Raw genomic sequence first — 57671 nt, forward strand, 5'->3', positions numbered from 1 at the left:
GGAACCATGGAACTCTCCGCCTCCCGCGACGAGGTCAGCCTCGAAGAACTCACCAACCACATGGCAGGCGGCGCCGAACTCGCAGCCCTCAAACACGAGTTGTCCCAGGTGCGCGGCGTCGACGTCGAGGAACTGCCGGAGGAGAAGGACCTCAAGGCTCCGGTGGCGGCCCCGGGCGAAGGCACCTCCTGAGCGATCCGCGCCGACGCGGTGGCGAACGAACCGCCCTCCGCCCCCGTGAGTTCCCTGCCGCGGGGCGTGACCGGCCGGGCTCCCGAACCGTGAACGCCGGTGCGCCGGCCAGGTGCGAAGCGCCGCCGCCGAGAGGCGGTGGCGCTTCGGCGCTTCTATCCTGGCGTTGATGGGCCGCACGCGGCCCGTGCCCCCCGGTGCGGCTGTGGCCTGCGGCGCACACCTCACGCGGGAGCGAGCACATGAGACACCCGTACGTCCGACTGAGCAGGGGAGCCGTCGTCGCCACCGCGGTGGGGGCCCTCGTGGTACCGGCCGTGGGCGGGACCGCCGCAGCGCTGCCCTTCAAGGCCGTCCCCGCCGCGGCGGCCGCCGCGCCCTCCCCGTCCGGGGACGAGGTGCGCGCACTCACGCCCGCGGTCCAGCGGCAGGTCGACGCGGCCGTGCAGCGCGTCATGAGACAGGCGAACGTACCCGGCGTCACCGTCGGCATCTGGACCCCCGACAAGGGCGAGTACGTCAAGTCCTTCGGCGTCCGCGACAAGACCACCGGCGCCGCGATGGATCCGGACCTGTACATGCGCATCGGCAGCGAGACCAAGACGTTCACCGTCACCGCTCTGCTCCAGCTCGTCGACGAGGGGAAGATCGGCCTCGACGACACCATCGGCGACTACATCGACGGCGTCCCGAACGGCGACAGGATCACCCTGCGCCAGCTGGCCGGCATGCGCAGCGGCCTCTTCAACTACTCGGCGGACGAGGACTTCTTCAAGGCGTTCACGTCCGATCCGGACCGGCCGTTCACCCCGCAGGAACTGCTCGACTACTCCTTCAAGCACCCGGTGCTCTTCCCGCCCGGCGAGCAGTTCTATTACTGCAACACCAACCTGATCCTGCTCGGCCTGGTCGTGGAGCAGATCAGCGGCCAGGACCTCAACGACTACATCCAGGACAACATCCTGGATCCGGCCGGACTGGCGCACACGCTCTTCCCGACCGGCAGCGAGTTCCCGACGCCGCACTCCCAGGGCTACACCGACCAGACCGCCAGCGGAGAGGTCAAGGACTCGGCCGACTGGAACCCCTCCTGGGGCTGGGCGGCCGGTGCGATGATCTCCCAGCTGGAGGATCTGCGGGTGTGGGCCCGCACGGTGGCCACGGGCGTGCTGCCCGACGGCGACCGGATGATCAGCGCCGCCACCCAGCGGCAGCGGCTGATCACCCCGCCGACCCCGATCCCGGGCGCCGGTTACGGCCTCGGCATCTTCGACGTGCAGGGCTGGATCGGCCACAACGGCTCGCTGCCCGGCTACGAGTCCCTGACCATCTATCTGCCCGAGGCACAGGCGACCCTCGTGGTGCTGCTCAACACCGACATCAACTACAAGAACCAGGAGCCCAGCACGCTGTTCGGCGACGCCATCACGAGGATCATCTCCCCGGACCACGTCTTCGACCTGCCGGCGGAACCCGCGGCGCGATGAGCGCGTTGGAGAGGGTGCAGGGTGTGGGGACACGCGGTGAGCGGGGAGGGTGAGATGCGCGAGGAAGAGCAGCTCGACGGCACGGAGGCAGGACGCAGGGCCCGGTTCGGGGCGCTGCCCGAGCGGGTTCGTCCGCAGGACCTGGTGGAGGAGCGGCCGGCGACACCGCGCGACCCGGCGCGGGACGCCTACGACCCGGACGAGTGGATGGTCCGCTACTGCCTGTGAGCGCGGCCCCGTCGGGGGGCCACGCTCACAGGGAACCGGGTGCGGGCGCTGTCAGGAGGCCCGCACCTCGGCGATCGTCACCGGCCGGTGCTCATGCAGGGACAGCGTGCAGGCTTCCGCGATCCAGCCCGCCTCCAGGGCGTCCTCGATCGTGCAGGGCGAGGTCCGGGTGCCGGCCACCACCTCGGTGAACGCCGTGAGTTCGGCGCGGTAGGCCGCGGTGAAGCGGTCCATGAAGAAGTCGTGCGGGGTCCCGGCCGGGAAGGTCACCCCGGGCTCCACCGAGCGCAGCGGGAGCTTGTCCTCCAGGCCCACCGCGATCGAGTCCGTGAAGCCGTGGATCTCCATCCGGACGTCGTAACCCCGGGCGTTGTGACGGGAGTTGGAGACCACGGCGATCGTGCCGTCGTCCAGGGTGAGGATCGCGCCGGTGGTGTCGGCGTCGCCCGCCTCCTTGATGAAGTCGGCGCCCCGGTTGCCGCCGACCGCGTACACCTCGGTCACCTCACGGCCCGTCACCCAGCGGATGATGTCGAAGTCGTGCACCGAACAGTCGCGGAAGATACCGCCGGAGGCGGCGATGTACGCGGCCGGGGGCGGCGCCGGGTCCAGAGTGGTCGAGCGGACGGTGTGCAGGGTGCCCAGTTCCCCGGACCGCACCGCGGCCCGCGCGTTGACGAAACCGGTGTCGAAGCGCCGGTTGTAGCCGATCTGGATCGGTACGGCGCTGCCCGCGACGGCCTTGAGGACCTCGACGCCCTCCGCCATCGTCCGGGCGACCGGCTTCTCGCAGAAGACCGGGATCCCGGCCTCGACGGCGGCGAGGATCAGGCCCGGGTGGGCGTCGGTCGCGGCGGCGACCACCACCCCGTCCACGCCCGCGGCCAGCACGGCCTCCGGCGAGTCCGCGACCTCGGCGCCGAACCGCTCGGCGGCGGACTTGGCGGCCGCCGCGAACGGGTCGGCCACGACGAGCGACTCGACGGCGTCGAGTCCGGAGAGGGTCTCGGCGTGGAAGGCGCCGATACGGCCGAGGCCGAGGATTCCGATGCGCATGTGCTTCGCTGCTTTCCTGGTGTGTGGTTGCTGTTGTCCCTGAGCGGGGGCCGCGCCCCGGACCCGACGCCCTTCGGGCCCGTCCGCGGTCTTCGGACGGGTCCCTGCCCTCAGTCGAGGCCGCCCAGGACGTTCTGGTCCCAGTCGATCACCGATCCCGTGACCACGCCCGACCGGTCGGACAGCAGGAAGACCACGAAGTCGGCGATCTCGTCCGGCTGGCCCAGCTTGCCCATCGGCAGACGTGCGGCGGCCTGCTCACGCCAGTCGTCACCGGCGTCGTGGAACGCCCTCTGTGTCGCGTCCTCGCCCTCCGTCGCCGTCCAGCCGATGTTCAGGCCGTTGATCCGGACCCGGTCGAAGCGGTGGGCGTGCGCCGCGTTGCGGGTCAGACCGATCAGCCCCGCCTTGGCCGCGACGTACGGCGCGAGGAACGGCTGCCCGCCGTGCGCCGAGGACGTGATGATGTTGACGACCGTGCCCGGCTCCTTACGGGCCACCATGTCCGCGACCGCCGCCTGCATCGCGAAGAACGGTGCCTTGAGGTTGATCGCGATGTGCTGGTCGAACAGCTCGGGGGTGGTGTCGAGGAGCGTGCCCCGGGAGGTCAGCCCCGCTGAGTTGACCAGGCAGTCGACCCGGCCGTACGCGGTCACCACCTCGGCCACCGACGCCTTCGCCTGTGCGGCGTCGGCCAGGTCGGCCCGGACGAAGAGCGCCCTGCCGCCCGCGGCGGTCAGCTCCGCCACCAGCTCCGCACCCGGCTCGGCCCGCCGCCCGGTGACGGCGACGGCCGCCCCCTCGCGGACCGCGGCCCGCGCGATCGCGGCGCCCACGCCCTGGCTGCCGCCGTTGACGAGGACGACCTTGTCGTCGAGAAGTCCCATGGATGGAAGGTCCTTTCAGCTGGTGCGCCGCTCGGCGCCGGCCCGCAGTTCGTCCCGGAGTGCCTGCGGGGTCCACTCCTCGCGCAGCGCCCGCCGCACGACGTCCGCCTGTGAGGGCGGGGCCAGACCGTCGACCGGCGGGTCGTTGTCGAGGTTGGTCGGGAAGGGGTAGCCCTCGGCGCTCGCCGCGACGACCCGCTCCAGCCACTCCTCGCCGACGTCCTGGGCCCGGCGCTTCAGCAGTACGGGGAAGACGGCGTTCGCCACCGCCTCCCGGTCCACGGTCTCCATGGCGCGCCCGAAGGCCGACGACACCTGGAGCAGATTGGCCGTCCGCCGCACGTCCGCCGTGCGGTTGGTGCCGGCGGCGTGGAAGACGGCCGGGTTGAAGAACGCGGCGTCGCCCTTGGCGAGCGGCAGCTGGACGTGGTGCTCCTCGAAGTACGCCTGGAACTCCGGCAGCCGCCAGGCCAGATAGCCGGGCTCGAACGTCTGCGAGAACGGCAGGTACAGCGTGGGTCCCGACTCCACGGGCATGTCGCAGTGGGCGACCGCGCCCTGGAGGGTGAGCACGGGGGAGAGCCGGTGGACGTGCGCCGGGTAGGCCGCGGCCGTCTCGTCGGACAGGAACCCGAGGTGGTAGTCGCGGTGCACGCTCTGCGCCACGCCGCCCGGGTTGACCACGTTGACCTGGGAAGTGACCTGGTAGCCGGGACCCAGCCAGGCCCCGGAGACCAGGGCGAGGATCTCGTTGGCGTAGTAGTCGGCGAAGGCCTCCGGGTCGAACAGGGCGGCCTTCTCCAGGGCGTTCCACACCCGGTCGTTGGTGCCCGGCCTGGCGAAGTGGTCGCCGGCCGTGGCGCCCGAGGCGTGCTGTTCGGCGATCAGCGCGTCGAAGACGGCGCTCGTCCGGTCGACCACCGACGCGTCGGGGAAGGCGCCCCGGAAGACCACGATCCCGGGACCCTCGGCGAAGGCCCGCACCAGCTCGGCGCGCACCTCGCGGCTGCCGGCCGCGGCGCGCAGGCGCTCGCTGTCGTAGACGAGGACATTGCCCTGCACCGACGCGGCGTGCGGGTAGTCGGCGAGGTCGGTCGTGCGCTCGACGAGCGCCCGGAAGACATCGAGGTCGCAGTCCTGCTGGGTCAGCCAGGTACGGCCGTGGACGGGGGTGAAGGACATCGTCGTCCCTTCGTGACAGCGGGGGCTCAGTGCTGTCATTCTTGTCAGTACAAACCCGTCGAGCAACCAGCAAGCGGCCTTCAAAAACCCCTCACAATGAGCCGAGGAGCCTTCCGTGGGCCACCCCTTCCCGATCCGTGAGATCGCACGTCAGGCGGGCCTCAGCGAGGCCACCGTGGACCGGGTCCTCAACGGCAGGGGAGGGGTGCGGGCGTCCACCGCGCAGGAGGTGGAGCGGGCGATCGCCGACCTGGACCGGCAGCGCACCCAGGTCCGGCTCGTCGGGCGCACCTTCATGGTCGACATCGTGATGCAGGCCCCGGAGCGGTTCAGCACCGCCGTACGCGCCGCCCTGGAGGCCGAACTGCCGTCCCTGCACCCGGCCGTGCTGCGCTCGCGCTTCCACTTCCGCGAGACCGGGCCGGTCGGGGAGCTGGTCGGGTCGCTGGACCGGATAGCGCGGCGCGGTTCGCAGGGCGTGATCCTCAAGGCGCCGGACGTCCCCGAGGTCACCGCGGCGGTCGGCCGGCTGGTGGCCGCCGGGATCCCGGTCGTCACCCTGGTCACCGACCTGCCCGCCAGCGCCCGGCTCGCCTACGTCGGGATCGACAACCGGGCCGCGGGCGCCACCGCCGCCTACCTGATGGGCCAGTGGCTGGGGGACCGCCCCGGCAATGTGCTGACCAGCCTGTCCAGCGGCTTCTTCCGTAACGAGGAGGAGCGTGAGATGGGCTTCCGCAGCGCGATGCGCGCCCGTCACCCCGAGCGCGCCCTGGTCGAGATCGCCGAGGGCCAGGGCCTGGACGCCACCCAGTACGACCTGGTCCGGGCCGCCCTGGACCGCGACCCGCGGATCCGGGCCGTGTACTCGATCGGCGGCGGCAACATCGCCACCCTGCGCGCCTTCGCCGACGCGGGTCGGGAGTGCGCGGTGTTCGTCGCGCACGACCTCGACCACGACAACACCCGGCTGCTGGGTGAGCACCGGCTGTCCGTGGTCCTCCACCACGACCTGCGGCACGACATGCGCGAGGCCTGCCACACCGTGATGCGGGCGCACGGCGCGCTGCCGCCCGCCGGGCCCACGCTGCCGTCGGCGATCCAGGTGGTGACGCCGTACAACATGCCGCCGCGGGCGGCCGTCGGCTGACCCGCAGGGGGGACGGTACCCCCGGGCGGTTCAGAGGTTGATCGTGTAGGCCTTGCGCAGGGTCTCGTGGACCGTCCAGGTCGTGCGGTCGCCCTCCCGCAGCACCGCCAGGTCGCCGGGGCCGACCGTGAAGGTGGGGCCGCCGTCGACCTCGACGGTCGCGGACCCGCTGATCACGACGAACATCTCGTCCGCCTCCGTGTCGGTGACCACGCCCGGGGTGATCTGCCAGACGCCCCGGATCTGCCGGCCGTCCTCGGACTCCCACACCACCTTGCCGGTCACCTCGGGGCTGCCGGAGACGATCTGCGCCGGGTCGAGGGGGTCGGGTTCGAGGTCGGCGTCGGGGATGTGCAGAGCGAAGCTGTGGGTCATGGCGCCGACCCTAGCGGGGGTGCGGGGGCGCGCGGTGTGGACAGGGTGTGGGGCATCGGCGGGGGAGGCGGGACAGTTCGTCGCGGGTGGCGAGTGCCTTTGGTGCGGTGCCGGGCGCGTTTTCGCCGCGGTCGCCGGGGTCGTGACCCCGTACATTCGCACGGACGGCGGGCGGCCATCCGCCCGCAATACGGCGGACAAAATTGTTGACAATCTTGTTTGGCTAGATTTACGTTCGACAGGCACTCACTCAGGGAGGGCATCATGCCGAAAGAAGCCCGTCCGAGCACCGGGGAGCAGGCCAAACAGCATGCGCTCGCGCAGCTGCGGCAGGCGATCCTGCACGGCGAGATGGCACCGGCGCAGCGGCTGGTGGAGAACGAGCTCGCCGAACAGTTCGGTGTGACACGGGCCAGCATCCGCGCGGCACTCATCGATCTGGAGTCCCAGGGACTCGTCGAGCGGATCCGCAACCGTGGTTCACGGGTGCGGGTGGTGACCGTGGACGAAGCGGTCGCCATCACCGAGTGCCGCATGGTCCTCGAAGGGCTGTGCGCGGCGAAGGCGGCCGACCTGGCCAGCGACGAGCAGCTGGTCGAGCTCACCGACCTCGGTACGGCGATGAGCAAGGCCGTCGCCGACGGCGAGCCGGTCACCTACTCCGACCTCAACCACGAACTGCACAGCCGTATCCGGGAGTTCTCCGGCCAGCAGACCGCGCAGGAACTGCTGGAGCGGCTGAACGCCCAACTGGTGCGCCACCGGTTCCAGCTGGCGCTGAGGCCGGGGCGTCCGCAGCAATCCCTGAACGAGCACCTGACCATGATCGAAGCGATCCGGGCCAGGGACCCCCAGGCGGCCGAGACGGCCGTCCGCGCCCACCTCACCAGCGTGATCGAGGCGCTCCGCGACTGATCACGGCGGTGCGGGGCGGGCGCCCACCTGTCACCAAGGAGATCTCAGAATGACCCAGGCCAACGCGCCCGCCTCCCCACCACGTTCCACCCTCGTCGTCACCGCGCACGCCGGGGACTTCGTCTGGCGGGCGGGCGGTGCCATCGCCCTGGCCGCCTCCCGCGGGGAGAAGGTCACCATCGCGTGCCTGACCTTCGGGGAACGCGGCGAGTCCGCCAAGGCATGGCGCGAGGGCAGGAAGCTCGACGAGATCAAGGCGATACGCCGGGACGAGGCCGAGCGCGCCGCCGCCACCCTGGGCGCCGAGGTCCGCTTCTTCGACGCCGGCGACTACCCGCTTCTCGCCTCCGCCGAGCTGACCGACCGGCTCGTCGCCGTGTACCGCGAGACCCAGCCGGACGTCGTCCTCACCCACCCCGCCGAGGACCCGTACAACGGCGACCACCCGGCCGCCCACCGGATGGCACTGGAGGCCCGCGTCCTCGCGCAGGCCATCGGCTACCCGGGCGAGGGCGAGATCATCGGTGCCCCGCCGGTCTTCTTCTTCGAGCCGCACCAGCCCGAGATGAGCGGCTTCAAGCCCGAGGTCCTGCTCGACATCACCGAGGTCTGGGAGACCAAGCGGCAGGCGATGGAGTGCCTGGGTGCCCAGCAGCACCTGTGGGACTACTACACCGACCTCGCCGTCCGCCGGGGCGTCCAGCTCAAGCGCAACGCCGGCCCCAACCTGGGCCTCGCCCACACGACCATGGCCGAGGCGTTCATGCGCCCCTACCCGCAGATCGCGAAGGAGCTCTCGTGAGCGGCGTGATCGTCACCGGCCCGCCGAAGGCGGAGCGGAAGGACGTCGACGCGCTGGCCGCCTTCGGCGTGGCCACCGTGAGCGAGGCGATGGGCCGAACCGGCCTGCTGGGCCCGGGGATCCGCCCGATCCAGCAGGGGGTGCGGATGGCCGGCACCGCCGTCACCGTGCTCAGCTGGCCCGGCGACAACCTCATGATCCACGCGGCCGTGGAGCAGTGCGGCGAGGGCGACGTCCTGGTGGTCACGACCACCTCCCCGTCCACCGACGGCATGTTCGGCGAGCTGTTCGCGACCGCGCTGCGCAGGCGCGGGGTGCGCGGGCTGATCATCAACGCCGGGATCCGGGACACCCAGGAGCTGCGCGAGATGGACTTCCCGGCCTGGTCCCGGGCGGTCTGCGCCCAGGGCACGGTGAAGGCCACCGGCGGCTCGGTCAACGTGCCGGTCGCGATCGACGGCCAGGTGATCCGGCCCGGTGACGTGATCCTCGCCGACGACGACGGCGTGGTGGTCGTCCCGCGCGAGCGCGCCCGCGCCACCGCGGCGGCGTCCGAGGCCCGGGAGGCCAAGGAGGCGCGCGCCCGCGCCGCCTTCCTCGACGGCGAACTCGGCCTGGACCGCTACGGGTTGCGGGAGACACTGGAGCGGCTCGGCGTGGCGTACCGCACGTACGAGGAGCACGCGGGGGAGCCGTCGTGACCTCCGGGTCCGAGGGGGTGCCCTGTCTGCTGATGCGGGGCGGCACCTCCAAGGGCGCCTACTTCCTCGCCGACCAGCTGCCCGCCCGGCCCGCCGCGCGCGACGCGCTGTTGCTGCGGATCATGGGCAGCCCGGACGACCGCCAGATCGACGGCCTGGGCGGCGGCCACCCGCTCACCAGCAAGGTCGCCGTGGTCTCCCGCTCCGCCGATCCGCGCGCCGACGTCGACTATCTCTTCCTTCAAGTCGCAGTGGACCGAGCCGAGGTGAGCGACCGTCAGAACTGCGGCAACATCCTCGCCGGCGTCGGCCCGTTCGCCGTGGAGCGCGGGCTGGTGGCGGCGGGGGAGCAGGAGACGTCCGTCCGGATCCGCATGGTCAACACCGGCGACCACGCGACGGCGACCTTCCCGACCCCCGGCGGCCGGGTGCGCTGGACCGGGGACGCCGAGATCTCGGGCGTACCGGGGACGGCCGCTCCCGTGGTGATCGAGTTCCCGCCGGGCACCGGCCCGCTGCTGCCCACCGGCAGCGTCCGGGACGTGATCGACGGGGTGCCGGTGACCTGCGTGGACAACGGCATGCCGACGGTCCTGATGGCCGCCGCCTCGCTCGAGGTCACCGGCCACGAGTCACCGCGCGACCTGGAGGAGGACGTGACGCTCGCCGACCGGCTGCGCGCGATCCGCCTGGAAGCGGGCCGGCTGATGGGCCTGGGCGACGTCTCGGACACCACCGTGCCCAAGCTCACGCTGCTCGCTCCGCCCCGGAGCGGCGGCGCGGTCACCACCCGCACCTTCATTCCGGTGCGCTGCCACCCCTCGATCGGTGTGCTCGGCGCGGCCAGCGTCGCCGCCGGTCTGCGAATCGAAGGCGGCGTAGGTGCGGAGATCGCCGTACCGGCCGGCGAGGGTGACCGAATTCGCATAGAACATCCCACAGGATTCCTGGACATCGAAAGTAGCCTCGGGAGCACTCCCGACGGTCTGCCCTCGGCCCGCCGCACCGCCGTGGTCCGCACGGCCCGCAGGATCTTCGACGGCACCGTGTTCCCCCGGGCCGCCGAGACGGCGCCGATTCCCCCGCAACCCCTTGGAGGTCAACGATGACTCCGCCGCTCGGCGACATCGCCCACATCGGCCACGCCCAGCTCTTCACCCCGGACCTGGACGCCAGCGTCGCCTTCTTCACGGACTACCTGGGGCTCACCGTCAACGGGCAGGACGGCGACACCGTCTATCTGCGGACCTTCGACGACTACGAGCACCACAGCCTCGTCCTCACCGCCCGTGAGCGGCCCGGCCTCGGCCGGCTCGCCCTGCGCGCCTCCGGCGAGGAGGCCCTGCGCCGGCGGGTCGAGGCCGTCGAGGCGGCGGGCGGCACCGGTACCTGGGTCGAGGACGAACCGGGCCTCGGCAAGCTCTACGTCACCACGGACCCGGACGGCCACGAGCACGCCCTGTACTGGGAGAGCGAGTACTACCGGGCGCCCGAGGAGCTGAGGCCGGCGCTGAAGAACCAGCCGCAGGCCAAGCCCAACCGCGGGGTGGGCGTCAGGCGCCTGGACCACATCAACTTCCTCGCCGCCGACGTCCTCGCCAACGCCGAGTTCCAGCAGAACGTGCTCGGCGCCCGGCCCACCGAGCAGATCCGGCTGGACAGCGGGAAGATCGCGGCCCGCTGGCTGACGTACACGAACAAGTCGTACGACGTCGTCTACACCTCGGACTGGACCGGTTCGGCCGGGCGGCTGCACCACATCGCCTTCGCCACCGACACCCGCGAGGACATCCTGCGGGCGGCCGACCTGGCGATCGACACGGGTGTGTTCATCGAGACGGGGCCGCACAAGCACGCCATCCAGCAGACGTTCTTCCTCTACGTCTACGAGCCGGGCGGCAACCGTATCGAGCTGTGCAACCCCCTCACGCGCCTCGTCCTGGCCCCCGACTGGCCGCTCGTCACCTGGACCGAGGAGGAGCGCAAGAGGGGGCAGGCCTGGGGGCTGAAGACCATCGAGTCCTTCCACACCCACGGCACCCCGCCCGTCGCGTAGCCCGCTCCCGGTGCGCAGGACGCCCGAGGGGCCAGGATTGTCGATGAGATTGTTGACAAAAACGTTGACACTTCAGGTCCCGGCTCCTTAGCGTCTTGCGCACACCGGGTCAGCCGCACCCCACGAGCCGCGTCGGCCCGCATCACCGTCCCCTCCAGGGAACTCCTCCTGGACGAGAGGAAAACAACGATGTCCTCCTCCCCCGCGCTGTCCGCCCGCGGCAGCAGACTGGCCCTGCTGGTCGTCGGCCTGTGCTGGCTGGCCGTGCTCTTCGACGGCCTCGACATGTTCATCTACGGCTCCGTGCTGCCGCACCTGCTGGAGACCAAGACCTTCGGCCTCACCCCGGACACCGCCGGCGACCTCGGCAGCTACGCCACCTTCGGCATGCTGATCGGCGCGCTCACCGCCGGCACCGTCGCCGACCGGATCGGCCGCAAGAAGCTGATGGTCGGCTGCGTGGTGCTGTTCTCGCTGGCCTCCGGCGTCTGCGCGCTCGCTGACAGCGTCGCGGTCTTCGGCCTCGGCCGGACCCTCGCGGGCGTCGGCCTCGGCGGCCTGCTGCCCACCGCGATCAGCATGGTCTCCGACTACGCCCCGCGCGGCCGCGCCGCACTCACCATCGGCCTGCTGATGACCGCCCACCACGCCGGCGGCATCCTCTCCGCCTACGTCGCCAAGTGGCTGATCGACCCCGTCGGCTGGCGCGCGGCCTTCTGGGTCTGTGTGCTGCCGCTGCTCTTCGCGCCGGTGCTCGCGAAGTTCCTGCCCGAGTCGCTGAGCTTCCTCGTCGCCAAGGGCCGCACCGAGGAGGCCGCCGCGCTCGCCGCCCGCTACGAGGTCGAGCTGCCCGCCGCGAAGTCCGGCAGGAAGACCGCCGCCGACCGCTGGGACGCCCTGGTCGGCCTCTTCCGTGGCGGCGAGTGGACCCAGACCGTGCTGTACTGGCTGGCCTCCTTCGGCGGACTGCTCCTCGTCTACGGCGTCGCCACCTGGCTGCCGACCCTGATGCGGGCCGAGGGCTACGCGCTCGCCAACGCGCTGACCTTCGTCGTCGTCTTCAACCTCGGCGGCATCGTGGGCATGCTGGTCGCCGGGCGCGCCGCCGACCGCTTCGGCGCTCCGCGCATCTCGGCGATCTGGTTCGCGCTGACCGCCGCCGGCGTGTACCTGCTCAGCGTGCACATGTCGACCGGGGTCACCATGGTCGTCGTCTTCCTCACCGGTGTCTTCCTCAACAGCGCCCAGACGATGATCTACGCGACCGTGTCGATCCGCTCCACGCCCGACAACCGCGCCACCGCCGTCGGCTGGACCTCCGGCATGGGCCGCTTCGGTGCCGTCTTCGGCCCGTGGCTGGGCGGCCAGCTGCTCGCCGCGGGCAACGGCGAGTGGGGCTTCACCGCCTTCGCGCTCGCCGGTGTCTCCTCCATGGTGTTCATCGGCATCGCCGCCCTGCGCGGCACGAGGCAGACGCCGCGGACCTCCGGCCAGGAGCTGGTCGGGGCCCACTGACGGCCACCGGGGGACAGGGCCGACGCCGGCCACCGCACGGGGTGCGGGGCCGGCGTCCGGCGTTCCCGGGAGCGGGCCTCCCCGATGGCCGAAGCCTTTCGGCCCGGCTCCCGTCCTGCCCGGTTCGGGGTGCGGCGCTCGCCCGCACGGGTCACGCTCGTCGTATGGGTGAACGCTGGGAGGTTCGTCGGGCGGGGCCGCAGAGCGCCTCGCGTCGGGTGCTGATGATTCCGGGCGGCCTGTGCACGACCGAGTTCTACGCGGACGTCATGGCCGAGCCGGCGGTTGCGGGGCTGGGGCTCGTCGCGGTGACGCTGCCGGGATTCGGGGGCACCGAGGCGCCCGAGGACGTGTCCATGGAGGCCTACGCCCGGCTGATGGCGGACTTCGCGGGCGAGACCGGCTGCACCGTGGTCGTGGGGCACAGCCTGGGCGCCAACGTGGCGATCGAGATGGCGGCGGCGGGCCTGTTCGACGGCCCGCTGGTGCTGCTGTCACCGGCCTTCTCCCGCGGCGACGAGATGCGGTCCCTGGCCGCGCTCAACGCCGTCGGCCGGGTGCCGGGGCTCGGCATCGCGGTCTGGGCCGGCATGCTCGGACTGCTGCCCCGGGCGATGAGACGCGGACTGCCGCCGGAGCGCGCACAGGCGCTGGCGGCGGCGATGAGCGGCAACGATCCGGCGGACTGCCGCCGGATCGTGCACGAGTACTACGTGTATCTGGACCGGTATCCGTCCCTGGTCCCCCGGCTCTGCGAGGCGGGTGTCCCGGCCTGGGTGGTGCGCGGCGACCACGACGAGGTCGGTCTGACGGACGGCGAGCGACGGGGCCTGGAGGGCTGCCCGCAGCTCCGCGTCGTCACCGTGCCCGACGCCGGCCACGCGGTCCTGGTCGACCAGCCCGCGGCCGTGGCCGCGGTGGTCGCGGAGGCGGCCACGGCCCCGGTGCGCTGACCGGAAACCGTCACGAGCTCAGTCGTCCGAGCCCATCTGGTCCTCCGCCGACAGGTGCTCCACCGTCCTGCCGGTCTCGGTGAACGTCCGGGTGACATGGCCCGAGGAGTACACCCACAGGATGCGCAGCGGCACCTCGCCGATGTTGCGGAAGAGGTGGGGGACCGGTGAGGGGACGTACGTGGTGTCGAACCGCTCCAGCTTCGTCACCTCGCCGTCGACCCACACCTCGGCCTCGCCCTCCAGGACCGTCACGTGCTCGTCGCAGTTGTGCGAGTGCAGCGGCGCCCCCGAACCGACCGGATAGACGCTCATCCCGCTGGTGATCCGGTTCTCCCCGCCGGCCGACGAGGTGGTGACGAGCGGCGTCGTCACGACGGCCCCGCCGCGGTCGAGCAGGGGTACGGACGAGGCTTTGATGATGGTGGTCATACCGCACGACGTTAGGTCGCGCCCCGGCGAACGAGGGGCCTCCGGCGTGCAGTTTTACCTTGCGCTCCGAGGGGGGTGAGCTTCTCGGACGCGGCTGTACCTTCACCTGGCACCGCACGGCTCCACGATCCGTGCCCGTAACGCGCCGGAAAGAAAAGGCAGGTATCGGCCAGATGAGGCTCCCCGTTCTCAGCGAAGAGGAAATGGATGCGCGGCAGCAGGAGCTGGCCGCACGCATCGCCGGCCGCCGTGGAGCCGTCCGCGGCCCGTTCCGGGTCTGGCTGCACAGCCCCGAGATGTGCGAACGGGCCGAGTCGCTCGGCGCGTTCGCCCGCTTCGACTGCTCCCTCCCCGAGCACCTGCGCGAACTGACCCTGCTGATGGCCGCCCGCAACTGGGACGCGCAGTACTCCTGGAACGCCCATGTGCACCAGGCGATCGAGGCCGGCGTCCCCGAGGCGGCCGTCAAGGCGATCGCCGAGAGGCGCGAGGCGGTCTTCGACAGCGAGGCCGACCAGGCGTTCTACCGGTTCTGCCGGGAGATCCTCGACGACCACTTCGTCACCGACGACACCTTCGCCGCGGCGCTCGCCCACTTCGGCTCCAAGGGCCTGGTCGACACCATCGGCGCCCTCGGCAACTTCACGATGCTCGGCATGTGCCTGAACACCTTCCAGGTGGACCTCCAGGCCGACAAGGAGCCCCCGTTCCCGGACATCCGCGGCTACGGCCGGGTCGCCCCCGACACGGAACCCTCCCGGCCGTGAGTTCGCCGACCGACCCGGGCGCGCAGAAAGGAGCCACGGTGACCCCGACGAACCCGGCGGCCCCCACGGCCACCGGCGCCGCGGCCCCCGCCGTGCTGCGGGTGCGCGGCGTGACCAAGAGCTTCGGCGGCGCCGCCGCGCTCAAGGGCGTCGACCTCGACCTGTTCCCGGGCGAGGTGCACGCGCTGATGGGCATGAACGGGGCCGGCAAGTCGACCCTCGTGCAGGTCCTCGCGGGCGTCCACCAGGCCGACGGCGGCACCGTCGAGGTCGACGGCCGCCCGCAGTCCGCACTGAGCGTGCGCAAGGCCCGCAGGCTCGGCATCTCGTTCGTCCCGCAGCGCAGGGAACTCGCGATGGGCCTGACCGTCGCCGAGAACGTCCTGCTCGGCGACCTGCCGACCCGGGGCCGTACGGTGCGCTGGAAGGCGGTGCGCGCCGAGGCCGCGGCGGCCCTCGCCGGACTCGGCATCGACATCGCCGTCGACCGGACCGCCGGCACCCTGACCGTGGCCGAGCAGACCATGGTGGAGGTGGCGCGCGAGGTGCGCCGGGGCGGCCGGGTGCTGATCCTGGACGAGCCGACCGCGTGTCTGAGCGCGAAGGACGCCCACCGGATCCGGGCCCTGGTGCGCAGACTGCGCGACGAGGGCGTGGCGATCGTCTACATCTCGCACTACATCGACGAGGTCATGGCGGTCGCGGACCGGGTCACGGTCCTGCGGGACGGCACGCTGGTGCGCAGCGCGCCCGCCGCCGAGATGGACGCCGCCGCCCTGGTGCGCAGCATGGTCGGCCGGGACGTGGTCTCCACCCGCCCGGGGCGGCCCGCGCCCAAGGACGAGAGCGGCCTCACGATCCGCGGCCTGACCCACGGACGGGCCGTCCAGGACTTCACGGTGCAGGTGCGCAAGGGCGAGATCGTCGCCGTCCTCGGGCCGGCCGGTGACGCCCAGTCGCGCCTGTTCGACCTGCTGTCCGGCCGGCGGCGCCCGGACGCCGGAGAGGTCCACGTCGACGGCCGCCGCGTCCCGCTCGGCCGGGTCCGGGCCTCGCTCGCCGGCGGTCTGCGCTGTGTCACGGGCGACCGCCGGGCCCTGGGCCTGGTGGCCGGGCTGTCCCTGGACGAGAACCTGATGATGGCGAGTGACCGCTTCGCGCGCCGCAGACTGCACCGGCGCGGCGAACTCGCCCGCCGCGCGGCCCCGTTGCGCGACGACTACGGCGTGGTCGCCCTCACCGGGAACCCGCCGGTGGGCTCGCTGTCCGGCGGCAACCAGCAGAAGGTCCTGCTGGGCAAGTGGCTGGAGACCGATCCGGTCGTCTGCTTCCTGGAGGACCCCACCAACGGTGTGGACGTGGCCGCCATGGCCGACATCCACACCCTGGTCGACGACCTCGCCTCGCGCGGCGTGGCCGTCCTGCTCGCCTCCTCCTCCGCCGAGGAGGTCATGCGCCTGGCCGACCGGGTCGTCGTCGTGAGCGCCGGCCGCACGGTCGCCGAACACGACATCGACGCCATCACCCGCGACGAACTCGTCGCGACCGCACTCGGAGGTCAACCGCAGTGAGCCTGAAAACCTCAGCCGCCCCGGACACCGCGGCCGGCGCGGGCCCGGCCAAGCCCTCGGGGCCGACCTCCCGCACGCCGCTGCACCTCCCGCACGGCGGTCTGATCCTCGTCCTCGTGCTCGTGGCGGTCTTCACCGCCGTGCAGGCGGACTCCTTCACGACCTCGCAGAACCTGCTCAACGTGCTGCGCCAGATCAGCGTCAACGCCGTCATCGCGGCCGGGCTGACCCTGCTGATGACCGCGGGCGGCATGGACTTCTCCATGGGCAGCAACGCCGCCGTCACCCTCTCGGTCGCCGCGCAACTGCTGCACAGCGGCTGGTCCACGCCCGCCGTGGTCGTCGTCAGCCTGGCGCTGGCCACGGCGATCGGCCTGGTCAACGGTCTGGTGGTGACGTTCACCAGGGTCGCCCCCTTCGTCGCCACGCTGGCCTCCGCGATGCTGCTGGACGGCGTCGCCCTGCTGGTCCTGGACGGTATGAGCGTCACCATCGGCGACAAGATGACCGGCCTCGGCAACGACAAGCTCGCCGGCGTCCCGTATCTGACCCTCGTGGCCGTGCTCGTCCTGGCGCTGACCGGTGTGACGATGCGGTTCACGACCTTCGGCCGGGACGCGTTCGCGATGGGCGGCAACGAGCACGTCGCCCGGCTCAGCGGCATCAACGTCTCGGGCCGCAAGCTGGCGTTGTACGCGCTCGCCGGTGCGCTGGCCGGCCTGGCCGGCCTGATGCTGCTGTCGCGGCTGGGCGCCGCCGCGCCCAACACGGCCGGTCTGATGACCCAGTTGACCGCCGTGGCCGCCGTGGTGATCGGCGGCACCTCGCTGGCGGGCGACCACGGAAGCATCGTGGGCACCGCGCTCGGGGTGGTTCTCCTGGGCGTCGTCGCCAACGCCCTCAACCTGCTCCAGGTCGACAGCAACTACCAGTTCGTCGTCACCGGCGGGGTGTTGCTGGTCGCGGCGATCATCAACGAGTTCCAGCGCAAGTCCACGCCCGGCGGCCACTGACCCCGTCCGGACGTCCCGCGCCCTTCACCCCGGCGCGACCGCTCCCACCCCGGCGCCCCTCACCCTCGCGCGGCCCCACTTCCGCGCGCGCCCCCACCCGTCACCGCACCTTCTCTTCAACGATGCAGGAAAGGCCACCCCATGATGCCCATCGCCAGATCCTCCCGCCGCGCCGCCGCCGTCTCGCTCGCGGGCGTCGCAGCCCTGGTGCTCTCAGGATGCGGCTCGCAGGACGACAGCGGGGGCGCCTCCGGCGGATCCGTCTCCCTCGGCTTCGTCAACGGCTCCAACACGCACTTCCACACCTGTCTGCAGAAGGCGGTCGAGCAGGAGGCCAAGGCGCAGGACGCCACGGTCTACTCGGCCAACTCCAAGCAGGACGCCGGCACCGAACTGTCCAACATCGAGGACATGATCGCCCGGAACGTGGACGCACTGATCGTGCAGACCGTGAACGTGGACGCCCTGGAGGGCGACATAGCCAAGGCCAAGGCGGCCGGCGTCCCGATCTACCTCACCTCCGTGGCCACCTCCGACATGGCGGACGTCCTCGGCGCCGCCGTCGTCGACCTGAAGAAGGTCGGCGGCCTGGACGCGGGCTGGATCGAGAAGGACGCCGCGGGCAAGGACGTCAAGGTCGGTATCGTCGCCGGCGCCCCGGGTGCCGCCTCCGACCTGCTGGTGGGCGGTTTCCAGGACGCCCTCCCGGCGACCGCGAAGGTGGTCGCCAACCAGCCCGGCATGTTCAACCCGGCCAAGGCGCAGGACGTCGCCGAGAACATGATCCAGGCCAACCCCGACCTCGACTACGCCTTCGTGGCCAACGAGGAGATGGCGTTCGCGGTCCGCAAGGCCTTCGACGCGGCCGGCGCCGAGGACGTCAAGATCGTCTCGGTGAACGGCACCGAGGAGGGCATCGCCGCGATCGAGGACGGGCGCCTCTCGGCGACCGTCGCGAACTCCGCCATGACCATCGGGCGGACCGCCGTGAAGAACGCGGTCGGACTGCTCGCCGGGAAGGAAGGTGTTGACAAAATCTCCAACATTCCTCTTGTGTTGGTCTCGAAGGACAACGTGACCGAGGCTCCCCAGTACTGCCCCGCGTAGGGCCCCACCGGGAACCGGCGCCCCGGCAACCGAGTCCGAGCCGCACCGTTCCGCACCATTCCGCACCAAGGTCACCATGTCCGGAACCCGCTGTCGAGACATCGTGACCTTGGGGCGGACCCTTCGCTCTCCGCCGTCCGTCGCCGGTCGGGCGGGGAGTGCCGTCGGAGGAAAACATGGATCGCTTGCTCCTCATGCACAGTTTCGTCACCGTCGCCCAGGCCGGAAGCTTCAACGGAGCCGCCAAGAAGCTGGGCTCCTCGGGCTCCCTGGTCTCACGGCACGTGGCCGAACTGGAACGACAGGTGGGGGTCCGCCTCGTCAACCGCACCGCCCGCTCCGTCAGCCTCACCGAGCCCGGACAGCGCTACGCCGAATTCGCCACCCGAATCCTCGACGAGATCGAGGCGCAGGACGCGGCGCTCGCCGATTCCCACGACCGGGCCGAGGGGACGCTGAGCATCATCTGCCCGAAATGGATAGGCAGCCTCGATCTCGGTGACGCGATCGCCGCCTTTTCCGCCGCCCATCCGAAAATCCAGGTCCGGTTCGAACTCGGCGGCATGTCCGACCGCACCTACGATTTCCTGGACAGCGGATTCGACATCGCCTTCCACACCCGCGACCTGCGGGACTCCAGCGTCCGGCTCAAGAAGATCGCCTCGCTGCCGTTCGTGCTGTGCGCCGCGGAGGCGTACATCGAGCGCCAGGGCGGTCTCACCCACCCCAACGACGTCGCGAACCACGACTGCCTCGTGCACGTCAACGACCCGGTCTGGCGGATCGGCCACGGCCACGCCAGCACCCTGCACAAGATCCGCAACATCGCCTTCTCGTCCAATTCCTACCTGGCGCTCCAGAAGGCGGCCGTGCACGGCCGCGGCATCGCCCTGATCCCGCAGCGCCCCGCCTACGACGACCTCGTCTCCGGCGCCCTGCGGGTCCTGCTGCCCGAGCTGGCCGTACCCGACCGGCCGCTCTACGCGATCTACGGCCCCGGCCAGGACACCCCGCGCAAGATCAGCGTGTTCCTGGACTTCCTCTCCGCGTGGTTCTCGCAGAACCCGATTCCCACGATCCGCTAGCCGTCACGGTGGGCGCAACAAAGGCTTGCGTATTCCGTGCGGCTCGGTCCATTGAGGCCCCGCCACCCCGAACCTAGGCTCACCGGGCGACCCGGAAACGAGGAATCCATGGGAATCCAGAGAATCGAATCGGTCACCTACAGCATCGCCGACCTCGACGAATGCGTCCGGTTCTTCGACGACTTCGGACTGGTCCTGGTGGAGCGGACCGACGAGCACGCCGTGTTCGAGACGCTCACCGGGCAGACCCTCCACCTCGACACGAACCCCGGCCCACTGCTCCCCCCGCCCGTGGAGGACGGCCCGACCCTGCGCGAGGTGGTCTGGGGCGTCGACACGGGCGAGGAGCTGGAGCGGCTGGTCGCGGCCGTCGGCCGGCACCAGAGGGTGCGCGAGAGCGCCGACGGCGTCTTCCACGCCGTCGACCGCAGCGGCTTCGGCGTGGGACTCACCCTCGCCCGGCCGCGCGGGACGGCCGTCGAGCCCCGCCCCGCCAACGCCCTGGGCCACGTGCGCCGCTGGAACACCGCGCTGGAGCCGCTCACGCGCGCGTACCCGCTGCGGATGTGCCATGTCGCGCTGAACATCGCCAAACAGGGCCAGGAGGAGGCCGTCGCCTTCTACACCGACGTCCTCGGCTTCCGCCCCACCGACATCGTGAAACCGATGGGCGTGTTCATGCAGGCCCCCGGCGACGACGACCAGCACACCATGCTGCTGTGCCACCGCCCCGACCGCGTCGGCGTCAACCACATCGCCTACGAGGTGCCCGGCTTCGACGACGTGATCGAGGGCGGCAACCACATGATCGAGAAGGGCTGGCGGGAGGCCCGCCGGCTCGGCCGGCACACCGTCGGCTCCAACGTCTTCCGCTTCCTGCACGCCCCCTGCGGCGGCCGGGTCGAGTACGCCGCCGACATGGACCGCGTGGACGACTCCTACGAGACCCGGGTCCACGACACGACCCCGCCGCACCACATCTGGGCGCTGCGCACGAACCGCGACCAGGACGCGACCACCGCCTCCTGAGCCGCGTTCCCACGACTTGTGACTCACCCCTGAGAGGGCACCCACCCATGACCACCGACCACGGCTACCCCGCCGTCCGCCTCCACATCGCGGGCGAGTGGTGCCAGGGCGGTACCGGACGTACCGCCCCGATCGTGAACCCGGCCACCGAGGAGGTGATCGGAGAAGTACCCCTGGCCACCCCCGCCGACCTCGACCGCGCGCTCGACGCCGCCGCGGCCGGGTTCGAGGTGTGGCGCGCGACGCCCGTGGCCGAGCGCACCGCGATCCTGCACGCCGCCGCAGGCCTGCTGACCGAGCGCGCCGCCGAGGTCGGGCGGATCATGACCCTGGAGCAGGGCAAGCCCCTCGGGGAGGCCACCGCGGAGGCCCGCCGGGTCGCCGACACCCTGCGCTGGCACGCCGACGACGCCCGCCGCGCCTACGGCCGCGTCATCCCGTCCGCGCCCGGCACCCTGCTCACCGTGCGCCGCGAGCCGGTCGGCCCGGTCGCCGCGTTCGTCCCCTGGAACTTCCCGGCCGGCGGCCCCATGCGGAAGATCTCCGCCGCGCTCTCCGCGGGCTGCTCGATCGTCATCAAGGCCTCGGAGGAGACCCCGGCCACGGCCATGGAGCTGGTGCGCTGCTTCGTCGACGCCGGGCTCCCGGCCGGGGTGCTCAACCTCGTCTTCGGCGAACCCGCCGAGGTCTCCGCCCACCTCATCGCCTCACCCCTCGTGCGGCTGGTCGCCTTCACCGGCTCCGTGCCCGTCGGCAAGCTGCTCGCGGCACGGGCCGGCGAGGTCATGAAGCCCTCGCTGATGGAGCTGGGCGGCCACGCCCCGGTGATCGTCTGCGCGGACGCCGACCCGGTGCGGGCCGCCCGCGGTGCGGCGCGGGCGAAGTTCGCCAATGCGGGCCAGGTCTGCACCTCGCCGAGCCGCTTCCTGGTCCACGAGAGCCTGGTCGAGGAGTTCACCGCCACCTTCGTGAAGGCCGCCGAGGCGGTCGTCGTCGGCGACGGGCTGGAGCCGGGCACCACCATGGGCCCGCTCGCCAACGAGCGCCGGCTGACCGCCCTGGAGCGGCTCACCGCCGACGCCGTCGCCAAGGGCGCGAAGGTCCTCACCGGCGGCGAGCGGCTCGACCGCCCCGGGTACTTCTTCGCCCCGACCGTCCTCACCGACGTACCCGAGGACGCGGACCTGATGAGCGAGGAGCCGTTCGGGCCGATCGCGCCGATCGTGCCGTTCACCGACCTCGACGCGGCCCTCGCGGTGGCGAACGCGCTGCCGTACGGGCTGGCCGCCTACGGCTTCACCGACTCCGCCGCCACCGCCGAGAAGCTCGTCGACCGGCTGGAGGCCGGGATCCTGTCGCTCAACCACTGTGGCGGCTCCGTCCACGAGGCTCCCTCCGGCGGCGTCAAGGACAGCGGCTACGGCCGCGAGGGCGGGCCCGAGGCACTGGACGCCTACCTGGTCACCAAGCGCGTCTCCCACCTGCTGGCGCCATGAGGTACGCGCGTGTCTCGGCCGGCGGCCGGGCGGTGTGGGGCCGGGTCGGGGAGACCGACGTCGAGCTGCTGTCGGGGTCGCCGATCGAGGGAGACGCCCAGGTGATCGGCACCGTCCCGCGGGACACGGCGCTCTGGCTGCCCCCGGTCGTGCCGCCCGTGTTCTACGCGGTCGGCATGAACTACCCGCGGCACATCGCGCACGCCGGCGCCGCGGTCCCGGACCGGCCCGAGGTCGGCTACCGCGCCAACAACGCACTCACCGGGCATGGTTCGCCGATCGTCAGGCCGGCCGGCGTCGAGGGCCGGTTCGAGGCCGAGCCCGAACTCGTCGCCGTCATCGGCCGGACCCTGAAGCACGCCACGCACGACGACGCCCGCGCGGCCGTCTTCGGCTGGACCATCGGCAACGACGTCAGCGCCCGCACCTGGCAGCACCAGGACCGCTCGTTCTGGCGCAGCAAGAACAGCGACACCTTCAAGCCCATGGGCCCGTGGATCGAGACCGACGTCGACGCGCTCGCCCAGACGACCACGCTGCGGGTCAACGGCGAGCAGCGGGCCTCGTTCCCCACCGGGGACATGGTCTTCGACCCCTTCGACCACATCGTCGAGATCACCAGGCACATCACCCTCCAGCCGGGCGACGTGCTGTGGATGGGCGCCGAGTCCACCTGCCAGCTGGAGCCGGGGGACACCGTGGAGGTCGAGATCAGCGGTATCGGCGTGCTGTCCAACCCCGTACACCCCGAAGGGAATCACCCGTCATGAGCAGGGAACCCCGCTACATCCATCACGTCAACTTCCCCACCACCGACCCCGACCGGACCGCCGCCTGGTACGCCAAGGTCTTCGGGATGAAGCGCATCATGCCCAAGTCCAACACCCGCGTGGTGCTGATGACCCGGGGCAACTTCGACCTCCACTTCACCCCGGTCGAGGAGATGGAGCGCATGGCGCCCTATCACTTCGCCGTCGAAGTCGACGACTGGGACGACTTCCTGGAGCACCTCAAGGAGCTGGGAATCCGCCACACCCGGCCGATCCAGCGCCCCGAGAACCAGTCCAAGTTCTGCTACATCCACGACCCCGACCACACCATGATCGAGCTCGTCCACCACGCCAAGCGCCCCAACTGACCGCCACCGCTCAGGAGTTACCTCCATGCCCTACGCCGACTCCGACGGCACCTCCCTCTACTACGAGCGCCACGGCAGCGGTCCGGCGATCCTGTTCGTGCACGGCAGCGGCGGCCACCACGCCGCCTGGTGGCAGCAAGTGGCCGCGCTGCGCGACGAGTTCACCGTGGTCACCGTCGACCTGCGCGGCTTCGGCAGGTCCGACTCGTCCATGCCGGAGTTCGACGGCCAGGACTTCCCCTCGGACGTCGTCGCCGTCCTCGACCAGGAGGACCTGACCGACGTCATGCTGGTCGGCCAGTCCATCGGATCCGTCGCCGCCCTGCGCGCTGGCCTGGCGCGCCCCCGGCGCGTCTCGTCCGTCGTCCTCGGCCACTCCCTGGGCGGCATCAGCCACCCGGAGCTGAAGGAGCTGGCCGCCGCCGACCGCGCCGAGGCCGTCAAGCTGCCCGTCGTCGACCGCCTGCTGACCAAGGAGTTCCAGCGGGAGCGCGCCGACCTGACCTTCCTCTTCCAGCAGATGGGCACCTTCAACGTCGCCCGGATGCAGGACCTGCGCAACCTCGACACCGACGGCCCCTCGCTCGAGGAGATCGAGGTCTCCGGCGTCCGGGTCGCCTTCCTGGCCGGCGAGAAGGACGCCGTGCTGAGCGTCGGGACCGTCACCCGCGCCCACGAACTGCTCCCCGGCTCCCATCTGGAGATCGTCCCGGGCGCCCCGCACTCCATGTACTGGGAGACGCCGGGCCCCTACAACGCGGCGATCGCCCGTCTGCGCCGCACCCTCACCGCACCGAAGGACGCCGAATGACCAGCCTGACCCTGGCCGCCGCCGAGGAGATCATCGAGGCCGCGCACCAGCGGGCCCGGGCCATCGGGAAGGCGGTGAGCGTCGCCGTCGTGGACGCCGGCGGCTTCCCCGTCGCCATCCGCCGCCCGGACGGCGCGCGCCCGCTCACCCCGGACATCGCCCGCGCCAAGGCGTACACCGCGGCCGTCATGCAGCGGCCCGGCACGATGCTCAAGAAGTGGCAGGAGAGCCAGCCGGTCTTCTTCGCCCAGCTCTCCCAGCTCCCCGGCGCGGCCCTGCCGATCATGGCCGCCGAGGGCAGCGTCACCATCAAGAAGGACGGCGAGATCATCGGCGGCCTCGGTATCGCCGGCGGCACCGCGGACGAGGACCAGCGGATCGCCGAGGAGGTCCTCGAAGCCCTCGGCTACGAACTGGAGTTCGCGGCCTGGGGTGTCACGGGGGCGCCGGCCGCGCCCGGAAAGGACGCCTGACCATGGCGGACACGTTCAACTACCGCATCGACCACCACGGCAGCCTGGTCCGGCCGGCCGGCCTCTCCACCGACGACCCGCAGGCCGTCGAGTCGGCGGTCCGTGAGGCCGTCGCTCTCCAGCGCGGGCTCCGCTGCACCGTCGTCACCGACGGCGACCACCCGCGCGAGGACTTCCGCGGCGCCGTCCTCGACGGCGTCAGCGGCTTCCGCCGTACGACGCAGACGGACGCCGACGGCCTGGTCCGCTGGGTCGCCGAGTCCCTGCCCGAGGCCAAGGGCCCGCTGCTCGCCGACCGGGCCGCCCGGCTCACCGAGCTCACGGTGATCGCGCCGAAGGTCTCGCTGCCCTCCCCGGCCTACCTCGCCGCGACCACGTACCGGCCGGGTCTCGGGGTGTCCTCGGCCCGTGAGCTGGGCGAGGCGCTGGCCGAGATCGTCCGGGCCGAGATCGCGCTGCTGGTGTCCCGGGGCGTCCGGCTGATCCAGCTCAACAACCCGCTCCTCCTCGGCCAGTTGGGCACGGACCCGACCGATCCGGGTGCGCTGTCCTTCGAGGACGCGCTCGCCGTGGACGCGCCGGCCGTCCGGCTGGACGAGCGCCCCGAGGGCGTACGGATCGGTGTCGCGCCCGGCTGGGCGGCGCCGGCCGAGGTGGACCGGGCACGGGCCGAGCGGCTGTACGGCACGGTCGGCGCGGACCGCTGGATCCTCCCGTTCGACCGGGGCACCGCCGCCGAACTGGACCTCGTCCGGGCGCTCCCGGAGGACCGGGACGTCTGTCTGGGCGTGGTCGACGCGACCGTGCCCGCGCTGGAGGACATCGACACGGTGATGGCCCGGATCGACAGGGCCGGCGAGTTCAAGGACCTGGAGGACGCGGCCGTGTCGCCGTCGCGCGGCTTCGCCGACGTCGCCTCCCGGCCGCTGCTGAGCGCCGAGGACCAGCGCCGCAAGCTCGTCCTGGTGGAGACCGTCGCCCGCTACTGCTGGGGCAACGAGTTCTGACGACGAGGCCGGGCGCCCCCGTCGGGGGCGCCCGGCCTCGCGTCCTACAGCACCTGCGCGAACGTGACCGAACGGTCCGTCAGCAGCGGCCACACCGTGTCCACGATCAGCTCCCGGAAGTGCCCGGCCGCCTTGTGCGCCTCGAACCCGGCCCGGTCGGCGTACCGCTCGTAGAGCAGGAAGCCGCCGGGCTCGTCGGCCACGGCGTGCACCTCGTACGCCTCGTTGGCGGGTTCCGCGCGGGTGTCCTCGCGCACCTTCAGCAGCGCGGCGCGCACGGTCGCCTCGTCGTCGGGTGCGCAGCGGTAGTGGGCGACGACTGCGTAGGCCATGGACAGCTCCTTGCCGGGTCCTTCGGAGACCCGGTACGGGCCTCCGGCCTGCCGATTCCAGCACGGATCAGGCACCCGCCCACCCGCGCGCGGCGCAACCAATGCCTGCTGCCACGGGGCTGGTGGCACCGCCCCGACGTGGTGTGTCGTCGCATCTCGCACCGTGGCGCGGTCCGTGCCGCGGACCAGCCCGCACCATGGCCGACGAAGGAAGTGACCCCGACATGCGAACCCTGGAAACCCTCTCCGGCGGGGAGTGGGTGGCGAGCGCCGAGTGGATCGACGTCCTCGACCCCGCAGACGTCCGGACCCCGATCGCCCGCGTCCCCGCCCTCCCCGCGAAGGACGTGACCCGGGCCTACGACCACGCCGAGCGCGGGTTCGCCGTCTGGCGGCGCACCAGTCCCTTCGAGCGGGCCCGGATCTTCACCGACGCCGCCCGGCTGATCCGCGAGCGGGTCCGGGAGATCGCCGCCGACGTCACCGCCGAGAACGGCAAGACCCTCGCCGAGGCGACCGGCGAGACCCTCAAGGCCGCCGACTTCCTGGACTACTACGCCGGTCTCGCCCGCCAGGGCTACGGCACCCTCCTGCACGACGTACGCCCGAACCACCGCACGCACACCCAGCGCGAGCCGATCGGCGTGATCCTGGTGATCAGCCCGTGGAACGACCCGCTGATCACCCCGGCCCGCAAGCTCGCCCCGCTGCTCGCGGCGGGCAACGCGGCCGTGTTCAAGCCGGCGGGCGAGACCCCGCTCTCCGGGCTGCACTTCGCGCGGGCCCTGCACGACGCGGGACTGCCGGCCGGTGTCCTCAACGTCGTGACCGGGCGGACCGCCGAGATCGAGGAGGCCCTCCTCGACGACCCGAGGATCGTCGGCATCACCTTCACCGGCTCCAACGCCGTCGGCCTGCGCATCCGGCGCCGGCTCGCCGACCGCAACGTCCGCTTCCAGGGCGAGCTGGGCGGCAAGAACGCCTCCGTCGTCCTGCGGGACGCCGATCTGCCGGCCGCGGCCAGGGCGGTCGCGGCGGCCTCGTTCGGCCAGGCCGGCCAGCGCTGCACCGCCACCAGCCGGGTGATCGTCGAGCGGCCGGTGTACGAGGAGTTCACCCGGCTGCTGGTCGCCGAGGTCGAGGCGCTGAGGGTCGGACCGGGCAGCGACCCGGCGACCACCCTGTGCCCGCTGTCCAGTCCCCGGCAGCGCGACGGCGTGCTCGCCGACCTGGAGCGGGCCGTCGAGCAGGGTGCCACCGTCCTCACCGGCGGCCGGGCCGACACCGAGGGCGAGCGGGCGCACGGCTGCTATGTGCTGCCGACCGTGCTCGGGGACGTCACACCACAGACGGCGATCTGGCGCGAGGAGGTCTTCGGGCCGGTGCTCGCGCTGCGCGCGGTCGACGGCTTCGACGCGGCCGTCGAGGCCGTCAACGACTCCGGCTTCGGGCTCGCCGCCGCTGTCTTCACCCGCGACCTGGGCCGTGCGTACCGCTTCGCCGACGAGGCCGAGTGCGGACAGGTCGCCGTCAACACCACGACCACCGGGTGGGACGTCCATCTGCCGTTCGGCGGCTTCCGCGACTCCGGGACCGCCTACAAGGAGCAGGGTGAGGAAGTCCTGCGGTTCTCCACCCGGGTCAAGACGGTCGCCGTCCACTTCGGCGGCTGAGGAGGACGCGTGCGTGTCATGAGAGAGGAGAACGCCGATGTCTGACGAGACGGTCGGTGTCGTCGGCGCCGGCATCGTGGGACTGGCCACGGCCCGCGAGATCGCCCTGAGCCGGCCCGGCACCCGGGTCGTGGTCTTCGAGAAGGAGACCGCGGTCTCCCTCCACCAGACCGGGCACAACTCCGGCGTCGTCCACGCCGGCATCTACTACGCGCCCGGCAGCCTCAAGGCCGACCTGTGCGTCCGCGGCGTGTCCCTGCTGCGGGACTACTGCCAGGACCGGGGGCTGCCGTACCGCGAGACCGGCAAACTGGTCGTGGCGGTCCGCGAGGACGAGCTGGGCCGGATGGACGCCCTCTACGAACGGGCCAGGCACAACCACGTGCCCGACCTGCGGAGGATCTCCCGCGAGGAGATCCGGGAGATCGAGCCGCACGCCGGCGGCATCGCGGCCCTGCACTCCCCGCGCACCGCGATCACCGACTACCCGGCGATCGCCCGCTCCTTCGCCCAGGACATCGTCGACTCCGGCGGCGAGGTCAGACCGGGCTTCCCGGTCACGGGCCTCACCGAGGTGCCCGGCGGCATCGAGGTGGCGTCCGGGGAGGAGCGGGTCCGGGTGGACCGGCTCATCCTGTGCGCGGGCCTTCAGTCCGACGCCGTGGCCCGGCTCGCGCGGGACGGACAGGAACCGCGGATCATCCCCTTCCGGGGCGAGTACATGCTGCTCAGGCCGGAGAAGCGGGATCTCGTGCGCGGCCTGGTCTATCCCGTGCCGGACCCGCGCTACCCGTTCCTCGGCATCCACTTCACGCCACGCGTCGACGGTTCGGTGGAGGTCGGCCCCAACGCGGTCCTGGCCCTGGCCAGGGAGGGGTACACCCGCACCAGGATCTCCCCGAGGGACCTGCTCGGCCTCGCCGCCTACCCCGGCACCTGGCGGATGGCCGCCCAGCACTGGCGTACCGGCATCAGGGAGTACCGCGGCTCGTTCTCGACGGCGGCCTTCATGCGGGACGCCGGGCTGTACGTCCCCGGCGTCGGCGTCCAGGACGTCGTCCGCGGCGGGGCGGGCGTGCGCGCCCAGGCACTGGACCGGGACGGCACCCTCGTGGACGACTTCCGCATCCACCGGGTCGGCAGGGTCACCGCCGTCCGCAACGCGCCGTCGCCCGCCGCGACGGCCTCCATGGCGATCGCCGAGCACATCGTCGCCGCCGCTCTCGAGCACGGCTCCGCAATCTGAAAGTGCCCCGCGAACAGGGCACTTTCCCGCAACAACAGCTTGCGCTCCCAGGGGCTCCGCAAGGCCTTTCCGGCCGCCTAGCGTTCCCCCCGCAACGCTTTCGAACACCCGCTCCACGCAGCGCTCCACGCAGCGCTCCACGCAGCGCTCCACGCAGCGCTCCACGCAGCGCTCCACGCAGCGCTCCACGCATCGCTCCACCGAGAGAAGGAAGTACCGGACATGTTCGTCGTCGACACGCAGATCCACATCTGGCTGGAAGAGACCCCGGACCGCCCCTGGGTCCCCGGCGCCCGGGAGCGGATCCGTCTCAACGGCCACCGCGAGGACCCCTTCTCCTACGAGGAGGCGCTGGAGCTGATGGACGAGGCCGGCGTGAACCGCGCGCTGATCCTGCCGCCGTCCTGGGAGGGCGACCGTATCGACTACGCCCTCGAAGCCTGCGAGGCCCACCCCGACCGCTTCGGCATCATGGCCCGCATCCCGCAGAACAGGCCCGAGGAGGGCAAGGCGATGCTGGCGGACTTCGCGCAGAACCCGCACGTCAAGGGCACGCGCCTGACCTTCCACCGGCCGCAGGACCGCAACTGGATGATCGACGGCACCAACGACTGGTACTGGCCGGTCGCCGAGGAGCTGCGCATCCCGACGATGGTCCACGCCCCGATCTGGAAGAAGGAGCTCGGCGAGATCGCCGCCAAGCACCCCGAGCTGAAGATCATCATCGACCACATGGGCATCATGGCCCGCTGCGTCGACGACGCCATCGGCTACTGGGTCGCGGAGACCGCCGACCTCGCCCGGCACCCGAACATCTACGTCAAGGTCTCGGCGCTCCCCGGCTACTCGACGCAGCCGTTCCCCAACGGCAACATCCAGAAGTACGTGCGCGAGATGGTCGACAGGATGGGCCCGCAGCGCTGCTTCTACGGCACCGACATCACCCGCCTGCTGGGCCACGGCATCACCTACACCGACACCATCGAGCAGTTCACCAAGCACTGGGACTTCACGCCCGAGGAGCTGGAGTGGATCATGGGCCGCGGTATCTCCGAGGTCCTGAACTGGCCGATCGAGGGCTGAGGACACACCGGAGATGACCGACAGCAAGAACACCCCGGGCGCCGCCGGCGGTGACGGCGGGGACGCCCTGGTATCCGCCTTCAACGCCGTCGGCGCCGCGTACCTCTTCTGCTCCTCGGGGTCCGAATGGGCCCCGGTGTGGGAGTCGCTGGCCCGCCGTCACCGCGACGGCGAGCCGGCCCCGCGGTACCTGGACCTGACCCACGAGACCGTCGCCGTCGGCATGGCCACCGGCTACGGCCTGCTCGAACGCCGCCCGCAGGGCGTGCTGCTGCACGCGGCCCCCGGCCTGCTCCAGGGCTCGATGGCGGTGCACGGCGCGCTGCTGGCGGGCGTGCCGATGGTGGTCGCCTCCTCGGAGTCGACCACATACGGTGACGCCCCCGGGCACGACCCGGGCGGCCAGTGGTACCGCAACCTGTCGATCGTGGGCGGCCCGCACGGCATCGCGCGGCCGTTCACCAAGTGGTCCAACGAGGCGGCCAGCGTCCACACGCTGCCGACGATGGTCACGCGGGCCGCGGAACTGTCCTGGCGCGCCCCGGCCGGACCGGCGTACCTGAACATCCCGCTGGAGATCCTCCTCGAGGAGTGGGACGGGCGGGAGGCCAAGCCGATCGTCGCGCCGGGCTCCACGCACAGCTCGCCGGAGGAGGTCGATCCGGTCGCCCGGATGATCCTCGAGGCCGACAACCCCGTGATCGTCACCGAGACGGCCGGCCGTGAGGCGGGCGGCTTCGAGGCGCTGCTCGCCTTCGCCGAGGCGTGGCAGATCCCCGTCGTCGAGCCGGACTCGGCGGTGTGCGCCAACTTCCCGCGCACCCACCCGCTGCACGCCGGCAGCGACATCGGACCGTGGATGGACACGGCGGACCTGATTCTCCTGGTCAACTGCCGCGTCCCGTTCTACCCGCCGTCCCGCCGCCCCTCCCGGGCGCAGGTCGTCGTCATCGACGAGGTCCCGCAGCGCCCGCACGTCGTCTACCAGGTCCTCTTCGCCGACCGGTACCTGGAGGGCAACGTCACCCACACCCTGCGCCAGCTGGCCAGGCGGGCGAAGGACCTCGACGGGAGCGCCGTCGCCGAGCGGCGCGCGGCGCAGGAGGCCCGGTTCGCCGCCGAACAGGCCGCCGTCGCCCGGGCCGAGACGAAGGCCGAAGGCACCGAAGGCACCGAAGGCACCGAGGGGGTCGACCCGGTGCTGGTCGCCGCCACGCTGCGCAGGCTGCTCGACGGCAAGGACGGCATCGTCGTCGACGAGACCATCACCCACAGCAGGGTCGTCAAGCGGCACCTGCGGACCGACGCGCCCGACTCGTACTTCTACGTGCAGGGCGGCCTCGGACAGGGCATCGCGGTCGCGCTCGGCGTCAAACTCGCCGCGCCGGACCGCCCGGTGGTCTTCACCGTCGGCGACGGCGCCTTCGCCTACAACCCGGTCATCCAGTCCTACGACGCCAGCAAGGCGTACGGACTGCCCGTGCTGATCGTGGTGTTCAACAACCGTGTCTACAAATCGATGAACCTCAACCACCGCAGGTTCTACCCCGAGGGCGCGGCCGCCGAGACCGGTGAGTGGCTCGGCACCGATCTGCACCGACTGCCCCGGCTGGCCCGGTTCGCCGAGCCGTTCGGGATGCACACCGAGACCGTCGACACGCCGGACGCGCTGGCGCCCGCCCTCGAACGCGCCCTCAAGGCCGTGACCGGGGGAACCACCGCCGTCGTCGACGTCCTCGTCACCCGCTGAACCAGGAGGCACCCGCCACCATGTCCGACACCCCCGCCAAGGTCCTGGTCCCCGCGGAGGACCTGCGCACCTTCTCCGCGGCCCTCCTCGAGAAGGGCGGCCTGAGCACCGAGCAGGCCCGCACCACCGCCGATGTGTTCGTCTGGGCCGCCCTGCGCGGCGTCGACTCCCACGGCATCGCCCGCGTCCCCGCCTATCTGGACCTGCTGGAGAAGGGCGTCGCCAACGCCGACGCCCGGATCGTGGTCGAGTCCGGCGCCCCGGCCGCGGCCGTCGTGGACGCCGACCGCGCCCCCGGCCCGGTGGCCCTGTCCGCCGCCGCCGACGAGGCCGTGACCCGGGCCCGGACCACCGGCGTCGCCGCGGTGGGCGTCCGCGGCACCGTCCACACCGGCGCGATCGGCTACTACGTGTCGCGGATCGCCGAACAGGGCCTGGTCGGCATCGGTTTCGTCGCCGGCATGCCGAACATGGGCTACACGGGCGCGGCGGGCGCGGCGGTCGCCACCAGCCCGCTCGCCGTCGCCGTACCGACCGCCGAGGGGTCGCCGCACGCCCCGCTGCTGCTGGACATGGCGACCGCCACGATCGCGCTCGGAAAGATCCGCCAGGCGCGGGCGAGCGGCACACCGCTGCCCGAGGGCGCGGCCGCCACCGCGGACGGCACCCCGACCACCGACCCGGAGCGGGCGGTCATGCCCCTGCCGCTGGGCGGTGCGAAGGGTTCCGGGATGTCCCTGGCCTTCGAGCTGCTGACCAGCGTGCTCGTCGGCGCGCCGATCTTCGCCGCGTTCCACTCCGACGATCCGGCCGGCCGCAAGCACCGCCAGAACGCCCTGCTCATCGCCGTGGACCCGGCCGCCTTCGGGGGTGCCGAGGCGTTCACCGAGGCCGTCGGCGCCACCCTGGGCACGCTCAAGGGCCTGCCGGTGGCCGAGGGCGCGGACGGGCTGTACTACCCGGGCGAGCGCAGTGCCGCGGTGGCCGCCGGGCGCGCGGAGAAGGGCGTTCCGGTGGCGCCGAAGGTCTGGCGTGAGCTGGCCGAGCGCGCGGAGCGGCTCGGGGTGGCGCTGCCGGCGACGGCCGGGTAGCGCCAGACCTTCGGCGCCACCGGGCCTGCGGGCGCCGCTCGGCGGGGCCTGCCGGTGGCCGCCCGAGCGGTCGTCCGAGCGATGGCCCGCGCGGTCGTCCGAGCGACGGCCCGAGCGATGGCCCGAGCGCTCGCCGGGCCGTCGTCCGGCTCTCGCCAGGCCTCGGGCCGGCAGCCGCCGGACAGGGGACGGCGGCTGTCGGCGGCTCGGGGCGCCCGGGTCTCTCAGGAGGCGCCGGGCACCGTCGCCCGTCGCAGGTGGCGGGCGATCAGGGCGTACGTGGCGCGGGCCCGCTCGTCGTCCTTGGTGTCGTAGCCGTGGTCGGCGCCGGTCACCTCGTGGTGCTCGACGAGCGCGCCGGCCGTGGCCAGCCGCCCGGCGTAGCGGACCGCCTCGGCGCGCAGCAGGTCGTACTCCGCCGTGATCACCAGGGCGGGTGCGATACCCCGCAGGTCGGCGGTGTCCGAGGGATGCGCGGGCGAGACCAGCGGGTGGGCGCGCCCACCCGGGTCCGGGACGTACGAGGTGTCGAACACCGCCGCCATCCAGGGCCGCAGCACGGGCTTGGCGACGGCGGCCTTCTTGTCCTTCGCGCCGGTCGCGAGGTCCAGCGGCGGATAGTGCAGCACCTGGAGCGCGATCGACGGCCCGCCCCGCTCCAGGGCCTGACGGGCCACCGCCGCGGCGAGCCCGCCGCCCGCGCTCTGCCCGCCGACGGTGAGCCGCTCGCCGTCCCAGCCGTGCTCGGCGCCGTGCCCGGCGATCCAGCGGACCACGTCGTACGCCTGGGTGGTCGGTGCCGGGAACGGGTGCTGCGGGGCGACGACGTACCGGACATTGACCACGACCACCCCCGCCTCCACGGCGAGGAACCGGCACAGCGCGTCGTCCATCACGGGCATCGACATCACATAGCCGCCGCCGTGGAAGTTCACGTGCACGGGCGGCCGGGTCGCCGTGCCGGCCGGCGGCAGGTACACCGTGACCGGGGCCGGGGCGACGGAGGTCGGGACCGTCGCCTCGCTCGCGTCGCGCGGGTACTCCGGGAAACGGGCCTGCCAGGCGGCGGCGGAGCCGGGGCCGCCCGAGCGGCGGCTCGCCAGGCGGGTGAGGCCCTGCATCGTCCTGGCGGCGCGGGTGGCCACCGCCGGTCTGGCCAGGATGGACATACGGGATCCGTTCTCGAGGCGAGCCGAGCCGATCGAGTCGTCGACCGAGCCGGCGACCGCACCGTCAACCATCAGGATTCCTGTTGATGGGGTGGGCCTGAAGCTAGCACGGCGGTGCTCGCGTGCACACCCGTCCGGGGGCACTGGTGCGGGGGCGCCACCGCCGGGACACCGCCGCGGGGGCGCGCCCTTCAGTCCCGTCGTGCCACGAGCCGGTACGCGTTGGACACCCGCAGCCGGCGTGCCAGCGGCCGCACCGCGAAGCGGTCCAGCAGGGTGCCCGCGACCAGGGCCGGAATCCCGGCGATCAGCAGGGCGATCCGCAGCGCGCGCCGCGGCCCGCTCGGCGGTCCGGGCAGCCACGGCGCGTCGTCGCGCGGCGCCGCGCGGTCCAGCATCAGCCATACGGCGGCCAGCAGGTCCACCGGGTCGTGCGCCTCGGCGTGCTGCTCCGCGACCACGGTGAACCCCAGCTCGGTCAGCCGCCGGCGCAGATTGGCCACCGGCACGAAGTGCAGGTGCTGCGGCTGGAGCCAGGGCAGCCACCAGCGGCCCAGCAGCCGGGCGTACCGGCTCTCGGGGTCCGGCACCTCGATGAGGAGATGCCCGCCGGGCCGCACCGCTCCGCGCGCGGCCCGCAGTTCGCGGTCGGGGTCGGTGCTGTGCTCCAGGTAGTGGAACATGCTCACCACGTCGTAGCGGGCGCCCAGGTCGGGCGCCAGGTCGGGGAAGGCGCCCCGGTAGCCGCGCTCCACCCGGCCCGCCCGTTCGGCGAGTTCGACGCCGTCGGTGAAGTCGAGCCCGTCGAACGCCGTGCCCGGCAGCACCTCCCGGGCGGCCGCGCAGAAGTGGCCGTGCCCGGTGCCGACGTCCAGCCAGGTCTTCGGCTCCGGGTCGTGCGGCAGCATCGACTCGGCCCGCGCCCGGTACATGCCGGTGCGCCCGCCGAAGGTGTCGCCGAGCTTCTTCTCGCCCAGCCCGTCGTAGAAGTCCCGGTAGTAGAACTCCAGTCCCTCCGGGCTCAGTCGAGGGTTCTGGAAGGTGTGTCCGCAGCCGGTGCAGCGGTCCAGGACGAAGCGGCCCGGCTTGTGCTGGAGCAGGTCGGTGGTGCGCAGCCGGGTGCGGAGGTCCTCGCCGCCGCACCAGGGGCAGTCGGTGCGGCGGGACTCGAAGAACCGGTCCAGGCCGGCCTCGAGGTCGGCCCGGTAGGCGGGGCGCATCGCGGCGATCCGCTCGGCGGGCCCGGTCTTCTCGCTCATCCGAACTCCCTCGCCAGGTCCGTCAGATGGGTCGCGGCGGCGGACGCGCCGCCCGCGGCACGGAACGCCGTGCGGATCCTTGCCGCCGCCGCGCCGTAAGCGGGGTCGTCGAGGACGGCGTCGACGGCGTCCCCCAGCCGTTGTGCCGTGACCCGGCCGAAGCGCACCCGCACCCCGGCCCCCGCGTCCACGACCTGTCCGGCCACGACCGGCTGGTCGTCCCGGATCGGCGCGACCACCAGCGGGACGCCGTGCCACAGCGCCTCGCACACCGTGTTGTGTCCCGCGTGGCAGACCACCGCGCCGACTCCCCTCTCCAGCAGGGCGAGTTGGGGCACGGACGGCACGACCAGCACGTCCTTGTCGCCGCTGTCGCCGCTGTTGCCACCGCCGTACCGGCCGCCGCCGCCGTACCGGCCGCCGCCGCCGTACCGGCCGCCGCCGCCGTACCGGCCGCCGCCGCCGTACCGGCCGCCGCCGCCGTACCGGCCGCCGCCGTCGTATCGGCCGTCCGCGCCGCTGGTCGCGTCTCCGTACCCGCCGCTCAGCGTGCCGCCCGGGTCGACGAGCACCGCCTGCACCCGGTCGGCCCGTTCGCGCAGCGCGCTCCGGCACACGTCGAGGAAGCGCCCGCCGACGTCGGTGTTGGCGGTGCCGAGGGTGACCAGGACGGTGGACCGGCCGGGGTCCAGCCGGTCCCACGGGAAACCGGACGGGTCCGGGCGGGCCGCGACCGAGGGGCCGACCCAGCGGACGGCGCCGGGGGCCGTGCCGGCCAGCTCCGGTGTGCTGAACGCGAGGACCAGGTGCGGGGAGAACCGGGGGTCGGTGCCGCCCGGCGGATCCCCGAGGGCGGACCGCAGCCCGGCCAGCCGTTCCGCCAGCCACTCCCGCACCTTGGGCAGCCCCGCCAGCGGGTCGGTGAACTCCGCCGAGGTGGTGGCCGAGGTCGCCCACGGCAGACCCAGCCGCTCGGCGGTGAACGCCCCCGCGAAGGCCTGCTGGTCGGCGATCACCACATCGGGCCGGAACCGCTCGACGGCCGCTCGCACCCCGGGCGCCATCGCCTCGGCCAGCGGCAGCAGATACCACTCCCACAGGAACTTCAGGGCCTCCGGGCCGCGCAGGTCGGCGGGCCGCTCGCCCGGCGCGGCGCCGGCGCACCCGAACACGGTGGCCCCGGGCCCCGCCAGCCGCCCGGCCAGCTCCGGTTCCGGGCACACCCACGCCACCGCGTGCCCGCGCGCGGTGAGTGCGGCGGCGACGCCCACGGTCGGATTGATGTGCCCGACCAGCGGCGGTACGACGAACAGGAACCGGCTCACGGGGCCGCCACCCGGGATGCCTCCCGGGACGCCTCCTCGACGAGGGACAGGATGTGCCCGCCCACCGTCCCCGAGGCCTCCACCAGCACCGAGTGCTCGTGACCGGGCACGATCACGGTCCGGCAGTCCGGCAGCACCGCCCGCAGCAGGGGCGCCTGTTCGGCCAGGTCGGAGTCGCCCCCGTACAGAGCGAGCACCGGGCAGGACACCGACGCGATCCGCTCCCGGGTCAGCACCCCGCTGGCCGGGATCTCCTGGGCCAGTGTGGTCTCGCGGACCAGCCGGGCGGCGCCCCTGGCCAGCCGGGCGGTGTGCAGGCCGCGGTGGGCGGTGACCCAGGCGATGGCCTCGGGCTCGTGGTGGGCGAGCTGCTCCACCACCCAGTGCAGGATGCGGTCCAGCTTCACCGCCCAGTCGGGGGTGGCCGGTTCGGACTCGATGAGGGTGACGCTCGCGGCACGCTCGGGGTGGCGGGCCGCGTAGCCGAACGCGATCGTGCCGCCGTAGGAGTTGCCGACCAGGTGCACCGGGCCCGTCACCGCCAGCCGGTCGAGGAGCGCCTCCAGGTCGTCGATGTTGTGGTCCAGGGTGTAGCCCCCGGCGGGCCGCTCGCTGCGGCCGTGGCCGCGCAGGTCGTACATCACGACGTCGAGGCCGGCCGCCGCGAACGCGGGGGCGACGGTGAAGTAGTAGCTGGCCAGGCTGTCGGTGAGCAGACCGTGCACCAGGACCACGGTGGCGGTGGCCGGCCGGCCCTCCCGGGGGCCGGTCCGCTGGACGTGCAACCGGACGGCGCCGGTGTCGACCATCGCCATGGCTCAGCTCGCCTCCGTGGCCTTCAGGCTGGTCACCACGTACTCCACCAGCCGGCCGACGGTCAGTTCGATGATCTCGTCGAACTCCATGCCGGCCAGGAACTCGGCGAAGTTGACCCGCTCGCCGTACCGCTCCTGGAGCAGGCCGGCCAGGGTCACCAGGTCGATGCTCTCCAGCTCCAGATCGCGGTTGAACGTGGTCCCCATGCCGATCTCGACGTCGTCGACGCCGTACTCGTCGGCCAGCAGGCGCGCGAGCATGCCGGTGAGGTCGGCGAGGACGGTCTCCTCGTCCGCGGTGACGGGCGTCATCGGTCGTACTCCTTCGCTGGGGCGGGGCCCGTGGTCCAGGCCACGACGTACTCCCGGGCCGGCAGGCCGGGCGGGTTGACGGACGGCTCGCAGTGCACGGTGTAGGCGCGCTCCAGACGGCCCGCGACGGTGAGCCGGTCGCCGGACGGGGTGGCGTCGAGCACGGTGAAGTCCCGCGGCCGCCCGCCGAACCCGGTGCCCTCCGCCTTGGCGACCGCCTCCTTCGCCGCCCAGAAGCGGGTGAACCACCGCGCCCCGGAGTCGCCGTCGGCGGCCGACAGCGCCCGGAGCAGCCGGAGTTCGGCCGGAGCGAGGGCGGTGTCCCGGGTCTGCGGGGTGCGGTCGGTGACCTCCTCGACGTCGATGCCGGGGCCCGGGCCGGGGGTGTGCGGCCGGACGATCGCCACGCCCGCCTCCGCGCAGTGGGCGAGGGACACGTCCAGCTCGGGCAGGACCCGGCCGTGCACCCCGGTGACGTACGGGCGGCCCGCCGCGTCGTTGCCCACCCGCAGTTCCGCCGGGAAGACGGGTCCCTCGCCGCCGTCCCACAGCCACCGCCGTACGGCGTCCTTCACCGCGATCCGGCCGAGCAGCCACTGCCGGCGCCCGCGCGGGGCGTGCGCCGCGTACTCCGCACGCTCCGCGCCGCCCAGGGAGTTGCGCATGATCAGTTCCCGGGACGCCAGGTCCGGCCATCGCTCGTGCAGCAGCGACCAGCCGCCCGGCCGGGCCTCGGAGAGCGTGTTGCGGTCCGGGAAGCGCTCCACGGGGCGGGTCCTGGGATCGTTGTCGAAACGCCGGTCCTGCCAGCCGGACAGCTCCGCCCACACCGCGCCGTCCACGGTCAGCTGGACGTCGGCCTCCAAGGCGGCGTCGGTGAGCGAGGTGATCCGGACGTGGCAGGCGACCTGGGTGCCCGGTGCCGGGTGCGGGCCGTGGAACCGCATCTCGCGCATGCCGACCGGGAACACGACGGTCCGCTCGGTGCGCGTCGCCATGATCCAGTAGCCGAGGATCTGGCCCACGTTGTCCAGCAGCGCTCCCGGGGCGGGCGGCGTCGTGATGATCCCGCGCACATGGCGGTCGCCGAGCGCGGTCAGCTCGGTGACGCCCTGGAACGCCGGCCCGTGGAACATCCAGCGCTCCGCGTACAGCTGGGCGGCGGTGTGGGCGGGGGCGCGTTCGGCGTCCGGGTCCACCGGCCAGGGGGCGGGCGCGGACGACGGGTGGGCCGGGGCCAGTTCGACGGTGGCGCGGGCGCGTGGGCCGAAGGAGACGGCCATGCGGTCCGGACCCTCGGGGACCGCGGTCACCGGGACGTCCACGGCCGGGGTGGCGGTCAGCCACTCCTCGAACCGCGCCCCGTGCACGGCGACGGGCACCGTGCCCGGGGCGGCCTCGCGGGCCGCGTCCATGAGGTGCTGCACGATCGTCGTCGCCGGCACCACCGGCCACCGGTCGGCGACGTCGGGCCAGCCGGGGCGCTGCGGGAAGAAGCAGTGGTCCAGGAGGTAGGGCATGGCGTCGGGGGAGACGCGGACCGTGGTGCGCCGCGGCGCCGCCGGCCGCGCGGCGGGCCGGGCGGTCATGAGCGTGGCGGCGGTGTCCGCCGTCTCGCGGAGCAGGGCGTTCAACTCGGCCGCCACCGGCGAGCGTTCGGCGAGGGCGTCCAGGGGGGACGGACCGGCGGGTGCCCCCACCGGCCGGGCGGGGCGCAGCTCGCCGCGCAGCCCGGCCAGCCGATGCGGCGCGAGGGACACGAGGGCGCCGCCCAGGTCGAGCCGGACCGGGGGCCGCCGGGCCGCGGTCGGTCGCGGGGCGGAGGTGAGCGCCGGGGCCACCTGTGCCCCCGCCGTCCACAGCGCGGTGGCCACCCTGCGCAGCTGGGCCAGGCCCGTGCGGTGCGCGGAGTTGGCCGGGACGACCAGATGGTCCAGGCCGCCCAGGGTGTCGCCGACGAGCGAGCCCAGCTGACCCGGGCCGACCTGGACGAACACCCGGTGGTCGGCGGCGTACAGGGCCTGCGTCAACTGCCGGAAACGGACCGGCTCCAGCAGATGCCGGACGAACAACTCCCGTATCCCCGCCGCGTCCTCGGGGAAGGGCGCGGCGGTCGTCCCCGACCAGACGGGGGTGTGCGGCGGATGCAGCCGGAAGCCGGCGGCGGCCGCCCTGATCGGGCCGAGGTGCGGTTCCAGCATCGGTGTGTGGAAGCCCGACCGGAACGGCAGCACCTGGCTGAGCACACCGCGGGCCCGCAGTGCCCGGACGAAGTCCTCGACCGCCGGCCCGGGGCCGCACACCATCGACTGGCCCGGCGCGTTGTCGTGGGACAGCACGAGACCCGCCTCGGCCCCGCCCTCCTCGCGCAGCGCGGCGAGGACCCGCTCGGCGCCCGCGCCGATCGCCCCGAACGCGAGGCCCGGCACGGTCACCGCGTCCGGGTCGAAGTCCGCCATGAAGGCGTCGACCTCGTCCCCGGCGTACAGCCCGCCCGCCGCCATCGCCGTCCACTCGCCGACACTGTGCCCGGCGACCGCGTCCGGCACGATCCCGGTGCGGCGCAGTGCCGTGTCGAGGAGCCGGCCCACGGCGACCACACCGAAGCCGTGCCGGCCCACGTCGTCGGCCCGCTCCCGCGGGAGCACGGGCGCGGGCAGCCCGAAGTGGGCGGCGACGTCGTCGACCCGCGGCGTGAAGTCGCCCTCCAGACCGGGGAACAGGAACGCCAGCCCGCCGTGTCCGGGCCCCAGCAGGGGGGCGGGCCGGAACCAGACGTCGCTGCGGCCGTGCCAGGCACGCCCCTTGGCGACCGCGCGGCGGGCCAGGGCCAGCCGCTTCGCGGTCGGGTCGACGACGCCGAGCCGGACCGGCCCGGCGTCCGGCCCCGGGCCGTGCGGGTCCAGGCCGGCGGCGCGTACGGTGCCGTCGTCGGCGTCGAGCAGGGCGGCGAGGCCCTGCGGGGAACCGGCGGCCAGCAGCAGGACGCGCTCGGGCTCCGTCACCCGGGTGACCGCGGCGGGGGTGGCCCGGGACCCCGGCGCCTGCTCCAGTACGACATGCGCGTTGATCCCGCCGAACCCGAACGCGTTGACGGCCGCCCGGCGCACCGGCCGCTCCGGGGTGGTCTCCCAGGCGGCGGCCTTCTCCAGCGGGCGGAACCGGGTGCGGGCCAGCGCGGGATGCGGGTCGTCGCAGTGCAGCGTCGGCAGCAGCGTGCCGTGGTGGACCGCGAGCGCGGCCTTGACCAGCCCGGCCACACCCGCGGCGGGCATGGCGTGCCCGATCATCGACTTCACCGAGCCGATGACCGCGTCGGCCTGCGCCGTGCCGCCCCCTGGGCGTGCCGTCCTCGGCCCGAACACCTCGGCGAGGGTGGTCAGTTCGGCGCCGTCGCCCGCCGGGGTCGCGGTGCCGTGGGCCTCCAGCAGACCGATCGAGCCGGGCGCGGCCGGGTCGAGCCCGGCGGCCCGCCAGGCCTGCCGCACGGCCTGGGCCTGGCCGCCCGGGTCGGGGCTGACCAGACCGGCCGCCCGGCCGTCGCCGGCCACCCCGGTGCCCCGGATCACGGCGTAGACGCGGTCCCCGTCGCGCTCGGCGTCGGCGAGCCGCTTCAGGACGACCACACCGGTGCCCTCGCCGATCAGGATGCCGTCGGCGTTCCGGTGGAACGGCCGGATGCGCTCGCTGGGGGAGAGGGCGCGCAGCTGCGAGAAGACGCTCCACAGGGTGATGTCGTGACAGTGGTGGACACCGCCCGCCAGCATCATGTCGCAGCGCCCGGAGGCGAGTTCGCCCACCGCCTGGTCGACGGCGACCAGGGACGAGGCGCAGGCCGCGTCCACGGTGTACGCCGGACCGCGCAGGTCGAGCCGGTTGGCGATGCGGGAGGCGGCCAGATTGGGCACCAGGCCGATCGCCGACTCGGGACTGTCCGGTCCGAGGCGCTCGGTGAACGCCTCCCGCACCCGGTCGAGCTGGTCGCCCGTCAGGTCCGGCAGCAGTTCGCCCAGCGTCCGCACCAACTGGCCCGCCGTGCGCACCCGTTGATCGAGCCGGACCAGCCCGGGGGTGAGGTAGCCGCCCCGGCCGAGGACGACCCCGACACGCCCCCGGTCGGGGAGACGGTCCGTGCCGCCCGCGTCGTCGACGGCGGCCGAGGCCACGTGCAGGGCGATCAGCTGGTCCGGCTCGGTACCGGCCACCGACCGCGGCATGATCCCGAACCGGGTGACCTCCACCTCCGCCAGCCCGTCCACGAACCCGCCCCGCCGCGCGTACACCCGGTCCGCGACGGCCGGGCCGGACGCCGTGCCGGGACGGTAGTAGTCCGCGTCCCAGCGCCCCTCGGGCACCTCGCCGATCGCGTCCACACCGTCGCGCAGATTGCGCCAGTACGTGTCGAGGTCGGCGGCGCCCGGCAGCAGCACCGCCATCCCGACGATCGCCACCGGGACTTGACGGTGCGTCACCGGCGCCGTCACCAGCCCGAGGCGGTGTAGACGACGGCCGTGGCCGACTCCTCGCCCCACGCCAGCTCCCGCAGCAGCGCCGCGGTCCCCTCCTCGGGGTCGATCAGCCGGATGCCGCGCCGGGCGTACTCGCGCGCCAGCTCCTCGCCGACCATCCCGGCATGCCCGGCCGCGGGCGCCCACGGCCCCCAGTGCACGGTCACGGCACGCTGCCCGGTCCGGGCGGCGAAGGCCGCGCCGAGGGTCTCCAGCGCGTCGTTGGCGGCCGCGTAGTCCACCTGGCCCCGGTTGCCCAGGACGGCGGAGATGCTGCCGAACAGCACGGTGAACGCGGGCGCCGCCGGCAGCTCCTCCAGCGCGGTGAGCAGGGCGTCGGCGCCGGTCGCCTTGGTGGCGTAGACCCGCTGGAAGGACTCGGCGGACTTCTCGGCGATCAGCCGGTCCTCTATGACCCCGGCCGCGTGCACCACACCGTCCAGCCGCCCGTGCTCGGCGTGGATCTCCTTCACCGCCTGGAGCACCGCGTCCGGCTCCCGGAAGTCGACCGAGCGGTAGCGCACCCGGCTTCCGAGCGCGGTGAGTTCGGCGAGCGTGGCCGCGACCTCCCGCTGCGCCAGCAGGAGTTCGGTCGCCCGGTTGATCCCGGCCGGCTTGAGGCCGCCCCGGGCGGCGAGTGCGGCCCGTACGTCGGCCGGGGTGCGCGCGGCGGCGGTGTCCGCGTCCTCCGGTCCGTCCGGCGCGGGCGTCCGGCCGAGCAGCTCCAGCCGGCAGCGGGAGGCGCCGGCCAGCGCGAGGGCGAACTGGGCGGTGATGCCCCGCGCCCCGCCCGCCAGCACCACCACCGAGTCCCGGTCCAGGCCGAGCGCGGCCGCCTCGGCGACCCCGTCCCCGGCCGGACCCGCGCCCGTGCTGCCCAGCCCGCCCAGTGGCTCCGCCACCAGCTCGAACCCGTGCCGGCCCGCCGCCGTCCGCAGCACGACCGGCACCCGGTCGGCGGCCACGGCCTCCGCGACCACGGCGTCCGCGACGGCCGACGGCGAGGCGTCCGCCAGGTCGACGAGCCGCGCGAGGGTCTGCGGGTACTCCCGCGCCACGGTCCGGAAGAGCCCGCGCAGCCCCGCCGACCGCACGTCCGGCATGTCGTCGCCGGCCCTGCGGACGGCCAGCAGCCAGCGCGGACCGCGCGCCAGGGCCGCCTTCAGCACGGGGAACGTGTCGGGCAGCACCGGCGTGCCGTCGTCGTCCGTCAAAGCCCCCACGTACAGCACCCCGTCGACCGGCCCGTCCGCCTCGCGGAGCGCGTGGTCCCGGGCCCGTACGACGACGTCGGCGCCGTGGGAGGCCAGGCGGGCGACGGTCTCGGGCGCCTCGCCGAGGACGGTCCAGCGGGTGCCGGAGAGCGCGGCCGAGGGGTCGGCGGGGGTGCCGTCGGCAGCGGCGCCGGCGGCCGGCGCGGCAAGCAGGACCGGACGCAGGACGTGCCGCCGGGGCGGCTCACCGGCCACCTCGTCCACGGCCGGCGGGAGGGGGTCCGGCGCGGTGTCCGTGCCGTCGCCCAGCCGGGCCCTGAGCCAGTCGGTCACCGCGGCGGCCGTACGGGCCTTCGCCAGCTCCTCCAGCTCGGCGTCGTCCATCGAGGCGAGGTCCGCGCCGGACCCCGCGCCCAGGCGCCGGGCCAGCTCCCCGGCGATCTCCGCCCGTTTGATGGAGTCGATGCTGAGGTCCGCCTCCAGGTCCAGGTCGGGCTCGATCATGTCGACGGGGTAGCCGGTGCGCTCGCTGATGATCTCGAGGACGACCCGCGCCACGTCCGCCTGCGCCGCCGGAGCGCTCGGCTCGGCGGGCGCGGGTGCCGACTGGCCTTGTGCCGAGGGTGTTTCGGGGACCGCTTGTAGCACCGGCGGGCCCACCACGGCGGGTGCGGCGGCGATCCGTGCCGCGGGGTCGGCCCCGAAGTAGGTTAGCAGGACGTCCCGTTGGGCGGCGATCATCTCCCGGCTGGTGCGCAGGAATTCGGAGATCAGCGCGTCCCGGTCGGAGGGGACGCCGTGCGGGGGGTTCGTCGTCACGCTGGCCTCCAGGGGTTCCACGACGCGTCGGGCCGGTGCGAGCGCACCGGGGAGGAGGGCGCCGGCGGCGGTGCGGACCAGCTGCCCGTCCACCGTCCAGCCGGGCCGCTTCGGCACGGGTGTGCGCACGGCGTCGACCGCGTCCCGTCCGCGCAGCGGCCATCCGGCGTGCACCGGCAGCCCCGCCACGGCGAGTCGGGCCAGGGCGTCCAGCCAGCCGCGCAGCCCGGAGCCCGCACGCGGTTCGGGCGCCACCGTGCGGTGCGGGCGGTCACCGAGGATCTGTTCGGTCAGACGGGTGAGCACGGACCCCGGGCCGGCCTCGACGAAGATCCGCGCCCCCGCCTCGTACATCGCCTCGATCTGCGCCACGAAGGCGACCGGCGAGCCGATCTGGGCGGCGAGTTCCGCCCGTACCGCGTCCGCCTCGGCGGGGTACGGGGCGGCCGTGCGGTTGGCCCACACCGGGAACTCGGGCGGGTGCACCGGACGGGCCGCGAGCGCCTCGGCGAACCGCTCGCCCGCGCCGGCGACCAGCGGACTGTGGAAGGCGCAGGCCACGGGGATCCGTTTGGCACCGAGTCCCGCCTCGCGCAGCAGCCGCACGGCCTCGACGACGTCGGCGGTCGGCCCCGAGATCACCGTCTGCCGGGGCGAGTTGAGGTTGGCGACGACGACGGACTCCGGCGCGTTCGCCGCCCGCAGCGCGCGGACGGCCTCCTCGGCGCCGGCCGCCACGGCGGCCATGGTCCCGGGTTCCGGCCCGGCGGACCCGGCCGCCGCGAGGATCGCCGCCGCCCGCTCGGAGCTCAGCTCCAGCAGCGTCTGCGGGTCGAGGGCGCCGGACGCGCACAGGGCGACCAGCTCGCCGTAGCTGTGCCCGGCCGCCATGTCCGCCCGGACGCCGGCCGCGGTGAGCACGGCGTGCGCGGCGAGCCCGGCCATGCCGAGCGCCGGCTGCGCCACGCGGGTGTCGGTCAGCGCGGCCTGCTGCCGGTCGCGTACGGCGTCGTCGAAGGCGGCCGGCGGGTACAGCGCGCCGGCGTGGGCCCGCCCCAGCTCCAGATAGGGGCGCAGCTCGGGAAAGGCCACGAACAGATCGGCGAGCATCCCGGGGCGCTGGCTGCCCTGGCCGGGAAAGAGGAACGCCACCTTGCCCGCCCCGGCCCCGCCGTCGTCCGGTCCGCTCAGGTGGACCCCGTCCCGGGGAGCGTGCTCGCCCCGCAGGGCCCGCCGCACCTTGTCCACCAGGTCGTCCACGTCGTCCGCCACGATCGCGATCCGCGCCGGGGCCCCGCTCGCGTCCGCCCGCCGTGCCGCGCTCAGCGCCAGGTCCCGCAGCCGCCACGGTCGCCCGTCGGCCTCCGCCGCGGTCAGCAGGTCCTGCGCCGCCCGGCGGGCGGCGGTCTCGTCCCGTCCCCGGAAGAGGAACAGCTCGGCCGGCCAGGCGTCCAGCCCGCGCACCGGCGGCACGCCGTCGGCGTAGGCGGCCAGCACCACATGGAAGTTGGTGCCGCCGAAGCCGAACGCGCTGACCCCGGCCACACGTTCCTCCGCCGGGGCCGCCCAGGGACGGGCCTCGGCGTGGAAGGCGAACGGACTGCTGTCCGTGTCCCAGGCCGCGTTGGGCCTCTCCACGTGCAGGGTGGGTGGTCTGACGCCCGTGTGGAGCGCCAGCACGGTCTTGATCAGCCCGGCCAGCCCGGCGGCGCACTTGGTGTGGCCGATCTGCGACTTCACCGAACCCAGCACGCAGTCACCGGACTTCGCACCGGCCTCGGTGAACACCTCGCTCAGGATGCGCAGTTCGGTGCGATCGCCGACCACCGTACCGGTGCCGTGCGCCTCGACCAGGCCGACGTCGGCCGGGGAGACGCCCGCGTTGCGGTAGGCCCGCTCCAGCGCCGACCGCTGGCCCTCGGGGCGGGGCGCGGTCAGTCCCAGGGAGCGGCCGTCGCTGGAGGAGCCGAGCCCCTTGACGACCCCGTAGATCCGGTCGCCGTCGCGCTCGGCGTCCGCGAGCCGCTTCAGGACGACACAGGCCACGCCCTCGCCGAGCGCGATGCCGTCGGCCGAGTCGTCGAAGGCCCGGGAGCGGCCGGTGGGGGAGAGGGCGTGCACGGAGGAGAACAGCACGTAGTCGTTGATGCCGTTGTGCAGGTCGGCGCCGCCGCACAGCACCACGTCGCTGGTGCCGCCGACGAGTTCCTTGCAGGCCACGTCGACCGCGGCGAGCGAGGAGGCGCAGGCCGCGTCCACGGTGTAGTTGGCGCCGCCGAGGTCGAGCCGGTTGGCGATCCGCCCGGAGATCACGTTGGCGAGCATGCCCGGGAAGGAGTCCTCGGTGAGCTGGGGCAGCTGCTCGTCCAGTCCCGCCGGGACCGTCCCGTAGAACGACGGCAGGACGGCCCGCAGGGTGGCCGCGTTCGACAGGTCGCTGCCCGCCTCGGCGCCGAACACCACCGAGGTGCGCGAGCGGTCGAACTCCCGTCCCCCGTCGCCGTATCCGGCGTCCTCCAGGGCCCGCCGGGCGGCCTCCAAAGACAGCAGCTGGACCGGTTCGACGCTGCCGAGCGAGGCGGGCGGGATGCCGTAGCGCAGTGGGTCGAAGGGGATCGGGGGCAGGAAGCCGCCCCACTTGGACGGTGTGGACGTGCCGTGGTGGACGGCCGGATCCCAGCGCTCCGGCGGGACCTCGCCGACCGCGTCCACGCCCGCGACGACGTTCGCCCAGAAGGCGGGCAGGTCGGGCGCCTGCGGGAACATGCAGGCCATGCCGACGACGGCGATGTCCAGCGGGGCGGGCGCCTGCGGCCCGGCGGCCGCGGCCGTCCCCCACTCGGCCGCCCGCAGGGCGAGATGCCCGGCCGCGCCCGTGGTCACCGACGCGTGCAGGGCCGCGAGCGTGGTGGTCGCCGAGCGCAGCACGGCCACCTCCCCGGCCATGAACATCCCCTCGGCCAGCTGGCGTCGCTCGTCGACCGGGGTGAGCGCGCCGTCGCCGTCCCGGGTCGCGCCCTTGCTGGCGAGACGCAGCCGGCCGACGTTGAGCCGCTCCAGCTCCTCCCAGATCCGCCGGTCCGGCACGCCCGCCGCGCGCAGCCGGTCCGCCTCCTCGCGGTAGCCGGCCGCGAACGGGCTGGGCACACAGCGCGTGGCGTGCCCCGGCGCCGACTCCAGCAACGTGGTGCGTTCGGCCGCGAGGACCTGCTCCTGGAACAGCGGCCGGATCGCGCCGTGCGCCACCGCCTCCTCGGTGAACAGATAGGCGGTGCCCATCAGCAGGCCGACGGCCGCCCCGCGCGCGGTCAGCGGCGCGGCGAGCGCCGCGACCATCGCCGCCGAGCGCTCGTCGTGCACCCCGCCCGCGAAGAACACCTCGGTCTCCGGGGCCGTACGGTCGTCCAGGAAGTCCTCCAGGACGGCGAGCTGGGCCTCCCACAGCGGGAAGCTGCCGCGCGGTCCGACATGCCCGCCGCACTCCGAACCCTCGAACACGAACCGGCGCGCCCCCGCCTCGAGGAACTGCCGCAGCAGCCCCGGCGACGGCACGTGCAGAAAGGTCCGGATCCCGTCCTGCTCCAGCGCCTGCGCCTGCGACGGCCGCCCGCCCGCGATGATCGCGTGCGTCGGCCGCAACTCCCGTACGGCCTCCAGCTGGGCGGCGCGCACGTCCTCCGGCGCGAAGCCGAGCACGCCCACGCCCCAGGGCGCGCCGCCGACCGCGTCCCGGGTCTCGGCGAGCAGGGCCCGGGTCCGCGCGCCGTCGGCGAGCGCCAGCGCGAGGAACGGCAGCGCCCCTTCGGCGGCGACCGCGGCGGCGAACCCGGGCTCGTCGCTGACCCGGGTCATCGGCCCCTGCGCCAGCGGCAGCCGCGTCCCCAGCGCCCGCCCCATCGGCGAGTCCGCCCCCAGCGCCCGTACGGCCGTGTCGTCGCGTACGGCGTCCAGGACCGCGTCCCGCAGCGCCCGCACGGTCCGCCGTACGTCACCCCAGCGCTCGGCGAACCGGGCGGCGAGGAAGCCGTCCTGGCCCACCGGGAACAGCTGGGCGGCCGGGTCCCGGGCACCGAGCAGCGCCGCCACCGCCTGCGGGCCGGCGTCGTCGGGGAGCTTCGGGGCGTCGGGGCCGCGGCGCAGCAGGACGCGGTGCCCGGCCACGACGACGGTCTCGGAGCCGTCCAGTGTCCGCAGCGCGGCGGCAGCGGGCTCGGGCAGCGCCGACTCGGCGAGCAGCGCGAGCTGGCCGTCCAGGACGACCCCGGCCGCCCCGCCGGCCACCGCGGCGGCGGCCGTGCGCGGGCCGATGCCGCCGCACGCCCACACCGGCAACTCCAGGTCGGGGGCGGCGAGCAGCTGCTGGAGCAGCACGAACGTGCTCAGCTCACCGATCCGGCCGCCGCACTCGGCGCCCCGCGCGATCAGCCCGTGCGCCCCCGCGCGCACCGCCTCCCGCGCGCCGTCGAGACCGGTGACCTCCACCAGCACCCGGTACCGTTCGGCGGTCTCGGCGACCGGCCAGGGCGCCTCCGCGGCCATGACCACCGTGTGCGGGCCGCCGGTGTCCGGATCCGCGAGGGAGAGCCGGCAGCCCGGGCCCACCCGGACCCCGAAGGCGCCGGGTGACGCGCGTCGCAGCCGGGCCAGCGCCTCGCGCGATCTTCGGTCGCCGGCCCCGAGATCGAGCACGCCGAGCCCGCCGGCCCGGCCGACCGCGAGGGCGAGCCCGGCATCGGGCTCGCCGAAGGGAGTGATGCCGATGATCATGTCCTCGGAACGCGCAGCGGATGTCATGATTCTCCGAATCAAGGTGAAACCGCAGGGTGGGGGGTGCAGTTCAGGACAGCAAAGGCGGTGCACCGCATTCCGGCGGGCACTGATCACCGCGGAACACGTACCAAAGACGCTTGCTCGAAACGCGTTGAAAGGTAGTGCTCTTATTACTCACTGGTCAACGTTCGAACGATCGGCCGGTAACCAGCCGCAATGATTCGGTCAGTCATGGACCGGCGGCCAGGGCGTAGGAAATCGGATGAATTCCTTTCGGGCCCGGCCCCGTTCACCCGCCACTCACGCAGTAGAAACATGAACGACCGCAAGAAATGGGTTCCTTTGGATTACATGTCCGAATCAGGGTGCCCATTTCCGACCCTCCGTGGTCGGCGGGGAAAACTCTGAGTGTCGGCGGCCGAGTGACCGGGAAGGGTCGAGGCGGGTCTTGACGTGCGCCGATCCGCCGCCAAGACTGGCGTGACTACGCAGTCAGGCCGGTCCTCGGGAGGTCGTCGACCGGCCTGACTGCGTGGTCGCAGGCCGACGGGAAGCCGAGCCGTCCGCCGGTTCACACGCTGTAGCCGCCGTCGACCCCCAGCGCCTGCCCGGTGATGAACCCCGCCCGGTCCGAGGCGAGGAACGACACCGCCTCCGCGATGTCCGCCGCCGCACCGAACCGGCGCAGCGGGATGTTGCGCCGGGTGACGGCGAGGGCCGCGTCGTCCAGCTCGCCCGATCCGATCAGCCGGGCCGCGATGCCGTCGGCGAGCATGCCGGGGGCGACACAGTTCACCCGCACCCCGTAGCGGCCCTCCTCGGCGGCCAGCGCGCGGGCGACCGCCTCCACGGCCCCCTTCGCCCCGGAGGACAGCCCGTCGCGCACCGGGAAGCGCCGGGTGGCGACCGTGGTGACCGCGACGACACTGCCCCGGCTCGCCCGCAGCGGCCCCAGCGCCGGATGGACGAGGTTGAAGAACGCCACCGCGTCCCCCTCGAGCTGGGCCCGGTACTCGCCCGGCGACACCCGGCTCAGATGCCGCATCGGCACATGCGGACCGGCGGCGTACACCAGGGTGTGGATCCCGCCGTGCGCCTGTGCCGCCGAGGCCACCGCGTGGGCCGTGGCCGACTCGTCGGTGAGGTCCAGGGGCAGCACCCCCACCACCCCTTTTCCCCGGACCGCCTCCCGCACCTCACCGGCCAGCGCCTCGGCCGCCTCCCGGCGCGACCGGTAGGTGAGGACCACGGCACTGCCGCGTGCCGCCAGCGCCCGGACGACGGCCGCGCCGACCGCGCCGGTCCCGCCCGCCACGAACGCGACGCCCGGCCTGCGGGAGAAGTCCTCCGGGTCCTTCATGGCTCACGACCCCCATGGCTCGGTGACGACGACGGCGGACACGGCCACTCCAGCATGTAGTCCTGTCCGCCGAAGAGTTGAAGACCACGGGCGACGCCATGTGCCCGATCCCCCACATCCCGCGGCTCCGCCCGGCGGGTTGCGGGAGTACGCCCGGGCGGCGAACCTCCCGTGCTTCCAGGAGGCGAACCCCCCGTGCTTCCGGGCCGCCGGCCTCGCGTGCGTCCGTACGGGTCCGGCGCGGGCGGGTCCGGAGTGTTGGCCCGCGGATGCTCGCGGCGATCGGCCCATAGTGCGCGTATGACGCGTACCCGTACGGCGGTGCTGTGCGCCGCCGCTCTCCTCGCCACGACCGTCCAGGCCACCGCCGCGACCGCCGAGCCCTCCGCCGCCGGCGCGGTCGCTCCGCCCGGCGCCCGGGACCGGGCCTGCACCGCCACCCACAAGCCCTCGGGCAAGGCGCGCAAGGTCCTCGACATCGTCCGCAGGGCGGAGCGGGAGCTCGATCTCAAGGCCGCCGTCGTGCGGGTCACGGTCGACGGCCGTCCGCTCGTCACGGCCGCGGTCGGCGAGTCCATGACGGACGTGCCCGCCACCCCCGCCATGCACTTCCGGACCGGCTCGGTCGGCATCGCCTTCATGGGGACCGTGCTGAGCCAGCTCGTCCAGGAGGGCAGGGTGAAGCTGGACGACAAGGTCTCCCGCTGGCTGCCCGACCTGCCGCACGCCGACAGGATCACCCTGCGCATGCTCGGTTCCTCGACCTCCGGCCTGCACGACTACGTCACCGACCCGGCGTTCCTGAAGAAGCTCTACGCCGACCCGTGGCAGCACTGGACGCCCAGGGAGGTCGTCGCGTTCTCCCTGAGCCACCCGCTCTGGTACAAGCCCGGCACCAACTGGAGCTACTCGCACGCCAACTTCGTCCTCCTGGGCAAGGCCCTGGAGAAGATCACCCACACCCCGCTCGACCGCCTCCTGAAGCAGCGCGTCTACCGTCCCCTCGGTCTGCGCAACACCCGCAGCAACACCACGGCGGTCATCCCGGAGCCGGTCCTGCACGCCTACGACAGCGAGCGCGGCTTCTACGAGGAGTCCACCTACTTCAACCCGTCCTGGACCACCCACCCGGGCGCGATCCTGACCCAGAACATCTGCGACCTGGCCCGCTCGGGGCAGGGCGTCGGGGCGGGCGAACTCCTGTCGAAGAAGGCCTTCCGCACCCAGCTGAACCCGGGCACCGTCGGCCTGGGCCGGCCGACGGCCAAGTGTCCCGCCACCGTGTGCCTGCCGATGACCGAGGACTTCCACTTCGGCCTCGGCGTCGTCGTCAAGAACGGCTGGGTCGTGCAGAACCCGTCCTTCTTCGGCTACGCGGCCGTGATGGCCTACGAACCCCACGAGAAGCTGTCCATCGCCGTCACGACGACCGTCGGACCGGACGCTCCCGGCGGCAACACCTCCCAGACCATCACCGAGCGGATCGCCCAACTCCTCGACCCCGCCCACCCGTTGGCCGACTGAACGGTTCCGCGTCCGCCGGTTCCGCGGACGCTCCCCTCAGCGCGCGGCGCGCACCCCGTCCAGGGCGATGCCCAGGACGCGGTCGCGCTGCGCGTCGTCGGTGAAGGCGGTCGCCGTGATGCCGGCGACCAGCCGCAGCAGATCGCCGAAGTCCATGTCGGCCCGTGCGGCCCCGGCCCGCTGCGCCCGCTCGAACAGCGGGCCGCCCGCCGCGTACATCGACTCGCGGCAGGCCTGGAAGATCTCCGAGTCTCCTTCCAGCGCCTCGCGCACCGCCCGCTTGGTGACCATGTAGCCCGCGAAGCGGTCGAGCCAGGAGGTGAGCGCCTCCCAGGGCTCCCGCGCCGAGAGTCCCACTGCCGCTTCGCAGAGCGCGTTCACCTCGTCCGCGTAGACGCTCTCGAACAGGGCGCGGCGGGTCGGGAAGTTCCGGTACAGCGTGGCGATGCCGACGCCGGCGCGGCGGGCGATGTCCTCCAGGGACGCCTCGGCGCCGTGCTCGGCGAAGGCCTCGCGCGCGGCGGCCAGCAGCGCGTCGTAGTTGCGGGCGGCGTCCTTACGGCTCGGGCGCTGGGCCGCGACGATCGCGCTGATGGGGAACGGCTGGGCCGTCACGGCTGCCTCCTGGGCGGGCTCGGTTGAAACGGAGGTATACCTCCGCTACAGTGGAGGGGTGCCTCCACTTTACCAGTCCGAGGCCCCTTCAGACTTTCTCGCTCGCTGCCGGGCCGCGCTCGGCGACCGCTTCCTCCTTGTCATGCATCCGGAGAGGCCCCTCATGCCCCGCACGTCCACCCGCCTCACCTTCGCGGTCCTCGCGACCGGTGCCGGCGTGTTCTCCATGCTCCAGTCGCTGATAGCGCCGGCCCTGCCGACCGTCCAGCACGCCCTGCACACCTCGCAGTCCACCGCGACCTGGGTGATGACCGCGTATCTGCTCTCCGCCTCCGTCTTCACCCCCATCCTGGGCCGGGCCGGCGACCTGATCGGCAAGAAGCGCACCCTCGTCGGGGTCCTGCTGGCCGTCCTGGCCGGCTGTCTGCTCGCCGCGCTCGCCCCGAACATCGGGGTCCTGATCGTCGCCCGGGTCGTCCAGGGCGTCGGAGGCGCGCTGTTCCCGCTCTCCTTCGGGATCATCCGGGACGAGTTCGCCGCGTCCGAGGTCCCCGGCAGCATCAGCAACCTGTCCGCCGTCATCGCCGCGGGCGGCGGCGTCGGCATGGTCGCCGCCGGGCCGATCGTCTCCGCGCTCGACTACCGCTGGCTGTTCTGGATCCCCGTCGCCATCGTCGCCGCGGCCGCGCTCATCGCCGTGCGCTATGTGCCCGAGTCGCCCACCCGCGCCGAGGGACGGATCAACTGGCTCGGCGCCGTTCTCCTGTCCGGCTGGCTCGTCGCCCTGCTGCTGCCGCTCAGCCAGGCGGGCGTCTGGGGCTGGGGCTCCGCGCGGGTGATCGGCCTGTTCGTTGTCGCCGTGGCCCTGTTCGCGCTGTGGCTGCTGGCCGAGGCCCGCTCCCGCACCCCGCTCATCGACCTGCGCGTGATGCGGCGGCCCGCCGTGTGGACCACCAACCTCGCCGCCCTCCTCTTCGGTGCCGGGATGTACGCGATCTGGTCCTTCCTGCCCGGCTTCGTCCAGACCCCGAGCACGGCCGGCTACGGCTTCGGGGCGAGCGTCACCGCCTCCGGCCTGCTCATGCTGCCGATGCTGGTCGCGATGTTCGTCTCCGGAGTGCTCAGCGGCCGCCTCGAACGCCGCGTCGGCGCCAAGCCGCTGCTCGTCACCGGCGCCGCGTTCGGCTCGCTCGCCCTCGGTTTCCTCGCCCGCTGGCACCACGAGCAGTGGCAGATCGCCCTGGTCTCGGGTGTGTTCGGCCTCGGTATCGGCCTGGCCTTCGCCTCCATGGCCAACCTGATCGTCGGCAGCGTCCCCGTCGAGCAGACCGGCGCGGCCACCGGTATGAACGCCAACATCCGCACCATCGGCGGCTCCATCGGCGCCGCCGTCACCGGCGTCCTGGTCACCGGCAGCCTCCAGCCCTCGGGCCTGCCCTACGACTCCGGCTACACCCATGGCTTCTGGCTGCTGGCGGTGCTGTGCCTGGGTGCGGCCCTCGCCGCCCTGCTGGTCCCCGTGCGACGCGCCGACCGCCCCTCGGGCCCGGCCGCGCGGCACGTCCCGACCGCCGCACCCGCCCGCGTGCGGTAAGGTTTACCTGCGCGTTCCCGCAGCTCACCGCCGCGGCAGCGCGGCGGGACGTGGCGCAGCTTGGTAGCGCACTTGACTGGGGGTCAAGGGGTCGCAGGTTCAAATCCTGTCGTCCCGACCGGTGAGGTCACCGATCGGAAGCCGTTTTCCCGAGGCCGGGAAAGCGGCTTCCGGCGTTCGCGCCGCCAGGTCTCCCGGCGACGGGTTCCCTCACCCCGGCGTCTCCCCGTCCCGGTAGCGCCCCGCCACCTCCGCCAGATAGCCGCGCAGCATCACCTTCGCCTCGTCGAGGAGCGCCGCGTCGCCGTCCGCGTCCCGGCGGAAGGCCTCCTGGGCGAGGGCGTCGGCCGCGAGGATCGCGGCGTGGCAGGCGCGGGCGAGCGCGTCGTCGTCGCGGGCGACCTCCAGCGCGAGCAGGACCCGCCGGATCCCGTCGGCCATCCGCCGCTTGTGCTCGCGGTCGGCGGCGCGCGTCTCCTCGGTGAGCCCGCTGCCGAACCACAGCGCGCGGAAACCGTGTTCGGTGCGGTAGATCGAGGCGTACGCGTCGACGAGCACGGCGACCGGGTCCTGCCAGCGCTCCCGCGCCGCCGCCAGGACCAGATCGTCCATGACCCCTTCCAGGCGCGCGAAGTACCCCGCCGCGAGGGCGTCGATGATCGCGCCCCGGTCGGGCAGGTACTGGTACAGCGAGCCGACCGACACCTTCGCCTCGGCCGCGACCCGGGTCGTGGTCAGCGCCTCGACTCCGTCGTCCACCAGGATGCGCTCGGCGGCCCGGAGCACCAGCGCCAGGCGTGCCTTGCTGCGCGCCTGGCGTGGGACGCGGCGCGGGGGAGAGGGGTCCGTCTCCGGCGTGGTTCGGTCCAAGGATCGTCTCCGAACGTGAACGTGACTTTGTTTCATGTTTACGCTACCTTCGCGCCCATGACCGCCTCAAGCTCGGCGCTGAGCCAGGAGCGGACCGCCGTCGCGGACGCCTGCCGGCGCCTGGGGGCCGAGGGCCTCCTCATCGGCACGGCAGGCAACGTGAGCGTCCGCGTCGAGGACCGGGTCGCCATCACCGCGACCGGGGCGGTGCTCGCCGAACTGACCCCGGACCAGGTGACGGTGGTGGACCTCGACGGGAAGATCGTCGACGGGACCCTGCGGCCCACCTCCGAACTCGACCTGCACCTGGGCGTCTACCACCGCTACGGCAGCGGCGCGGTCGTCCACACCCATGCGCCGCTGGCCACCGCCGTGGGCCTCGTTCTCGACGAACTGCCCTGCATCCACTACCAGTTGCTGGCCCTGGGCGGCACGGTCCGGGTCGCGCCGTACGCCACCTTCGGCACCCCCGAACTCGCCGGGTCGGTGCTCGCCGCGCTCGACGGGCGCGGCGCCGCCCTGATGGCGAACCACGGCGCGGTCACCCACGCCCCCACCCTCGACAAGGCCGTCGAGAACGCCCTGCTCCTCGAATGGGCCTGCGGCGTCTACCGGCACGCCGCTGCCATGGGCCGCCCCCGTGTCCTCGACGAACGGCAGCAACTCGCCGTGATCGAGGCCGCGATCGCCCGCGACTACGGCACCACCCACCCCGTTCCACCCGCGCAGGAGGAAACCCGATGAAGGTCTTCACGATGGGCGTACACGTGCTGGACGTCCTGGTGCGGCCGGTGGAGGCCATACCCGACGGCCAGGGTGCGACCCTGGTCGACGACATCCGGATGACCGCCGCAGGAACGGCCGGCGGCACCGCCCTCACCCTCGCCAAGCTGGGCGCCGAGGTGCGCGGCGCGGGCGCCATCGGCACCGACCCGACCGGCGACCTGCTCGTACAACTGCTCGCCAGGGCAGGCGTCGACACCGAGTTCCTCGTCCGCCGCGCGGACACCGCCACCTCCGCGAGCGTCCTGCCCATCCGAACCAACGGCGACCGCCCCTCCCTGCACCTCCTGGGCGCCAACATCACCTACGGCCTCGACGACGTTCCCTGGGACGCCCTCGCCCGGGCCACCCATCTGCACCTCGGCGGCCCCGAGCTGATCGGCGTCGACGTCGCGGCCCGCATCCTGTCGTACGCCAAGGAGCACGGCGTCGTCACCTCCGTCGACCTGCTCGCGCCGGGTGTCCTCGGCAGCTTCGAGCAGATCGAGGCCGCCCTGCCCCATGTGGACCACTTCCTGCCCAACGAGGACCAGGTCCTCGGCTTCACCGGTGAGGCGGACCTGCTCACGGGGGCGCGCAAGCTCCTCGCCGCCGGTGTGGGCGTCGTCGCCGTCACGCGCGGCGGGGACGGCGCGCTCGTGGTGACGGCGGACGGCGCGGAACCGGTCCCGGCCTTCGTCGTCGACGTCGTCGACACCACCGGGTGCGGCGACGCGTTCTCCGCGGGCTATCTGCGGGGCGTGAGCCTGGGCCGCACCCCGGGCGACGCCGCCGTCCTCGGCAGCGCCGCCGCGGCGCTCGTCGCGCAGGGCCTCGGCAGCGACCACGGCGACTTCGACCTCGCGGCCGCCGACGCGTTCGCCGCGACGGCCAGGTCCCACGCATGAGGTGACCTCGCCGCAGCGCCGTAACACCCCGCGGTGGCTGACGAGTTGAGCCGGCCCGGGGGCCCGCGCCGCGAACCGTGCGGCGCGGGCCCGGTCCGAGACCATCGGCCCTGCGGACCGACGGATCCGCCGACCCTGCAATCACCTGGTGGACGCCCCCTTGACGAGGGGCGGAGGCGGATCGACACTCGGTAACGGGAATCCTAGTGAACGGATAGGGAATCATGGGGCGACAGGAGCCGGCCACTCGCCGAGCGAGCCGCACGGCCTGGTCGTCGCCCCTTCTCACCTCCCGCCGTCACATCGACCTGCAACGCGTGTGCAGCGCGATCAGGCCCCAGGGCTGAGCCGGCCCCCTCCCGCACGCACGCACCCGGCGGCGCCCCTGGGCACCGCCCGCCCGGCGCGCGCGGACCAGGTCCGCCTCCCGTTCCGACGTCGCATCCGCCGTGCGCCGGTCCGCCGCGCGCCGCCCCCGGGGAGAGTCATGTCCGTCACACCACCCGTCGCCCGGCTGTCCGTCCGCCCCGCCCCCGTCTTCCGGGGCCGCATCGGCAGGGACGCGCGCAGCGGCCACTACGCCGTGCCGCGCCGCTACCGCCTGCATCTGTCCCCGGCCGACCCCGACGGGCTGCGCATCGCCGTCACCCACAGCCTCCTCGGCCTGGACCGGGCCTGTCCCGTGACCGTCCTGCCCGCCGTCCCGGACTGTCCCGACGGCGGCCACGGTGCACTGCGCCCGCTCTACGACGCCAGCGCCCACCACTACACCGGACCGGCCGTCGCGCCGGTGCTCAGCGACGACTGGTCGGGCCGCATCGTCTCCACCCACGGCCCCGACATCGCCCGCGACCTGGCCGAGCTCAGCGAGACGGGGGTCCCCCCGGCCGATGGCTGCGGGAAGTCCGGCGGCGGTCGCGCCGCGCTGTACCCGTGCGGCGCCGAGTCGGAGATCGAGGCCGTCGAGCGGATGTGCGCCCAGGGCATCGAGGCGGCCGCACAGCGCGCCGGGGCGGCCGGCACCGGCACCGCCGAACGCGCCGCCGCACTCGACACCCTGCTGCACACGCTCGGCGTGCTGGACCAAGGGCTGTGCGTGCAGCCCTTTCTGATCGACGATCAGATCACTGCTGCGGACGTCGAGTTGTGGGTCGCGCTGGTCCAGCTGGACACCGTCCACCGCCACCATCTCGACGCGGAGGCGGTGCACCGCATCGCCGGCCACCCCGCCCTGTGGGCCTACG

General features: G+C 73.3%; 49 protein-coding genes, 1 tRNA gene and 1 pseudogene (1 of these 51 running past the window's edge). 35 read left to right on the forward strand and 16 right to left on the reverse strand.

The annotated features are described in order from the left end of the window. From IE275_RS00005 to IE275_RS00015, 3 genes and pseudogenes are all read left to right on the forward strand, one after another. Positions 1-192: pseudogene (locus IE275_RS00005) on the forward strand (sugar ABC transporter ATP-binding protein); the annotation flags it as partial. A gap of 242 nt (positions 193-434) precedes the next feature. Continuing rightward, complete coding sequence (locus IE275_RS00010) at positions 435-1679, forward strand: serine hydrolase domain-containing protein (RefSeq protein ID WP_189706040.1); 1245 nt, start codon at positions 435-437, stop codon at positions 1677-1679. A 54-nt stretch (positions 1680-1733) separates the two neighbouring features. After that, positions 1734-1907, forward strand: a complete 174-nt coding sequence (locus IE275_RS00015) for a hypothetical protein (protein WP_189706042.1) — start codon at positions 1734-1736, stop codon at positions 1905-1907. 51 nt (positions 1908-1958) lie between these two features. Here IE275_RS00015 and IE275_RS00020 read toward each other — a convergent pair whose 3' ends face one another. The 3 genes from IE275_RS00020 to IE275_RS00030 all read right to left on the reverse strand — a co-directional run bounded on the left by IE275_RS00020 (position 1959) and on the right by IE275_RS00030 (position 5032). After that, entirely contained in the window at positions 1959-2963 is a 1005-nt protein-coding gene (locus tag IE275_RS00020) for a Gfo/Idh/MocA family protein (protein WP_189706044.1), read from the reverse strand. A 110-nt stretch (positions 2964-3073) separates the two neighbouring features. After that, the gene (locus IE275_RS00025; RefSeq protein WP_189706046.1) at positions 3074-3850 is read right to left on the reverse strand and encodes an SDR family oxidoreductase; all 777 of its coding nucleotides are present in this window, start codon (positions 3848-3850) and stop codon (positions 3074-3076) included. A 15-nt stretch (positions 3851-3865) separates the two neighbouring features. Continuing rightward, positions 3866-5032 carry a phytanoyl-CoA dioxygenase family protein gene (locus IE275_RS00030; protein WP_189706048.1) on the reverse strand — a complete coding sequence of 389 codons (1167 nt, stop codon included), beginning with the start codon at positions 5030-5032 and terminating at the stop codon, positions 3866-3868. Between the two features lie 115 nt (positions 5033-5147). Between IE275_RS00030 and IE275_RS00035 the strand changes: the two genes are divergently transcribed. Then, positions 5148-6182, forward strand: a complete 1035-nt coding sequence (locus tag IE275_RS00035; protein ID WP_189706050.1) for a LacI family DNA-binding transcriptional regulator — start codon at positions 5148-5150, stop codon at positions 6180-6182. Between the two features lie 30 nt (positions 6183-6212). Here the strand turns inward: IE275_RS00035 and IE275_RS00040 are convergent, their stop codons facing one another. Next, entirely contained in the window at positions 6213-6557 is a 345-nt protein-coding gene (locus tag IE275_RS00040; protein ID WP_189706052.1) for a cupin domain-containing protein, read from the reverse strand. A gap of 264 nt (positions 6558-6821) precedes the next feature. Here IE275_RS00040 and IE275_RS00045 point away from each other — a divergent pair, with 264 nt between their 5' ends. The 7 genes from IE275_RS00045 to IE275_RS00075 all read left to right on the forward strand — a co-directional run bounded on the left by IE275_RS00045 (position 6822) and on the right by IE275_RS00075 (position 13499). Then, positions 6822-7472, forward strand: a complete 651-nt coding sequence (locus tag IE275_RS00045) for a GntR family transcriptional regulator (RefSeq protein WP_189706054.1) — start codon at positions 6822-6824, stop codon at positions 7470-7472. A gap of 49 nt (positions 7473-7521) precedes the next feature. Further along, positions 7522-8274, forward strand: a complete 753-nt coding sequence (locus IE275_RS00050) for a PIG-L deacetylase family protein (RefSeq protein WP_189706056.1) — start codon at positions 7522-7524, stop codon at positions 8272-8274. Then, entirely contained in the window at positions 8271-8975 is a 705-nt protein-coding gene (locus tag IE275_RS00055; protein ID WP_189706058.1) for a 4-carboxy-4-hydroxy-2-oxoadipate aldolase/oxaloacetate decarboxylase, read from the forward strand. The genes IE275_RS00050 and IE275_RS00055 overlap by 4 nt, the downstream gene beginning before the upstream one ends. Next, a complete protein-coding gene (locus tag IE275_RS00060) occupies positions 8972-10084 on the forward strand; it encodes a 4-oxalomesaconate tautomerase (protein WP_229870023.1) in 1113 nt (370 codons plus the stop codon). Before IE275_RS00055 ends, IE275_RS00060 begins: the two co-directional genes overlap by 4 nt. Next, entirely contained in the window at positions 10081-11031 is a 951-nt protein-coding gene (locus IE275_RS00065) for a catechol 2,3-dioxygenase (protein ID WP_189706060.1), read from the forward strand. The genes IE275_RS00060 and IE275_RS00065 overlap by 4 nt, the downstream gene beginning before the upstream one ends. Positions 11032-11220: 189 nt before the next feature. Continuing rightward, positions 11221-12546, forward strand: a complete 1326-nt coding sequence (locus tag IE275_RS00070; protein WP_189706062.1) for an MFS transporter — start codon at positions 11221-11223, stop codon at positions 12544-12546. A 164-nt stretch (positions 12547-12710) separates the two neighbouring features. Then, complete coding sequence (locus tag IE275_RS00075; protein ID WP_189706064.1) at positions 12711-13499, forward strand: alpha/beta fold hydrolase; 789 nt, start codon at positions 12711-12713, stop codon at positions 13497-13499. Between the two features lie 18 nt (positions 13500-13517). On the opposite strand, the gene IE275_RS00080 is transcribed toward IE275_RS00075, so the two are convergent. Then, positions 13518-13931: a cupin domain-containing protein gene (locus IE275_RS00080; RefSeq protein WP_189706066.1), complete on the reverse strand. Its 414-nt coding sequence runs from the start codon at positions 13929-13931 to the stop codon at positions 13518-13520. Between the two features lie 203 nt (positions 13932-14134). On the opposite strand from IE275_RS00080, the gene IE275_RS00085 reads away from it, so the two are divergent. From IE275_RS00085 to IE275_RS00140, 12 genes are all read left to right on the forward strand, one after another. Continuing rightward, positions 14135-14698: a carboxymuconolactone decarboxylase family protein gene (locus IE275_RS00085; RefSeq protein ID WP_189706068.1), complete on the forward strand. Its 564-nt coding sequence runs from the start codon at positions 14135-14137 to the stop codon at positions 14696-14698. A 38-nt stretch (positions 14699-14736) separates the two neighbouring features. After that, positions 14737-16269 carry a sugar ABC transporter ATP-binding protein gene (locus IE275_RS00090; RefSeq protein ID WP_189706070.1) on the forward strand — a complete coding sequence of 511 codons (1533 nt, stop codon included), beginning with the start codon at positions 14737-14739 and terminating at the stop codon, positions 16267-16269. Continuing rightward, positions 16266-17282: an ABC transporter permease gene (locus tag IE275_RS00095; RefSeq protein ID WP_189706072.1), complete on the forward strand. Its 1017-nt coding sequence runs from the start codon at positions 16266-16268 to the stop codon at positions 17280-17282. Before IE275_RS00090 ends, IE275_RS00095 begins: the two co-directional genes overlap by 4 nt. Before the next feature lie 141 nt (positions 17283-17423). Next, the gene (locus tag IE275_RS00100) at positions 17424-18389 is read left to right on the forward strand and encodes a sugar ABC transporter substrate-binding protein (protein ID WP_308435626.1); all 966 of its coding nucleotides are present in this window, start codon (positions 17424-17426) and stop codon (positions 18387-18389) included. Between the two features lie 176 nt (positions 18390-18565). Then, positions 18566-19474 carry a LysR family transcriptional regulator gene (locus tag IE275_RS00105; protein ID WP_189706074.1) on the forward strand — a complete coding sequence of 303 codons (909 nt, stop codon included), beginning with the start codon at positions 18566-18568 and terminating at the stop codon, positions 19472-19474. Positions 19475-19582: 108 nt separating this feature from the next. Continuing rightward, positions 19583-20503: a VOC family protein gene (locus tag IE275_RS00110; protein WP_189706076.1), complete on the forward strand. Its 921-nt coding sequence runs from the start codon at positions 19583-19585 to the stop codon at positions 20501-20503. A gap of 47 nt (positions 20504-20550) precedes the next feature. Beyond that, entirely contained in the window at positions 20551-21999 is a 1449-nt protein-coding gene (locus IE275_RS00115) for an NAD-dependent succinate-semialdehyde dehydrogenase (RefSeq protein WP_189706078.1), read from the forward strand. Then, positions 21996-22769, forward strand: a complete 774-nt coding sequence (locus IE275_RS00120; RefSeq protein WP_189706080.1) for a fumarylacetoacetate hydrolase family protein — start codon at positions 21996-21998, stop codon at positions 22767-22769. The genes IE275_RS00115 and IE275_RS00120 overlap by 4 nt, the downstream gene beginning before the upstream one ends. Beyond that, a complete protein-coding gene (locus IE275_RS00125; protein ID WP_189706082.1) occupies positions 22766-23137 on the forward strand; it encodes a VOC family protein in 372 nt (123 codons plus the stop codon). Before IE275_RS00120 ends, IE275_RS00125 begins: the two co-directional genes overlap by 4 nt. A gap of 25 nt (positions 23138-23162) precedes the next feature. Beyond that, complete coding sequence (locus tag IE275_RS00130; RefSeq protein WP_189706084.1) at positions 23163-23948, forward strand: alpha/beta fold hydrolase; 786 nt, start codon at positions 23163-23165, stop codon at positions 23946-23948. Beyond that, a complete protein-coding gene (locus IE275_RS00135; RefSeq protein WP_189706086.1) occupies positions 23945-24421 on the forward strand; it encodes a GlcG/HbpS family heme-binding protein in 477 nt (158 codons plus the stop codon). Before IE275_RS00130 ends, IE275_RS00135 begins: the two co-directional genes overlap by 4 nt. 2 nt (positions 24422-24423) lie before the next feature. After that, positions 24424-25428 carry a uroporphyrinogen decarboxylase/cobalamine-independent methonine synthase family protein gene (locus IE275_RS00140; RefSeq protein WP_189706088.1) on the forward strand — a complete coding sequence of 335 codons (1005 nt, stop codon included), beginning with the start codon at positions 24424-24426 and terminating at the stop codon, positions 25426-25428. 44 nt (positions 25429-25472) lie between these two features. On the opposite strand, the gene IE275_RS00145 is transcribed toward IE275_RS00140, so the two are convergent. After that, positions 25473-25760, reverse strand: a complete 288-nt coding sequence (locus IE275_RS00145) for a putative quinol monooxygenase (RefSeq protein WP_189706090.1) — start codon at positions 25758-25760, stop codon at positions 25473-25475. A gap of 224 nt (positions 25761-25984) precedes the next feature. Between IE275_RS00145 and IE275_RS00150 the strand changes: the two genes are divergently transcribed. From IE275_RS00150 to IE275_RS00170, 5 genes are all read left to right on the forward strand, one after another. Further along, positions 25985-27433 carry an aldehyde dehydrogenase family protein gene (locus tag IE275_RS00150; protein WP_189706092.1) on the forward strand — a complete coding sequence of 483 codons (1449 nt, stop codon included), beginning with the start codon at positions 25985-25987 and terminating at the stop codon, positions 27431-27433. Positions 27434-27470: 37 nt separating this feature from the next. Next, positions 27471-28679: an L-2-hydroxyglutarate dehydrogenase gene (gene lhgD, locus IE275_RS00155; protein ID WP_189706093.1), complete on the forward strand. Its 1209-nt coding sequence runs from the start codon at positions 27471-27473 to the stop codon at positions 28677-28679. 222 nt (positions 28680-28901) lie between these two features. Continuing rightward, complete coding sequence (locus IE275_RS00160; protein ID WP_189706095.1) at positions 28902-29762, forward strand: amidohydrolase family protein; 861 nt, start codon at positions 28902-28904, stop codon at positions 29760-29762. Positions 29763-29775: 13 nt separating this feature from the next. After that, positions 29776-31512: a thiamine pyrophosphate-dependent enzyme gene (locus IE275_RS00165; RefSeq protein ID WP_189706097.1), complete on the forward strand. Its 1737-nt coding sequence runs from the start codon at positions 29776-29778 to the stop codon at positions 31510-31512. A gap of 20 nt (positions 31513-31532) precedes the next feature. Continuing rightward, positions 31533-32603, forward strand: coding sequence for an Ldh family oxidoreductase (locus tag IE275_RS00170; protein WP_189706099.1), 1071 nt, complete (start codon positions 31533-31535; stop codon positions 32601-32603). A 224-nt stretch (positions 32604-32827) separates the two neighbouring features. On the opposite strand, the gene IE275_RS00175 is transcribed toward IE275_RS00170, so the two are convergent. From IE275_RS00175 to IE275_RS00215, 8 genes are all read right to left on the reverse strand, one after another. After that, complete coding sequence (locus tag IE275_RS00175) at positions 32828-33772, reverse strand: alpha/beta hydrolase fold domain-containing protein (protein WP_189707308.1); 945 nt, start codon at positions 33770-33772, stop codon at positions 32828-32830. Between the two features lie 191 nt (positions 33773-33963). Further along, positions 33964-35031 (reverse strand): class I SAM-dependent methyltransferase, encoded by a 1068-nt coding sequence (locus IE275_RS00180; protein ID WP_189706101.1) that lies wholly within the window; start codon positions 35029-35031, stop codon positions 33964-33966. Continuing rightward, complete coding sequence (locus tag IE275_RS45745; protein ID WP_229870024.1) at positions 35028-36356, reverse strand: glycosyltransferase; 1329 nt, start codon at positions 36354-36356, stop codon at positions 35028-35030. The genes IE275_RS00180 and IE275_RS45745 overlap by 4 nt, the downstream gene beginning before the upstream one ends. Beyond that, a complete protein-coding gene (locus IE275_RS00195) occupies positions 36353-37171 on the reverse strand; it encodes an alpha/beta fold hydrolase (RefSeq protein ID WP_189706103.1) in 819 nt (272 codons plus the stop codon). The genes IE275_RS45745 and IE275_RS00195 overlap by 4 nt, the downstream gene beginning before the upstream one ends. Before the next feature lie 3 nt (positions 37172-37174). Beyond that, entirely contained in the window at positions 37175-37483 is a 309-nt protein-coding gene (locus IE275_RS00200; protein WP_189706105.1) for an acyl carrier protein, read from the reverse strand. Continuing rightward, positions 37480-41955 (reverse strand): beta-ketoacyl synthase N-terminal-like domain-containing protein, encoded by a 4476-nt coding sequence (locus IE275_RS00205; RefSeq protein ID WP_268255242.1) that lies wholly within the window; start codon positions 41953-41955, stop codon positions 37480-37482. Before IE275_RS00205 ends, IE275_RS00200 begins: the two co-directional genes overlap by 4 nt. Positions 41956-41963: 8 nt before the next feature. After that, a complete protein-coding gene (locus IE275_RS00210; protein WP_189706107.1) occupies positions 41964-48818 on the reverse strand; it encodes a type I polyketide synthase in 6855 nt (2284 codons plus the stop codon). A 547-nt stretch (positions 48819-49365) separates the two neighbouring features. Continuing rightward, positions 49366-50154: an SDR family NAD(P)-dependent oxidoreductase gene (locus IE275_RS00215; RefSeq protein WP_189706109.1), complete on the reverse strand. Its 789-nt coding sequence runs from the start codon at positions 50152-50154 to the stop codon at positions 49366-49368. Between the two features lie 300 nt (positions 50155-50454). Between IE275_RS00215 and IE275_RS00220 the strand changes: the two genes are divergently transcribed. Next, positions 50455-51678: a serine hydrolase domain-containing protein gene (locus tag IE275_RS00220; protein WP_189706112.1), complete on the forward strand. Its 1224-nt coding sequence runs from the start codon at positions 50455-50457 to the stop codon at positions 51676-51678. Between the two features lie 36 nt (positions 51679-51714). Here IE275_RS00220 and IE275_RS00225 read toward each other — a convergent pair whose 3' ends face one another. Next, positions 51715-52293, reverse strand: a complete 579-nt coding sequence (locus IE275_RS00225; RefSeq protein WP_189706114.1) for a TetR/AcrR family transcriptional regulator — start codon at positions 52291-52293, stop codon at positions 51715-51717. 163 nt (positions 52294-52456) lie between these two features. Between IE275_RS00225 and IE275_RS00230 the strand changes: the two genes are divergently transcribed. Next, the gene (locus IE275_RS00230) at positions 52457-53887 is read left to right on the forward strand and encodes an MFS transporter (RefSeq protein WP_189706116.1); all 1431 of its coding nucleotides are present in this window, start codon (positions 52457-52459) and stop codon (positions 53885-53887) included. A 44-nt stretch (positions 53888-53931) separates the two neighbouring features. After that, a tRNA-Pro gene (locus IE275_RS00235) sits at positions 53932-54005 on the forward strand. A gap of 92 nt (positions 54006-54097) precedes the next feature. Here IE275_RS00235 and IE275_RS00240 read toward each other — a convergent pair. Next, positions 54098-54757, reverse strand: a complete 660-nt coding sequence (locus IE275_RS00240; protein ID WP_229870025.1) for a TetR/AcrR family transcriptional regulator — start codon at positions 54755-54757, stop codon at positions 54098-54100. Positions 54758-54814: 57 nt separating this feature from the next. Here IE275_RS00240 and IE275_RS00245 point away from each other — a divergent pair, with 57 nt between their 5' ends. The 4 genes from IE275_RS00245 to IE275_RS00255 all read left to right on the forward strand — a co-directional run. Further along, complete coding sequence (locus tag IE275_RS00245) at positions 54815-55501, forward strand: class II aldolase/adducin family protein (protein WP_189706120.1); 687 nt, start codon at positions 54815-54817, stop codon at positions 55499-55501. Beyond that, positions 55498-56427, forward strand: coding sequence for a carbohydrate kinase family protein (locus tag IE275_RS00250; protein ID WP_189706123.1), 930 nt, complete (start codon positions 55498-55500; stop codon positions 56425-56427). Before IE275_RS00245 ends, IE275_RS00250 begins: the two co-directional genes overlap by 4 nt. Before the next feature lie 224 nt (positions 56428-56651). After that, the gene (locus tag IE275_RS47200; RefSeq protein ID WP_373299142.1) at positions 56652-56774 is read left to right on the forward strand and encodes a putative leader peptide; all 123 of its coding nucleotides are present in this window, start codon (positions 56652-56654) and stop codon (positions 56772-56774) included. Positions 56775-56914: 140 nt separating this feature from the next. Continuing rightward, positions 56915-57671 carry the 5' portion of a glutathione S-transferase C-terminal domain-containing protein gene (locus IE275_RS00255; protein WP_189706125.1) on the forward strand. It continues 152 nt past the right edge of the window, so only the first 757 of its 909 coding nucleotides appear in the window; its start codon is at positions 56915-56917; its stop codon lies off the right edge, out of view.

It is taken from the genome of Streptomyces phaeofaciens (assembly GCF_014648915.1).
In the GTDB taxonomy this organism is placed as follows: Bacteria; Actinomycetota; Actinomycetes; order Streptomycetales; family Streptomycetaceae; genus Streptomyces; species Streptomyces phaeofaciens.

Coding starts and splice junctions, on each gene's coding strand:
- IE275_RS00010 (WP_189706040.1), top strand. CDS start 435: ATGAGACACCCGTACGTCCGACTGAGCAGGGGAGCCGTCGTCGCCACC.
- IE275_RS00015 (WP_189706042.1), top strand. CDS start 1,734: ATGCGCGAGGAAGAGCAGCTCGACGGCACGGAGGCAGGACGCAGGGCC.
- IE275_RS00020 (WP_189706044.1), bottom strand. CDS start 2,963: ATGCGCATCGGAATCCTCGGCCTCGGCCGTATCGGCGCCTTCCACGCC.
- IE275_RS00025 (WP_189706046.1), bottom strand. CDS start 3,850: ATGGGACTTCTCGACGACAAGGTCGTCCTCGTCAACGGCGGCAGCCAG.
- IE275_RS00030 (WP_189706048.1), bottom strand. CDS start 5,032: ATGTCCTTCACCCCCGTCCACGGCCGTACCTGGCTGACCCAGCAGGAC.
- IE275_RS00040 (WP_189706052.1), bottom strand. CDS start 6,557: ATGACCCACAGCTTCGCTCTGCACATCCCCGACGCCGACCTCGAACCC.
- IE275_RS00045 (WP_189706054.1), top strand. CDS start 6,822: ATGCCGAAAGAAGCCCGTCCGAGCACCGGGGAGCAGGCCAAACAGCAT.
- IE275_RS00050 (WP_189706056.1), top strand. CDS start 7,522: ATGACCCAGGCCAACGCGCCCGCCTCCCCACCACGTTCCACCCTCGTC.
- IE275_RS00065 (WP_189706060.1), top strand. CDS start 10,081: ATGACTCCGCCGCTCGGCGACATCGCCCACATCGGCCACGCCCAGCTC.
- IE275_RS00070 (WP_189706062.1), top strand. CDS start 11,221: ATGTCCTCCTCCCCCGCGCTGTCCGCCCGCGGCAGCAGACTGGCCCTG.
- IE275_RS00075 (WP_189706064.1), top strand. CDS start 12,711: ATGGGTGAACGCTGGGAGGTTCGTCGGGCGGGGCCGCAGAGCGCCTCG.
- IE275_RS00080 (WP_189706066.1), bottom strand. CDS start 13,931: ATGACCACCATCATCAAAGCCTCGTCCGTACCCCTGCTCGACCGCGGC.
- IE275_RS00085 (WP_189706068.1), top strand. CDS start 14,135: ATGGATGCGCGGCAGCAGGAGCTGGCCGCACGCATCGCCGGCCGCCGT.
- IE275_RS00100 (WP_308435626.1), top strand. CDS start 17,424: ATGATGCCCATCGCCAGATCCTCCCGCCGCGCCGCCGCCGTCTCGCTC.
- IE275_RS00105 (WP_189706074.1), top strand. CDS start 18,566: ATGGATCGCTTGCTCCTCATGCACAGTTTCGTCACCGTCGCCCAGGCC.
- IE275_RS00110 (WP_189706076.1), top strand. CDS start 19,583: ATGGGAATCCAGAGAATCGAATCGGTCACCTACAGCATCGCCGACCTC.
- IE275_RS00115 (WP_189706078.1), top strand. CDS start 20,551: ATGACCACCGACCACGGCTACCCCGCCGTCCGCCTCCACATCGCGGGC.
- IE275_RS00120 (WP_189706080.1), top strand. CDS start 21,996: ATGAGGTACGCGCGTGTCTCGGCCGGCGGCCGGGCGGTGTGGGGCCGG.
- IE275_RS00125 (WP_189706082.1), top strand. CDS start 22,766: ATGAGCAGGGAACCCCGCTACATCCATCACGTCAACTTCCCCACCACC.
- IE275_RS00130 (WP_189706084.1), top strand. CDS start 23,163: ATGCCCTACGCCGACTCCGACGGCACCTCCCTCTACTACGAGCGCCAC.
- IE275_RS00135 (WP_189706086.1), top strand. CDS start 23,945: ATGACCAGCCTGACCCTGGCCGCCGCCGAGGAGATCATCGAGGCCGCG.
- IE275_RS00140 (WP_189706088.1), top strand. CDS start 24,424: ATGGCGGACACGTTCAACTACCGCATCGACCACCACGGCAGCCTGGTC.
- IE275_RS00145 (WP_189706090.1), bottom strand. CDS start 25,760: ATGGCCTACGCAGTCGTCGCCCACTACCGCTGCGCACCCGACGACGAG.
- IE275_RS00150 (WP_189706092.1), top strand. CDS start 25,985: ATGCGAACCCTGGAAACCCTCTCCGGCGGGGAGTGGGTGGCGAGCGCC.
- lhgD (WP_189706093.1), top strand. CDS start 27,471: ATGTCTGACGAGACGGTCGGTGTCGTCGGCGCCGGCATCGTGGGACTG.
- IE275_RS00160 (WP_189706095.1), top strand. CDS start 28,902: ATGTTCGTCGTCGACACGCAGATCCACATCTGGCTGGAAGAGACCCCG.
- IE275_RS00165 (WP_189706097.1), top strand. CDS start 29,776: ATGACCGACAGCAAGAACACCCCGGGCGCCGCCGGCGGTGACGGCGGG.
- IE275_RS00170 (WP_189706099.1), top strand. CDS start 31,533: ATGTCCGACACCCCCGCCAAGGTCCTGGTCCCCGCGGAGGACCTGCGC.
- IE275_RS00175 (WP_189707308.1), bottom strand. CDS start 33,772: ATGTCCATCCTGGCCAGACCGGCGGTGGCCACCCGCGCCGCCAGGACG.
- IE275_RS00180 (WP_189706101.1), bottom strand. CDS start 35,031: ATGAGCGAGAAGACCGGGCCCGCCGAGCGGATCGCCGCGATGCGCCCC.
- IE275_RS00195 (WP_189706103.1), bottom strand. CDS start 37,171: ATGGCGATGGTCGACACCGGCGCCGTCCGGTTGCACGTCCAGCGGACC.
- IE275_RS00200 (WP_189706105.1), bottom strand. CDS start 37,483: ATGACGCCCGTCACCGCGGACGAGGAGACCGTCCTCGCCGACCTCACC.
- IE275_RS00210 (WP_189706107.1), bottom strand. CDS start 48,818: ATGACATCCGCTGCGCGTTCCGAGGACATGATCATCGGCATCACTCCC.
- IE275_RS00215 (WP_189706109.1), bottom strand. CDS start 50,154: ATGAAGGACCCGGAGGACTTCTCCCGCAGGCCGGGCGTCGCGTTCGTG.
- IE275_RS00220 (WP_189706112.1), top strand. CDS start 50,455: ATGACGCGTACCCGTACGGCGGTGCTGTGCGCCGCCGCTCTCCTCGCC.
- IE275_RS00230 (WP_189706116.1), top strand. CDS start 52,457: ATGCCCCGCACGTCCACCCGCCTCACCTTCGCGGTCCTCGCGACCGGT.
- IE275_RS00245 (WP_189706120.1), top strand. CDS start 54,815: ATGACCGCCTCAAGCTCGGCGCTGAGCCAGGAGCGGACCGCCGTCGCG.
- IE275_RS00250 (WP_189706123.1), top strand. CDS start 55,498: ATGAAGGTCTTCACGATGGGCGTACACGTGCTGGACGTCCTGGTGCGG.
- IE275_RS47200 (WP_373299142.1), top strand. CDS start 56,652: ATGGGGCGACAGGAGCCGGCCACTCGCCGAGCGAGCCGCACGGCCTGG.